The organism is Ruminococcus sp. AM42-11, assembly GCF_003480145.1.
Taxonomy (GTDB): Bacteria; Bacillota; Clostridia; order Lachnospirales; family Lachnospiraceae; genus Blautia_A; species Blautia_A faecis.
Genome location: NZ_QUIO01000004.1, coordinates 1 through 57,671 on the forward strand (window position 1 = coordinate 1; position 57,671 = coordinate 57,671).

A 57,671-nucleotide genomic window follows, 5' to 3' on the forward strand; every position below is an offset into this window, starting at 1 on the left:
AATTCTACCTTTCTGATAATCGTTACCTCCATCTGTTGATGGAAGCATTATACTACATTGGGACATTTTCCTTTATGGTATATTAGGACATTATCATAAATGGTTCATAATTTTTGTAAGTTTTAACAAGGAAATTCCGTTGACAAAAGTGACAGTTTGCTTTATTATATGAAGTGAATAAAAGGCAAACCTGTTGAAAGACAGGGACGCAAAGCCAAGGGTCTAAGGTCTCAGGACTATGACAGCCGGTTGCCGCATTGATATTGATTAGGTAATGTAATATGACAGGAGACGTGGTTCTTCTATTTGTGGCGACCGTTTATTTAATCTGATAAACGGTTTTTTTATTTCCACAAACTGATGGGACTGATAGTTTCCGGATAGCGGCAAGTCAGTTACATTATGGTTCAAGAAAGGTGTGTTATTTATGAAAGGAAAGAAATTAGCAGAGTGGCTCGCAAATAAAAAAGTTGTTTCCAGTTGTGCTGCTATAGCATTGGCAGCAGTGATCGGCGGCGTTTCATTATTCTCAGGAGTAGGAGAAACACCTGAATTCCCCAGTTACACAGATCCGATCATGGAGACTTCCATCATAGAAGATGAAACTCCACTGGCTTCCCAGCCGAAGACTACTGTGAAGACTACCTCCAGTACCAAGACAACCAGGAAGACTGTTAAATTAAAAAAGGCTTCCAAGAAGAGCTACACCAAGAAACTGAAAACCAAAACAAAAGTAACCAATAAAACAAATAAATCCGGTAATACAACAGTAGATACCAAGACAACCGTTGTTACCAAAGCAACAGCGAAATACACCAAGAAATCCAAAAAGAAAGTTGTTACATCCAAGATCACAACAACTGTTCAGACAACAACTACACAGCAGGTATCAATTGACAATGAGACCGCTGTAAGCACTACTTCTTCTGGTACTTCCGCTGCCCAGGTAACTGTAGCAGCAAACTCTTCACAGAACCAGAGCAAATACGAAGCAAATGTAGCAAGTGTTGCAGGCAAGATGGACAATCGTGTAATTGCAGCATATCAGCAGCTGGGATTTAAGCTTGTTGTTGATCCATCCGTCAACTATTCAGGATATTTTGATGCAAGATCAAGATCTATTACAATGAAGCAGATTGATGATTCTGTTTATCATGAGCTGGGTCATTTCCTTGCATTTATCGCAGGAAATGCAGATAAGACAGCAAGCTTCCAGAGCATTTTTGCAGCTGAGAAGGCAAATGTTACAGCTTTTAATAAAGCCTATGTAACACAGAATGCTTCCGAATATTTTGCAGAATCTGTTAAGGATTACATCCTGAACAATGCTTCCCTGAAGAGTAGCAGACCACAGACTTATGCAGCTGTTCAGAATGCACTGAATCAGATTACAGACGCACAGATCGCTAAGATCCAGAAGATTTACGGAGCGTTCTGGAATTAATAATTTTAAAGATGACCGGCACCCGGAGAAATATCTCCGGGTGTTTTATTGTGAATAGCACAGGCGTGGGAAACCGGTATTTTATAAAAAGGTAAGTGACAGCTGGTACTTATCTTTGGGTCACCGGGAGAACAGGACTCTTATATATGTCGAAGAGTCGGGATATGTGTCGACAGAAAATTCTTGCAATGAAAAACCTTAGGTGTGTATAATACAAAACAAAGGTTATCACTTTCTTGCAGGCAGGGATAGATATATTTGGAATGGATGTAGACACGGCGCCTGAAATGTGTTAAAATAAACTTTAATAAGTTTTTTGAAGGATGTTTTTATAATTCAGTATATAGCTTCTGTCTAATCAGACATTTGTATCCCGTTAAATCAAAATTGAAATGTGTTTTAGAATTGTATTAGTCGAAGAGGTAGATGATTGATGAAAGAAAAGTATGAATCATTATCCCTGGCTACGCTGAAAGACTTGGCAAAAGCCAGAGGACTGAAGGGCATTTCTACTATGAGAAAGCCTGAATTAATTGAACGTATGCTGGAAGAGGACAGGAAAGAACAGACTGCAGAAAATGAGCAGACTATTTCCGGAACAGCAGAAGAGAATACCATACCTGCAAGACCAGAGTATGCGGTAGCAGAAAAAACAGAAAATTCGGGAAGTGTTTCTGCACCGGAGAGAAGAGAGGCACCAACCAGATCCCGTACCATTATACGGCGCAATCCTGAGTATCGCAGCAATAATTATGGCAGAAATGAAAATGCAGGACGCCAGAACAGTTATAATGGGGAAAACAGACCGGAGAACTTCGTGAAGCGCACTCCTGCAGCGAAACCTGTAGAAGTGGTTCCGCCAGCCGAATTAAGACCCGAGGAAACGGAACAGCCCCGTACAGGCGCAGCCAGTGAGAACCGTACAGAAGAGGATGTAAGCAACGCTACAATGTTCCGGCTGAAACGGTCCAGCTTGACAGTGGCGAAAAGGCCAATGGAATCCTGGAGGTTATGCCGGATGGGTTTGGATTTATCCGAAGTGAGAATTATCTTCCGGGAGAAAATGATATCTATGTTTCTCCGTCACAGATCCGCAGATTCAATCTGAAGACAGGGGATATTATTCAGGGAAATATCCGTATTAAAACACAGGGGGAGAAATTCAGTGCCCTTTTGTATGTGACGTCTATCAATGGTTTCCATCCAAGTGAGGGACAGAAGAGATACAATTTTGAAAATATGACCCCAATCTTCCCAGATGAACGTCTGATCATGGAGCGGCCTGGCGGAACTACTGCCATGCGTATCGTAGATCTGATCAGCCTATCGGAAAGGGACAGCGTGGTATGATCGTTTCCCCGCCTAAGGCAGGTAAAACTACTTTGCTCAAGGATGTTGCGAAATCTATTCTTAAGAATAACAAGGATATGCATCTGATCATTCTTCTTATTGATGAACGTCCTGAGGAAGTTACCGATATCAGGGAAGCAATACAGGGACCGAACGTGGAAGTTATTTATTCCACATTTGATGAGCTTCCGGAGCATCATAAGCGTGTATCCGAGATGGTTGTAGAGCGTGCACGCCGCCTTGTAGAACATAAGCAGGATGTTGTGATCCTTCTGGATTCCATTACCAGACTGGCAAGAGCCTATAACCTGGTTGTTCCCCCAAGTGGAAGAACTCTGTCAGGAGGTCTTGATCCGGGAGCACTTCATATGCCGAAGCGCTTTTTTGGTGCAGCACGTAATATGCGTGAGGGAGGAAGCCTTACCATTCTGGCCACTGCACTTGTTGACACCGGAAGCAAAATGGACGACGTTATTTACGAAGAATTCAAGGGAACCGGCAATATGGAGCTTGTTCTTGACCGCAAGCTTCAGGAGAAACGGGTTTTCCCGGCCATCGACATTCAGAAATCCGGTACCAGACGAGAAGATCTGCTTCTGAGCAAAGACGAGCAGGAAGCTGTATATATTATGCGAAAGGCTCTTAACGGAATGAAGTCTGATGAGGCAGTGGAACAGATCCTGAACATGTTTGCACGTACTGCAAATAATGCTGAATTTGTGCAAATGGTAAAAAACAGAAATTGTAATGTTCACAAAAAACACCGTGCAGAATATTATCTGGGATTAGTTTTAGAAATTTTTATAAATAACTTGCATTTCTCATAACGCCATGCTATAATCAGTAGGCTGTGTAAAGTGTGAATTCGTCAGATTCAACGCAAATAAAATAGAATAAATATAGAGAGGTGAAAATCATGAGAGAAGGAATCCATCCGAATTACTATCAGGCAACTGTAACCTGCAACTGCGGTAATACTTTTGTAACAGGATCTACCAAGCAGGATATCCACGTAGAAATCTGCTCCAAATGTCATCCGTTCTATACAGGACAGCAGAAAGCTACTCAGGCTCGCGGACGTATCAATAAGTTCAACGAGAAATACGGCCTGAATAAATAATTTGAATATTACTGAATGAGAAGGTTGAGGTTGGGAAATCTCAACCTTTCTTTGTAACTGGAGGATAAAATGAAACCATCCAATATCGGTGGACAAGCTGTAATGGAAGGCATTATGATGCGCCACAAGGATAAATACTCCATTGCAGTAAGACGTCCTGATAAAGAAATTGTAGTAAAAGTGGAAGATTATAAATGCATTTTCGGGAAAGCCAGGATCTGGCGGAAACCGATCATCCGCGGAATGGTAAGCTTTATCGATTCTCTGGTAACCGGAACGAAATGCCTTATGTATTCAGCTGAAATTGCAGGTGATGAGGAGGACGAGGAAGAGACCAGAAAGAATGCTGCTCTTTCTCCAGAAGAACTGGAAGCCAAGAAGAAAAAAGAAGACAAGGCATTTAAAGCCTTGCTCTATGTAACTGTGGCCATTTCTATTGTAATTTCCATTGCAGCCTTTATGCTGCTTCCTTATGCACTGGCCAGTCTTTGCCGTAAAGTAGGCGCTTCGGAAGTGGTGGTTACCATTGTGGAAGCGTTTGTGAAGCTGGGTCTGTTTATGGGATACATGATCCTGATCTCCAGAATGAAGGATATTCAGAGAACCTTTATGTATCATGGTGCTGAACACAAATGTATCAACTGTGTGGAAAATGGTAAGCCACTTACTGTGGAGAACGTGCTTGAGAGCTCCAGATTCCACAGACGCTGCGGAACAAGCTTTCTGTTCCTGGTTATGATAGTAAGTATTTTCCTACATTTTATTTTTGTACTGGTACCGTCTTACTGGTTCCGTCTTTTCGGCCGTCTGCTCATGGTACCTGTAGTATCTGGAATTTCATTTGAAATTATCCAGTGGGCAGGCAGGACAGACAGTAAATTTGCCTTGATGATGAGCAAACCTGGTATGGCAATGCAGAAATTTACCACAAAAGAACCTACAGCTGATATGGCAGAGGTTGCCATCAAGGCTGTGGAGGCTGTGTTTGACTGGAGAGCATATTTAAAGACAGAATTCAATCTGGATATTCCATATGAGAACAAAGAAAACGGTGATCTTTCCGCTGCTTCCGCGCAATCTGAAAGCGGGGACAGTGAAGAACGCACCGGGAATGTGCCGGAAACGGGAGCTGCACAATGACTTCTCTGGAAACACTATTAAAAGAAGGAACCAAGGTTCTGGAACAGCATAAGATCCAGGAAGCCAGGCTGGATGCCTGGCTTCTTCTGGAGCATGTGACAGGAATGAACAGGGCTTTTTATTTCGCTCATTCAGCTGACGGGATTGAAGAGGAAAAAGCGGACAGATACCGGGAACTGATCCGAAAAAGAGCAGGTCATGTTCCCTTGCAGCATATTACCCATCAGGCATATTTTATGGGATTTGAATTTTATGTAAATCAAAACGTACTGGTTCCGAGGCAGGATACGGAGACATTGGTGGAGAAGGCTCTGGAAGTTATGAAGGGGAAAAAGACACCAGGGATTCTGGATATGTGCACTGGATCGGGGTGTATTCTTTTAAGTCTTCTGGCACTTACCGGGGATGCATATGGTGTGGGTGCTGATGTTTCCCCACTTGCTCTTCAGGTGGCAGATAAGAATGCGGTAAGCCTGGAAGTGTCAGACAGAGCTGTTTTCGTGGAAAGCGACTTGTTTTCGTCAGCTTTTTTTCAACAAAACACTGGCAAAGATATGCCTCAGTATGATATCCTTATTTCGAATCCCCCCTACATCAGAAGCGCAGAGATTGAAGAGCTTATGGAAGAAGTGCGGGATCACGATCCAAGACTTGCATTGGATGGCCATGAAGATGGTCTGTATTTTTATAGAAAAATCGTATCGGAGGGAAAGGCTTTCCTAAAGGAAAATGGCTGGATGCTGTTTGAAATCGGATATGATCAGGGCGAAGCTGTAAAGGCGCTGATGCGGGAAAATGGCTTTTTTGATGTACAGATTGTTAAAGACCTGACGGGACTTGACAGAGTTGTGTTGGGCAGACGATAGTTTTATATAAGTAAAGAGAAGAACATAACAGGAGGAAAACCATGTTTGACAAGTTGGACGATTTGCTCATACGTTTCGAGGAAGTTCTGAATGAGCTGGGTGAGCCAGATGTAACATCTAATCCAGATCGTTTCCAGAAACTTATGAAGGAACAGAGCGACCTGCAGCCAATTGTGGATACCTATAAGGAATATAAGAAAAATAAAGAAACCATTCAGGACAGCCTTTCCATGCTGGAAGAGGAGAAGGATGAGGATATGAGAGAAATGCTCAAGGAAGAGCTTTCCGATGCCAAGAAGCGTGTGGAAGAGCTGGAGCATGAACTGAAGATCCTTCTTCTGCCTAAGGACCCTAACGATAATAAGAACGTTATCGTGGAGATCCGCGCCGGTGCCGGTGGAGATGAGGCTGCTCTTTTTGCAGCTGAGATTTACAGAATGTATGTAAAATATGCAGAATCCAGGCGCTGGAAAACAGAGATGATGAGCTTAAACGAGAATGGAATCGGCGGATTCAAAGAGGTTACCTTTATGATAAACGGTGCCGGAGCTTATTCCAGACTGAAATATGAGAGTGGCGTACACCGGGTACAGAGGGTTCCGGAGACGGAATCCGGCGGAAGAATCCATACTTCCACCTGTACGGTTGCAATTATGCCGGAAGCTGAGGAGATTGATTTCCATCTGGATATGAACGACTGTAAATTCGACGTATTCCGTGCTTCCGGAAATGGCGGACAGTGCGTCAATACTACAGACTCCGCAGTACGACTGACCCATATTCCTACAGGAATCGTAATTTCCTGTCAGGATGAGAAGTCCCAGCTGAAGAATAAGGATAAGGCGTTAAAGGTTCTTCGCTCACGTCTGTATGAGATGGAGCTGGCCAAACAGCATGACGCAGAAGCAGAGGCGCGAAGAAGTCAGATCGGTACAGGTGATCGTTCTGAGAAGATCAGAACCTACAATTTTCCACAGGGACGTGTAACAGATCACCGTATCAAACTTACACTTCACAGACTGGATAACATTCTGAATGGAGATCTGGATGAAATCATCGACAGCCTGATCGCAGCAGACCAGGCAGCGAAATTGAGCAATCTGCAGGAACAGTAAACTTAGAGCCTTTTTCAAACACGCTCTAAAACAACAATCATATGAAAAATGGGAGGGTATTACCTATGAAAAAAACAGCTCTTGTAATTATGGCAGCCGGAGTTGGAAGCAGATTTGGAAATGGAATCAAGCAGCTTGCACCAGTTGGACCAAATGGTGAGATCATTATGGATTATTCCATCAGAGACGCATTGGAGGCTGGCTTCAATAAAATTGTATTTATTATCCGTAAGGATCTGGAAGAAGAATTTAAAAGCACCATTGGTGCAAGAGTAGAGAAGATCGCAGAAGTTGCGTATGCATATCAGGAAATGGAGAAGCTTCCGGAAGGCTTTGTGAAACCGGCAGACAGAACCAAACCATGGGGAACCGGCCATGCTGTTATCTGCGCAAGAGAGTTCCTTACAGAGCCATTTGCAGTTATCAATGCAGATGACTATTATGGAAAGGAAGCATACGTAAAAGTACATGATTATCTGGTTCGGGAGCAGCCAGCAGATGATGTTCTGCATATTTGCATGGCAGGTTTCCGTCTTGGAAACACCTTAAGTGATAATGGAAGTGTTACAAGAGGACTTTGCCACATTACAGACGGAAAGCTTACAGGTGTTACCGAGACACACAATATTTTTAAAACAGCAGATGGCGCTGAGAGTCGCGAAGATGGCCAGCCGGCAGAGAAGCTTGACTTAAACGAGCTTGTTTCCATGAACATGTGGGGACTGACTCCTGCGTTTATGGATACTTTATACGATGGATTTGTAGAGTTTCTTCAGAATGTAAAAGCTGGTGATATCAAGGCAGAGTATCTTCTTCCGGTTATGATCGATGCATTGATCCAGAAGGGAACTGCCCAGGTAGATGTGCTTGAGACAAAGGATACCTGGTTTGGTGTAACTTACCAGGAAGATAAAGAGGTTGTGATCAAAGCCTTTAAAGAGCTTACCGAGGCTGGCGTATATCCAAACGGACTTTACAAATAAGATTATCGGATACTGTATATTGTAATTGTTTGCAGTTTTGCCTGAAAATATGGAAAAGAATGTATGATTCCTATATGCTTTCAGGTGTAATAAGCAAGGAGGATAATTAGATATGGGAAAATATTTTGGAACAGACGGATTTCGTGGAGAGGCGAATGTTCAGCTGACAGTTGATAATGCGTTTAAAGTAGGACGTTATGTAGGCTGGTATTATGGACGTGACCATAAGGCGAAGATCGTAATCGGAAAAGATACCAGACGAAGCAGCTATATGTTTGAGTATGCCCTTGTTGCAGGACTTACCGCTTCCGGAGCAGATGCTTATCTTCTGCATGTAACCACTACTCCAAGTGTATCCTTTGCGGTTCGTACAGAGGATTTTGACTGCGGTATTATGATTTCCGCAAGCCATAACCCATTCTATGATAATGGAATCAAGCTTCTGAATGGAAACGGACAGAAGATTGAGGCTGAGATCGAGGAGCGTATTGAGGCCTACATTGATGGCGAGATCGAGGAGCTTCCTCTTGCACGCAAAGAAGACATTGGACGTACTGTTGATTTTGCTTCCGGACGAAACCGCTATATCGGATACCTGATCTCCATTCCAAGCCGTGATTTCAAAAATGTAAAAGTTGGACTTGACTGTGCCAACGGAAGTTCATCCGCAATTGCAAAAAGTGTTTTCGAGGCACTTCAGGCGAAAACTTATGTGATCAACAATCAGCCGGATGGAACTAACATCAATACAAACTGCGGTTCCACCCATATTGAAGTCCTTCAGAAATATGTGGTAGACAATGGCCTGGACATTGGATTTGCCTATGATGGAGATGCTGACCGTTGTATCGCAGTTGATCATCGTGGAAATATCATCGATGGTGACAAGATTATGTATGTCTGCGGTAAATATCTGAAAGAGCAGGGGAAACTGAATGGAAATACTGTTGTTACCACAGTGATGTCCAATATGGGACTTTACAAAGCTCTGGAGCGTGAAGGAATGCGTTATGAGCAGACTGCAGTTGGTGACAAATACGTTGCCGAGAATATGATGGCAAATAACTACAGCATTGGTGGAGAACAGTCCGGACATATTATTTTCAGCCGCTATGCAGCTACAGGTGATGGTATCCTTACTTCTCTTATGGTCATGGAAGCATGTGTAGATAAGAAGTCTACTTTATGTGATCTTGCCAAAGAGATGAAGGTTTATCCGCAGGTTCTTCGAAATGTACGTGTAGCAGATAAGAAGACTGCGCGTGAGAACCCGAAGGTGGTTGAGGCGGTCGAAGCAGCAGGAAAGGCACTTGGCGATTCCGGACGTATTCTGGTCCGTGAGAGCGGTACAGAGCCGCTGATCCGTGTTATGGTGGAGGCCGAGACAGATGAGCTTTGCCATCAGTATGTAGACAGTGTTGTGGAAGTAATGGAAGCCGAGGACTGATCGTTGGTTGAGAATGAAAATCAGAAAAACAGCATTAATATTGGCAGCGGTCATGGGGCTTTCCCTTCTGGCTGGCTGCGATAATGAAAAACAGCAGATTTTTAAGGAAGCAGAGAAAGATCTGGAGCAGGGCAGCTATGAGTATGCGCTGGATGAATTTACGGCTTCTGTGAATAATGGTGTGAAGCCTGCAGTGTCTTACCGCGGGATTGGAATCTGTCAGCTGCGTCTGGGAAATTATGATGATGCCATTACTGCCTTTACCAGTGCTCTTGGCGAGGAGAAAGTAAACAAAAGTATGGCCCGGGACCTGTATCTGTATCGTGCTACGGCACGTCTGCAGGCTGGCTATCTGGATGATGCCATGGCAGACTGTCAGGTGCTTGCCCAGAATTATGAGATGGATGCAGATGCCTGGTTCCTTACTGGAAAGGTTGCCCTGGAAATGGATGTCTATGATGAAGCTGCCTCTGATTTTGAGCAGGCATATGGGGAAGATTCCAGCTATGACCGGGCCATCCAGATCTACGAGACGTACCTGGATAAGGACATGGAAGCGGATGGAACCAGGTATCTGGAGGCTGTTTTGTCTACAGATGCAAAGGGAGCAGAGGATCTTTGCAGCCGGGGAAGAATCTATTACTATATGGGAGATTATACCAATGCCCAGAAAGAGCTGACAGATGCTTCCAATCAGGGAAGTACAGAGGCACTTCTGGTTCTTGGAATGGTCTATGGCGCTCAGTCAGATTACGCAAATGCCCGGGCAATGTACCAGCAGTACATCAATCAGAAGCTGGATGATACGTCCGGGGATCAGACACAGACTGCCGCACAGGGATACAATGGACTGGCAGTGTGCGATATGGCAGAAGGAAATTATGATTCTGCTTTGGAAAATATCAGCAGCGGAATTTCCATTGCTTCCGATGATGAAATGCAGAGCTTGTTATTTAATGAAATTGTAGCTTATGAGAAAAAACTGGATTTTTCCACAGCGCAGGAGAAAGCTGTGTCTTATGTCGGAATGTATCCGGAGGATGAAGAAGCTGCGAAAGAGCTTGATTTCCTGAAATCCAGGACTGGAAGTAATGAATAGGAAACAGAGAAGGTTCTTGAAGCTATTTTTATAATCATAAAAGGATTTGAAATCTGAGGCAATATTGAATGCCGGATTTCAAATCCTTTTTTGGTAATATACTCAGATCTTTTTTACATAAAGGCGGTTGCCACGATACATGGGGCGGCCGTTCACGCCACTGAGATCGTAGGACATTGCAAAGTAGGAATCCACGCTGCTTACAAGCGCCCAGTCAGGATCATAGACCTTTCCACCAATTTCAGCCCAGCCGTGACCGCCGGAGCAGATTACATAAACTTTTTTCATGCCTACAGCGTTTGCGAGGTAGGCGAAAGCTGCTGCATAGGAAACACAGTCACCTCGTCCGCCGCGGAAAAACATATCTTCGGCGAAATCCTTTTCCCAGTCCTGTGTATTTCTGAATTCACGCCAGCAATAGTAGGTGTACTGCTTCTTGACGTAATCAAAGCTGGCACGGAGGCGCTGCATTTTGTTCATTCCTGGTCTGCTGATCTTTTCTACAATCTTGTTCGCTTCTGTCATTAGCTTCAGCTTGCGCAGGTTAGAACCGGATTTGCTGGCACGTCCGGAAGCATCAAGAGCGATACCATTTATAGTGGTGGAGGTCAGCATGTATGCGCCGGTGGTTCCTGTGCTGATACGGAAAAAGTAGTAATCATTTTTGATTTTTTTCCAGCCGTAACGCTGAATTCCATTTTTGTCAAAAAAGTAATAGCGGGATCCGATTTTGACCTTGCCTTTGATTTTCTTGCCGCGAGCATTGTAATAGTAGTGGCGGCCCTTGATGGTCTTCCAGGTACCAGAAGAGGAACTGGAAGCTTGTCCCTTACCGGAATGGGTCTTCTTATTGGTGACAGTGGAAGAAGATTTCGCAGTTTGGGAAACAGATGTCCGGGCAGCTGCCTGGGTGGGAAGAGTACCTGTCAGGAGCGTACAGGACAGGCAAAGGCATGCTGCAAGAGTTTTGAGATTTTTCTTTTTCATAGGTTCCTCCTTTTTTGGTCTTTTACTATTATTATATACTATATGAGATCTGAACTGTAGTTGTTGTTTTCAGATCTGAAATATGTTACTGTTCACTCCGTTCACAGTAACGCGCTTCGCGATGCACAGAAATCATGCATTCGCATGATTTCGCGCCGCAATTCTCGGGTTTTCTGTGAACTTTGTTCACAAAAAACGCCTCGCGGAACGTTACCAGTGAACAGTAACTGAAATATACCTCTCCCAAAAGGAATGGGTTTGTGTTATACTCTAACAGATGATTTTCAGATAGAAAAGTAACTGAAAGTTAGTTTATGGATGATCCGGAAGGAGGATTTATGGAATATATTGAAGAAATACAGGAGCAGGTGATTCTGGTTGGCGTTCAGCTGGATGAGAACGATAATGTGAAAGAATCCCTGGATGAACTGGAGGAGCTTGCAGATACTGCCGGAGCTCAGACAGTGGGAAAAATTATCCAGAACCGTGAGACTGTACATCCTGGAACTTATATTGGAAAAGGAAAGATCGAGGAGGTACGTGCTCTTATGCTGGCCACGGATGCTACAGGAATCATCTGTGACGATGAACTTTCCCCGGCACAGATGAACAATCTGGAGCATGAGCTGGAATGTAAGGTAATGGACAGAACTCTTCTGATCCTTGACATTTTTGCAAAACATGCCACTACCAGCGAGGGAAAGATTCAGGTTGAGCTTGCACAGCTCCGTTACAGAGCATCCAGACTGGTAGGACTAGGTGCGTCTTTGTCCAGACTTGGAGGAGGAATCGGAACCCGAGGTCCTGGAGAGAAGAAGCTGGAGAGCGACCGACGTCTGATCCGAAAGAGAATCACAGCGCTGAAGGAAGAGCTTTCCCAGGTAGAGAAGCACAGAGAACTACTCCGTACCGGACGTACCCGGGGAAAGATGAAGACTGCGGCGATCGTGGGCTATACCAATGCGGGAAAATCCACTTTACTGAACACTTTGACAGGCGCAGGTGTTCTTTCCGAGGACAAGCTTTTTGCCACTCTGGATCCGACTACGCGGGCTCTGACGCTGGATGACGGACAGCAGATCCTGCTTACCGATACGGTTGGATTTATCCGTAAGCTGCCGCACAATCTGGTTGAGGCGTTTAAGAGTACGCTGGAGGAAGCCAGGTACGCGGATTACATCATTCATGTGGTGGATTGTTCCAATCCCCAGGCGGTGCAGCAGATGGAAGTGGTTTACGACACTTTGCAGGAGCTGGAAGTTCAGGGGAAAAAGACCATTACATTGTTTAATAAGGTGGATATGGGAGCGGCTATCCGTATGCGCGACAGCAATGCAGACCACACTTTGAAGGTATCTGCGAAAACAGGGGAAGGCCTTGAGGATTTAAAGGCACTTCTGGGAAAAATTCTTTCCGAAGAGCAGATTTATGTGGAAAAGCTTTTTACCTATCAGGAGGCTGGCAAGATTCAGCTGATCCGGGAATATGGGCAGCTGCTTTCGGAGGAGTACACAGATACTGGAATTCTGGTGAAAGCCAGAGTGCCACAGGAAATTCATGGGAAGCTTATGTGATGCAGCCAGACCCGTGGAACTGGCAAAAAGTATGGGCTATAAAGTTATCACATTTGAGGATAATAAGTAAATATAATGTTATCGCTTAAAAGTAATTTCTGTGAAGCGCATTGCTATACAAAAAGTGAAGAACGATAGATGATAAGATTAAAATTCGTAAGAAACAGGAGAGAATATCATGGGAAAATACACAGATTATGTTATGAAAACAGCACAGGATCTGCTTGCAGTGCCAAGCCCAAGCGGCTTCACACACATGGCAGCCGAATTTGTGAAAAAAGAATTTGAGAATCTTGGCTATAAGCCTCAGATTACCCAGAAGGGCGCTGTGCTCGTAAAGCTTGGAGGAAAAGACGATAAGAATGCAGTGGTTCTGGCAGCTCACATGGATACTCTTGGCGGAATGGTCTGCCAGATCATGGACAACGGACATCTGAAACTGACTAATATCGGCGGCATGAACCCAAACAATGCGGAGGCTGAGAACTGCAAGGTTTATACAAAATCCGGCAAAGTATACGATGCAACCTTCCAGCTGGAGAATGCGTCTGTTCATGTAAACGGCGAGTATAGCGATACCAAACGTACTTATGAGACGATGGAGGCCATTCTTGATGAGCCGGTGAAGAATAAAGAGGATGTGAAAAAACTTGGAATCATGACAGGCGATTTTGTCTGCTTTGATCCAAGGACAGTTGTGACTGAGAGCGGATACATCAAGAGCCGTTTCCTTGATGATAAATTCAGCACTGCTATTCTTCTCGGCTATGCTAAATATCTGAAAGAGAAAGAAATTCAGACAGAGCGTACCATTTATGTACTGATCACTTCTTATGAGGAAGTGGGACATGGTGGATGTGCCGCTATCCCAGATGGAGTGACAGAGATGATCTCCGTAGATATGGGATGTGTTGGAAAAGGCCTGGAATGTGATGAAACCATGGTTCAATCTGCGCTAAGGACAGTATGGGACCATATGATTACCAGGTGGTTTCCGGTCTGATCAAGGCTGCACAGGAGAATGACATTGCGTTTGCTGTGGATGTGTATCCTCATTATGGCTCTGATGTGGATGCAGCACTGAAAGCAGGCTATGATATGAAGCATGGTCTGATCGGACCGGGAGTTTACGCATCTCATGGATACGAGCGGTCACACAGGGATGGAGCGAAGAATACACTGAAATTACTGAAGGCATATTTAGGATAAAAGTCCTGCGCGGTAGCGCTAAAGGCGCGGAACAATCGACTTTCATTTGGGGTGATGTCTGCGCAGGCAGACATGTCCGTTTAGAAGAAAAACTTGATTAAAAATGTATAAAATCTTAATAATAGAAGATGACGAAATTATTGTACAGATAGTAAAGCGACATTTGGAATCCTGGGGATATGAGGTCTTTCAGATCGAAGATTTCACTCATGTGATTCAGGAGTTTGTGCAAAAAGATCCACAGCTGGTGCTGCTGGATTTGAAACTGCCGTTTTTTAACGGTTTTCATTGGTGTGAGGAAATCCGCAAAATTTCACAGGTACCAGTGATGTTTCTGTCTTCAGCGGCTGACAATATGAATATGGTAATGGCCATGAGCCGGGGTGCAGATGATTTTATCGCGAAACCTTTTGATCTGGATGTGTTAACTGCGAAGGTGCAGGCTGTGCTTCGCAGAACCTATGCCTTTGGTCAGAACAACAGTCTTCTGGAAAGGGGCGGCGTAGTGCTGAATCCTGGAAATGGGACGATTTCAGTGGATGGAAAGCTTGCAGACCTGACGAAAAACGAATTGAAGATATTGCAGATACTATTTGAACATCAGGGGCATGTTGTATCCAGAGAGTCGATTATGACAAAACTGTGGGAGAGCGACAGCTTTGTGGATGACAATACTTTGACAGTAAACATCACAAGAATCCGTCGGAAGCTGGAAGGTCTGGGTGTAGAGAACTTCATTATCACCAAAAAAGGCCTGGGGTACATGGTATGATTAAATATCTGAAAACCAGATGGAAAACAGGTGTTTTGGCTTTACTTATGGTAGCGGTAACGGCTGGAATCCTTTTTCTGTATGATATTCCGCTGGAGCCTGTAGGTTATGTGGCGGTTTTTGAAATGCTGCTGACAGGCCTGGGGCTTATGTGGGATTACCATAAATACCGGAAAAAGCAGGAAAGTCTGCTTTACATAAGAGACTGCGGCAATTTTTCAGAAGAATATCTGGAGGCTCCGGAGAATGAAAATGAGGCTATTTACCGGGAAATCTGCCGTAGTCTGGATGAGAAGAGAATAGAGGCTGAAAATCAGAGAAGTGCTTTTGGTACAGAATTGACAGACTTTTATACGCTGTGGGTTCACCAGATCAAAACACCTATTGCTGCAGCAAGACTGCTTCTTCAGGAAGAGAAGCCCAGACCTCAGGAGATTCAGAATGAGCTTTTTAAGGTGGAGCAGTACGTGGAGATGGTGCTGGGGTATCTTCGAACGGAGGATATGGCTTCAGACATCCGATTTGAGGAAATGGATATGGATTCTCTGATTCGTGAGCAGATTCACAAATTTGCCAGAATATTTATTGGGAAAAAGCTTTCTCTGGAGTATCAAGAGGTATCGGAAACGGTGCTTACAGATGAAAAATGGCTTGGCTTTGTGTTGGGACAAATTTTATCAAATGCACTGAAATACACAAAAAAAGGAAAAATATCCATCTATATGAGCAAATCCAGGCCGCATACGCTGGTGATCGAAGATACTGGAATTGGAATCCGTGCCGAAGATTTGCCCCGGGTTTTTGAAAAGGGGTTTACTGGCTATAATGGACGTGAAGAGAACAGGTCTACTGGAATTGGGCTTTATCTTTGCGGAAAGATTATGAAAAGGCTGGATTACGGAATCAGGATAGAGTCGGAGCTTGGAAAAGGGACGAAGGTATTTCTTGAACTGGGAAGGAAGAAGATGGATCTATATTAGAGCGTGTTCGGAAAAAACAATCTCGCAGTCTGCATGCCCCACTTTTCGGTGTATTTTGCAGATTGCAAGATTAATTTTTTACATGCTTTAGATGGTGGGGACAAGGAGAGAGTATGAAAGCGATAAAGAAGGTTTTAAACAATATTTTTATTGATGGTTTAAGCGGAATGGCTTTGGGGTTGTTTTCTACTTTGATCATCGGAACTATTTTGAAACAGATTGGTGATTTGATGGGCGGTACATATGGCACTTATTTAAGTGCATTTGCAGTGGTTGCCCAGAGGCTTACAGGTGCCGGAATCGGCATCGGTGTTGCGTATAAATTCCGGGAATCTACTTATGTGCTGTTGTCGGCTGCGGCAGCAGGAATGATTGGGGCTTATGCATCAAACCTTATTGCAGGAACCCTGTTGTCTGATACAGGGGCATTAGTGTTATCCGGTCCTGGCGAGCCTCTTGGAGCGTTTGTGGCTGCATATGTGGGAATTACGATTGGGAGGCTGGTTGCCGGAAAAACAAAACTGGATCTTCTTATTACACCAGCAATCACCATCCTTTCCGGTGGTGCTGTAGGGATACTGGTAGGACCGGGAGTATCAAGCTTCATGACATGGCTTGGCAACCTGGTAAACTGGGGAACTGAGCAGCAGCCAATCCTAATGGGAATTGTGGTTTCTGTCATCATGGGAATGGTACTGACTTTGCCAATTAGTTCTGCAGCTCTTGGAATTATTCTGGGGCTGAATGGCGTGGCAGCGGGTGCGGCAACGATCGGATGCTGTTGTCAGATGATTGGATTTGCAGTGACAAGTTTTAAGGATAATGGCGTGGGCGGTCTTTTTGCCCAGGGAATCGGAACTTCCATGCTGCAGATCCCTAATATTATGAAGCGTCCGCTGATCTGGCTGCCTCCTACACTGGCATCTGCTATTTTAGGCCCAATTGCCATTATCGGGCCTTTCCATATGACAAACAATGCAACTGGTTCCGGAATGGGAACCTCTGGTCTGGTTGGACAGATCATGACTTACCAGACTATGGTGGCAACAGAATCACCGGTGCTGGTAATTCTGAAAATTGTATTGTTCCACTTCCTACTTCCGGGACTGTTATCCTATGTGATTTACCGCGGAATGCGAAATATGGGATATATTAAAGACGGACAGATGAAGCTGAATGTGTAAGGAATATAAAATAAATATTGACATCTAATGAATGTTAGAATATACTAACAACATAAAGGAGCTTATAGGTAACCTGAAAGGAGTATCATATGGGAACAGTAGTTGTTGGTGCTATCGTAGTCGTAATAGCAGGTCTGGGAGTGAGAAGTATTGTGAAGGATAAAAAAAGCGGAAAAGGCTGCAATGGTAACTGTGGAAGCTGCGGCGGACACTGCCACTAAGATGTGAATGAGGCACTGGTATTTTACATAGCTGGTAAATAAGAAGATGAGGAAACTGTTGTATTGGAGAAATCTAATATGGCAGTTTTTTTATTGATAAAAAGCAGAATGCGACAAACCCGCGAAAGAATTGCGCACACATTTTGGCACAGATTGTAAATGGGTATAAACTGTTATAAAATCAAAAATGTATATATATATTGTATTCTGTAATGTCCATATCATGAAGGGAGTGTTGAAAATGAAAAAGTCACTAAAAAAAATAATAATGGTTGTTCTGACATTTGCTATGATGTTTGCAATGACCGTGCCTGCTTACGCAAAAGAGGCATTTAAAATTCTTAAGACAAATGCAACTATTTATTCTTCTAAAACTATGGAAAATCGCAGATGCTACAATCCGGATGAACGTATTGCCTACATTGGAAAAAGAAAAGTTGCTGTGAGATCCAGTAATACTAAAGTTGCAACTGTAAAGATAAAGGATAATGCTATTTGGGCTACGCCCAAAAAGGCTGGTACAACAACCATTACTGTGAAAACCGGACAGGAAACTTACAAATGTACATTTACCGTGTATAAATATGTAAATCCTGTTTCTTCTGCAATGGTGGGGAAGACCACAATTAAAGGAACTGCCTTTAAAAAGAATGCAATTTATAATCTGCGTTATTCCAAATATAAAAATAAGAGTATCGCATTTAAATTTAATCTGAAAAAAGGTTGGAAACTCAGAGGGGGAATATCGTATGCAAGAAGTAACTGGGGTGTAGGGAAGATGTCACCAAATGGCAGCAAAATAAAAGTTGCAGGAGGATCTGGATTTCTTGCTGCTGCATTGGCTGAAAATATCAAGACGGGGCAGAGAGAAAGAATACATATATATTTCAAATAAATTGATAACGTTCAAAGCATGACACTGAACCACGATATAATTTGTGGGAAGATATAATTTGAAAAGCGTTTTCCGAAATCAAAATATGAAAATCGGAAAACGCTTTTTGTTTAACCTGGTATCTTAATAAAAACAACGAAAAACCACAAAAATCAACCAAAAACACCAACCAAAGCAACAAAAACAGTGTTGAATTATGTTGACACCGCATAGCAAATGACGTATAATGAGCATAGAAAACTATGTCATGGAACAACGGACGTTTATGTTGCCGACAGAGAGAATATTGTGTTTTTGAGATACAGAATACTATTTCATATGCCGGGACATCCATGAGAAAGGAGAACCATGGAAAAATACAATTCAAGTGAGATTCCGAAATCTTCCAGAATTACCCGCCTGGTAGATCATCTCTATGCCAAGATGCCGGAGATCGAATCTTACAGAGCGAAGCTGATCACAGAGTCCTATAAGGAGACGGAAGACCAGCCGATCATTACCAGAAGAGCGAAAGCTTTTTCCCACATTTTACATAATATTCCGATCATCATCCGTGATGAGGAACTGATCGTGGGAAGTAACTCCATTGCACCGAGAGGATGCCAGACATTCCCGGAATTTTCCTACCAGTGGCTGGAAGACGAGCTGGATACGGTTGCCACCAGAACTGCTGATCCATTCTATATTTCAGAGCAGGCCAAAGCAGATCTTCGCGAGGTACACAAATACTGGAAAGGCAAGACTACCAGTGAGCTTGCCACAGCATATATGGCACCGGAAGCAATCCGTGCCATCGATCACAACATTTTTACACCAGGAAATTATTTCTACAATGGTGTAGGACACGTTACAGTAAAGTATTGGGAAGTTCTTGAAATCGGATACGAAGGCATTATGGCGAAAGCACAGGCTGAGCTGGATAAATGCAATGTGGGGGATGGAGATTACGCAGAGCGTTCCCGTTTCCTGGAAGCAGTTATCATGAGCTGCCAGGCAGTGATTGATTATGCAGACAGATATGCAAAGCTTGCCCTTGAAATGGCAGAGAAATGTACAGACCCACAGCGTAAAGCAGAGCTTCTTGTGATTGCATCCAATTGCAGCAAGGTTCCGGCGAAGGGAGCTACCAATTTCTGGGAGGCGTGTCAGTCCTTCTGGTTTGTGCAGCAGCTTCTCCAGATGGAGTCTAGCGGACATTCCATTTCCCCAGGACGTTTCGACCAGTATATGTATCCTTATTATAAGAAGGATATTGAGAGCGGCGCGATTACCAGAACAGCAGCCCAGGAGCTTCTTGATTGCATCTGGGTAAAATTAAATGACCTGAATAAAGTCCGTGATGCTGCTTCCGCAGAAGGCTTCGCAGGCTACAGTCTGTTCCAGAACCTGATCGTAGGAGGTCAGGATAAAGATGGCAATGATGTGACCAATGACCTTTCCTTTATGTGTATTGAGGCATCCATGCATGTACATCTTCCGGCTCCGTCCCTTTCCATCCGTGTATGGAATGGTTCTCCTCATGACCTTCTGATCAAGGCAGCAGAGCTTACCAGAACGGGTATCGGACTTCCGGCTTATTATAACGACGAGGTAATCATCCCAGCACTGCAGAACAGAGGACTTTCCCTTGCAGATGCCCGTGAGTATAATATCATCGGTTGCGTAGAGCCACAGAAAGCAGGTAAGACAGAGGGATGGCATGATGCAGCATTCTTTAATATGTGCCGTCCGCTGGAGCTTGTATTTGCCAATGGTATGGATCAGGGCGAGATGGTCGGAATTCCTACCGGCGATGTAACCCAGATGGCTACATTCGATGAATTCTATGATGCATACAAGAAACAGATGGAGTACTGCATTTCCCTTCTTGTAAATGCAGATAATGCCATTGACGTGGCTCATGCAAAGCGTTGTCCGCTTCCATTCCTTTCCAGTATGATCGATGACTGTATCAAACGTGGAAAGACCGTACAGGAAGGCGGTGCAGTTTATAACTTTACCGGTCCCCAGGGCTTTGGTATTGCAAACATGGCAGATTCCCTGTATGCAATTCGTCAGCTGGTCTATGAAGAGAAGAAGTTTACGATGGAGGAGCTGAAGGAAGCTCTTGCATGGAACTATGGCAAAGGCCTGGATGAGCAGTCTGTGAAAGAGATCACAACCGGCATCTTAAGAGAGATGACCGAGAGCGGTGCCAAGGTTGATGCGGATACTGCAGCAGCTGTCCTGAAATCTGTTATGAATGCCCAGATGGCACCTGAGAAGATGGCAAGATACCAGGAAATCCACGATATGATCGCAGAAGTTCCGAAATTCGGAAATGATATTCCGGAAGTGGACTACTTCGCAAGAGATGTGGCTTACACATATACAAGACCGCTTCAGAACTTTAAGAACCCACGTGGTGGACAGTACCAGGCAGGACTTTATCCGGTTTCTGCAAACGTACCCCTTGGCGGACAGACTGGTGCTACACCAGATGGAAGATATGCACACACTCCGGTTGCAGATGGTGTTTCCCCATCCGCAGGCAAGGATGTGAACGGACCTACTGCAGCAGCAAGCTCTGTTGCGAAACTGGATCACTTTATCGTATCCAATGGTACTTTGTTCAATCAGAAATTCCATCCGTCAGCATTGTCTGGACGTGAGGGTCTTGAGAAGTTCGTTGCATTGATCCGATCCTACTTCGATCAGAAGGGAATGCATATGCAGTTTAACGTTGTAAGCAGAGAGACACTGCTGGATGCACAGGCACATCCGGAGAACTATAAGCATCTGGTTGTACGTGTGGCTGGTTACAGTGCACTGTTTACTACACTTTCCAAATCTCTGCAGGATGACATTATCAGAAGAACTGAGCAGGGATTCTAAAAAGAAAGTCAGCAGACTCTTATGCAGGAGAGTTATAATTGCCCCATAGCTCACTTCTTAGCGAGATGATAAGTGTGACTGTGAATGGGAACTTTCTGCGAAAAATATAAATGGAATTGCTGGTGGCTTCGTTAAAAGAAGTCTGCTGGCACTTCCGTATAATGGAGAAATCTATGGAATATTTAGACACTACAGGACGTATTTTCGACGTCCAGCGCTATTCCATCCATGACGGTCCTGGAATCCGTACCATTGTGTTTTTGAAAGGCTGTGTGCTCAGATGTCAGTGGTGCTGCAATCCGGAATCCCAGGAATATAAGATCCAGACAATGAAAACTCCAGACGGCGTGAAGACCATGGGACGAGACGTAACTGTCCGCGAGATGATCGAACTGGTAGAGAAGGATCGCCCATACTACTACCGTTCCGGCGGCGGAATGACACTTTCCGGCGGCGAATGTCTCTGTCAGCCGGAATTTGCCCGTGACCTTCTTCGCGCAGCGAAAGAGCGTGGAATTAATACAGCTATCGAGAGTATGGCTTGTGTTCCCTGGAAAAATATCGAGATGGTACTGCCTTATCTGGATACTTACCTGATGGATATCAAGCATACCAATCAGGAGAAGCATAAGCAGTTTACAGGCAAGCCCAATGGAATGGCTCTGGAGAACGCCAGAAAGGTAGCTCTTTCTGGCCAGACCAATCTGGTGATTCGTGTACCTGTCGTTCCAACGTTCAATGACAGTGTGGAGGAAATCAAGTCTATTGCTTCCTTTGCATCTACATTGCCAGGTGTGAAGAAGATTCACCTTCTTCCATATCACCGTCTGGGACAGGATAAGTACGACTGGCTTGGAAGAGAATACAAGCTGCCGGAGATACTTCCTCCAGAACCGGAGCATATGGAACATTTGAAAAAAGCAGTGCATTCTGTCTGTGATCTGGATTGCCAGATAGGTGGATGAAATACTATTTTATGTGAAAATTTTGAAGAAAGACATTGTGTGGAGAAATCTGTACAGTGTCTTTTTTTGCGTGCATTTCTTATTTAATGTGTTGGGAGGGTGAAAAGTTCTTCAGGAGGGACACATTTGAACAACTTTCAACACACTAAAAGAAAGCCTTTTTCATACATGCTCCAGGAAAAGAAATTGGAAAAAGATTTGCTTAAATTATAATTTTTTTGTATGATAGGTGGTATAATAAATACTTGATGAATTTATATCAACTATTTAAAAAAGCGGAGAAAGAAAACTTTATAAAGACAGTTAGATTGATTGCGGTAAAATCTGGCTGGTGCAAAATACTACAGCATAAGGAGAAAAAGAATGAGAGGACTATACTCATCAAAGACAAAAATCAGACACCAGATTTTTACTGAAATTGCCCGGCTTGCCTATGAGGGCGACATTGAGAAAGAGATGGATGATCTTCCGTACAAAATTCTTCCAGGAGAGATTGCAACATATCGTGACAGTATTTTTCTGGAGAGAGCTATCGTAGGAGAGAGACTGCGTGTGGCAATGGGACTGCCTCTTCGAAACATTTCCGAGCATGCGCCAATTTCCAAGGGCGTAGAAGCCAGCTTGATCGAAGAGAAATATTATGAGCCGCCCCTTATCAATATTATTAAATTCGCCTGCAACTCCTGTCCGGAGAAGCGTGTGATTGTCACAGAGGGCTGCCAGGGCTGTCTGGAACATCCTTGTCAGGAGGTCTGTCCCAAGCAGGCTATCCACATGGAAAACGGGCGGTCTGTGATCGATCAGGAGAAATGCATCAAATGTGGAAAGTGTCTGGAATCCTGTCCATATAATGCCATTATCAAGCAGGAGCGTCCGTGTGCCAAGGCCTGTGGAATGAATGCCATCCATTCAGACGAGTATGGCAGAGCAGAGATCGACTATGACAAGTGTGTTTCCTGTGGAATGTGCCTGGTAAGCTGTCCGTTCAGTGCCATTGTAGATAAGGGACAGATTTATCAGACCATTATGGCATTAAAAAGTGATACACCAGTTTATGCCATTGTAGCGCCGGCTGTGGCAGGTCAGTTTGAACCGGAATTGAAGAATACCCAGCTTCGGGGAGCTTTTAAGGCGCTTGGATTTACGGATATTAAGGAAGTGGCTGTGGGTGCAGATCTTTGCACCATTGAGGAGGCTAAGGACTTCATGAAGGAAGTGCCAGAGAAAATTCCGTTTATGGGAACCTCCTGTTGCCCGGCATGGTCTGTTATGGCAAAAAAGACGGTTCCACAGCTTGCCAACTGCATTTCCATGGCGCTTACTCCCATGGTACTGACTGCCAGACTTCTGAAGCAGGAAGAGCCAGACTGCAAGATCGTGTTTGTAGGACCATGTGCAGCCAAGAAGCTGGAGGCAAGCCGTAAATCGGTTCGAAGCTATGTGGACTTCGTTCTCACCTTTGAAGAGGTGAAAGGCATGTTTGATGCCAAGGGCGTTGATTTCGCCAGCCTTCCGGAGGAAGAGCCTCTTACCCAGGCCAGTAGTGACGGTCGTGGCTTCGCTGTTAGCGGCGGTGTGGCAGCCGCAGTTGTGAAAGCTGTAAAGCGTATGGATCCGGATCGCGAGGTGAAGGTAGTCAGTGCTAACGGACTTCAGGAGTGTAAAAAGATGCTGATGGCAGCCAAAGCAGGGAAATACAACGGATATCTGCTGGAAGGCATGGCGTGTCCTGGCGGCTGCATAGCCGGTGCCGGAACGGTGCAGACTGTAAAGAAGGCGGGAGTGGCACTGGAGAAGATGAAGAAGGAAGCGTCTTTTGAAGAATGTATGGATACTTCATTTGGCGGGGAACTGGAGAAACTGGAAGAGCTGTAAAATTATTTAGCCGAGCTGCTTGAAAATAAAGAATACATGAGAAGGAGAAAAGCAAAAATGCGTGCATACGAACGTTTATTAAATTATGTGAAAGTATATACCACAAGCGAGGATGAGCAGGAGAACGTGCCATCCACCAGCCGTCAGTTTGACCTGGGAAACCAGCTGGCAGAGGAACTGAAAAAAATAGGGGTTCAGGACGTGCGCATTGATGACAAGTGCTATGTTTATGGCGTGATCCCGGCTACAGAAGGCTTGGAAGAGAAACCAGCCATCGGCTTTATCGCACATATGGACACAGCACCTGATTTCTCCGGAGAAAACGTAAATCCACAGATCATCCCGGAGTACGACGGCGGTGATGTAAAGTTGGGAGACAGTGAATATGCTCTTACCTTGAAAGATTTCCCACATCTGGCATCTTTAAAAGGAAGAACCCTGATCACCACCGACGGAAGCACCCTTCTTGGTGCAGATGACAAGGCTGGTGTGGCTGAGATCATGACTATGGCAGAGCAGGTGATCACAGAGAACATTCCTCATGGAAAAATCTGTATCGGCTTTACCCCGGATGAAGAAGTGGGCCGCGGCGCAGACTTCTTCGATGTAGAAGACTTTGGAGCAGATTTTGCCTATACTGTAGATGGCGGTGCGGAGAATGAGATCGAGTATGAGAACTTCAATGCCGCAGGTGCGAAAGTAAAGATCAAAGGCTTTTCTGTACACCCGGGCAGCAGTAAGAACACCATGATCAATGCAGCCCTGGTTGCCATGGAGTTCAATAACATGCTTCCGGCAGGAGATACCCCAGCGAACACAGAAGAGTATGAGGGATTTTTCCATCTCTGTGAAATGAGCGGAGATGTGTCTTCTGCAAGCCTTGACTACATTATCCGTGACCACGACAGCGCCATGTTCGCCTGCCGCCAGGAGCTGATGAGACATATCGCCAAGCTTCTCAACGAGAAATACGGCGAAGGTACCGTAACCCTCATCATCAAAGAACAGTACCGCAACATGAAAGAGAAGATCGAGCCTTGCATGCACCTGATCGATAACGCCAAGAAAGCCGTCCAGCAGTCCGGGCTGAATCCTAAGACAGTTGCAATCCGCGGCGGCACAGATGGCGCAAGGCTTTCCTTCATGGGACTGCCCTGTCCGAACCTTGGAACCGGCGGCTATGCCTTCCACGGACCATGCGAACACATTACCGTTGAAGGAATGGATTATGCTGTGGAGAATCTGAAGAATATTGTGAAGCTGTACGCCTGCTGATTCGGGTAGGAAAAAAGCATTGGTGAGATATATAATTTTTTAAACATGCTTTAGAAAAAAGCATCTGTCGAATCGTAACCGACAGGTGCTTTCTTCTTCTCAAAATTTAAACAAAATTTTACATGGCTAAGACAACAACATGCTTTTTTCCCCTTATAATTATCCTGAGAAAAAAGCTAAAAAGGATAAAAAGGAGAACTGATCTACTTGAAGTACCAGGAAATTGTAAATAATAAGGAAATTAATGCATATCTGAAAAAGGGAGATGCTAATCTGGGGACAATGGGATTTACAGATGTAACCTACATAAAATCATACAAAACAGAGCCCCTATATTTATGCAATATGTAGAAGCCCTAAAATAATGATAAAAATTAAAAAAAATAGTTGTTAAAAGATTGTCATTGTGGTATCTTAATGAGAGCGGAGAAAACCAATATTTTATGCGGAGACGAAGAGGGAAAAGTCCTTTTGTTGAGAATTGTTTGTCAAGAAACACATAGTGACATGACTTGAACCAGGAAAACAGGAAGAAAATTCTCTGTGTTTCTGGTTTAGGCCATGTCACAAGGCAGAAAATAAAGTTTTTACCCGCTTTTTTTCTAACTGTGATTGTTAAAAAATAAACAAGAAACAAAGGACATCACACAGGGAAAACCAACCAATCCCACGGAAAAGTAACAAAACAGAGGGAAAAGTTGACACAATCCCACAACCCCATGAAAGGAGTTTTTTATGAGCAGCAAAATTACCATTATCGGAGCTGGAAGCGTTGGCTCCACTATCGCTTACACACTGGCACACGATGAGATCGCTTCCGAGATTGTTCTGATCGACATCAACAAGGAGAAGGTTGAAGGAGAGGTTATGGACATTGAGCAGGGAACCTGCTTTAGAAGCCCTGTATCTCTGGTGGCCGGAGATTACGCAGATGCCAAAGATTCAGACATCGTGATCATTACTTCCGGAATCGCCCGTAAACCAGGACAGACACGAATTGAGCTTACTCAGACAAACGTAAACATTCTGAAGAGCATCACTCCTCAGATCGTAAAAGAAGCTCCAGACGCAAAGTATATTATCGTAAGCAACCCGGTAGATATTATGACCTATGTATTTACCAAGATTTCCGGTCTTCCGGAGAATCAGATCATGGGATCCGGAACTATTCTTGATACAGCAAGACTTCGCTATGGACTTTCCGAGCACTTCAAAGTAGCCCAGGGAAATATCCACGCTTATGTTTTTGGCGAGCACGGAGACACCTCCTTCATTCCATGGACAGGCGCTTACATTTCCGGTCTCAGCACAGATGAGTATTATGAAGAAATGAAAGCTCACGGCAAGGATGTGAAACCTCTGGATAAAGAAGCCATGCTGGAATATGTACAGAAATCCGGCGGAAAAGTTATTGCAAAGAAAGGTGCAACCTTCTACGCAGTATCTGCTACCGTTTGCCAGCTGGTAGGTCTGATCCTGGCAGCTTCCGATTCCCTTGCAACTGTATCCTCCATGCTTCACGGTGAGTATGGGATTGAAGATGTGTGCCTGAGTACCCTTACTCTTGTAGGACCAAATGGAACACAGGGAAAAGTTCAGATGCGTATGAATAAAGAGGAAATTGCATTGCTGAAGAAGAGTGCCGATGCCCTGAAGGAAGTAATCGCACAGATTGAGCTTTAAAAGTTATTGTTCCCAGATATTATTCCGCGAAGCAGACAGATGTGAACGGAAGAAACAGTAATTTTTCACCTTAGCTTTGTAGAGTGCATTTTGTAAAGAAAAAAATAATTTCAAGTGCAGAATCGAAGCATTACATTCAACTATACCAGCAAAGACATCCCCGGCTTCTATCGCGGAAAGCGGTAAGTCGGGTTCCACTTTGCGAAAGCAACCCAAATAGCTGCTGTTTACATATGTGAATTTAGAAAAGCACATTTTGTGAGCAGTGACAAGAAAGGAACAAGAAGCATGAAGTACAGTTATTATCCAGGATGTACCCTGAAGAATAAGGCAAAAGATCTGGATGCCTATGCCAGAGCTTCTGCAAAAGCACTGGGCTTCGAAATGGAAGAGATAGAAGACTGGCAGTGCTGCGGCGGCGTATATCCTCTTGGCAGCGATGAGATTGCCACCAAACTTTCTTCCGTCCGGGCTTTAAATGACGCAAAAGAAAAAGGACAGGATCTGATCACAGTCTGTTCAGCCTGTCATCATGTGCTCAAACGTGTGAACGACGACATGAAAAACGTGGACGACATCCGCACCAGAGCAAATAATTATCTGAAACTGGATACTCCATATGAAGGAGAGACAAATGTCCTTCATTATCTGGAAGTACTCCGTGATGAAGTTGGATTTGATGAGATCAAAAAGAAAGTGGTAAATCCTTTAACTGGCAAAAAAATCGGTGCATATTATGGCTGCCTTCTTTTAAGACCAGGAAAGATCATGGCATTTGATAATCCGGAGAATCCCACCATTATGGAAGACTTCATCCGTGCCCTTGGCGCAGAGCCTGTGGTATACCCATACCGCAATGAGTGCTGCGGCGGCTACATTTCCCTGAAAGAAAAAGAAATGGCACAGAATATGTGTGAAAAGATCATGGACAGTGCAAAGGGCTTTGAAGCAGATATGCTGATCACAGCCTGTCCACTTTGCATGTATAACCTGAAAAAGAACGGAAACGGCGATCTTCCTGTTTACTATTTTACAGAACTTCTTGCAGAAGCTCTCGGAGTAAAAGAGGAGGTGGCGAAGTAATGGCTTATACATATGGAAATACCCAGAATGCAGCAGAGCGAATCAAAGAAATTTCCGGAGTAAATCCCCTGAAATGTATGAAATGCGGCAAATGCTCCGCAACCTGTCCTGCATTTAACGAGATGGATATCAAGCCTCACCAGTTTGTAACTTATGTACAGAACGGCGACATTGAAGCTCTTGCACAGTCAAAATCCTTATGGAAATGCCTCTCCTGCTTTGCATGTGTAGAACGCTGTCCAAGAGATGTTAAACCGGGAAAACTGATCGATGCAGCCAGACAGCTGGTTGTCCGCGAGCGTGGGCAGAACTATCTGACCGCAGACGAAATTCCGGAGCTGCTTGATGAAGACACACCGCAGCAGCTGCTGGTAAGTGCATTCAGAAGATACAGGAGGTGAAAAACAGGTGCAGAGAATAGGTGTATTCGTATGTCATTGTGGTACCAATATTGCAGCCACAGTTGATGTAAAAAAAGTAGTAGAGATGGCAGCAAAAGAGCCAGGCGTTGTTCATGCGGAAGATTATCAGTACATGTGCTCCGAAGCAGGACAGGCCAAGATCATTAACGCCATCCATGAAAAAAATCTGACAGGAATCGTAGTCTGTTCCTGTTCCCCGCGTATGCATGAGGCTACCTTTAGAAAGGCAGCACAGAAAGCGGGATTAAACCCATATATGGTAGAGATTGCCAATATCCGTGAGCATTGCTCCTGGATCCACAAGGATATGGAAGAGGCTACCTTAAAGGCAGTGATCCTTGCAAGAGCCGCAATCGCAAAAGTAAATCTGGATGCTCCTCTTCAGCCAGGCGAGAGCCTTGTAACCAAACGTGCTCTTGTAATCGGCGGAGGTATTGCCGGAATCCAGTCAGCCCTTGACATTGCAGAGGCTGGTTATGAGGTTGATATTGTGGAGAAGCTTCCAAGTATCGGTGGAAGAATGTCCCAGCTGGACAAGACCTTCCCAACTCTGGACTGCTCCGCGTGTATCCTTACACCGAAAATGGTAGAGGCAGCAGCACATGAGAAAATCAACATCTATACATACAGTGAAGTTGAGAAGGTAAGCGGCTTTGTAGGTGACTTCACCGTTGATATCCGCAAGAAAGCAAGAAGCGTGGATATGAGCAAATGTACCGGATGCGGCGTTTGTTCTGAGAAATGTCCGTCCAAGAAAAATCCAAACGAATTTAACCGCGGTCTGAACAACAGAAGTGCTATCTACATTCCGTTCGCTCAGGCTATCCCAAATGTTCCGGTAATCGACCGCGAGCACTGTACCAAATTTAAAACCGGAAAATGCGGTGTCTGCTCCAAGGTTTGTGCCGCAGGTGCAATTGATTATGAGCAGAAGGATGAGATCGTTACACAGAAATACGGTGCAATCGTGGTTGCAACCGGTTTTGACGTGATTCCGCTGGATAAATATGATGAGTACGCTTACAGCCAGAGTAAGGACGTTATCACCTCTCTTGAGCTTGAGCGTATCATGAATGCAGCAGGACCTACAAAGGGGCATCTTGAGAGACTTTCCGATGGAAAAGCTCCGAAAAACATTGTATTTGTACAGTGTGTGGGAAGCCGTTGCTCTGACGACAGAGGAAAGAGCTACTGTTCCAAGATCTGCTGTATGTACACTGCAAAACATGCAATGCTGATCCGTGACAAATACCCGGATACAAATGTAACTGTTTTCTACATTGACGTTCGTACTCCCGGTAAAAACTTCGATGAGTTCTACAGAAGAGCTGTTGAAGATTACGGTGTAAATTATGTAAAAGGCCAGGTTGGAAAGGTAATCCCACAGCCAGATGGAACTCTTATGGTTCAGGCTTCTGACCTGCTTGAAAATAAACAGATTCTTATGGAGGCTGATATGGTAGTTCTTGCAGCTGCCATCGAGCCAAACAAGGATGTAAGAAAAATTGCAACTATGCTTACCGCAAGTATTGATACCAACAATTTCCTCACAGAAGCACATGCAAAGCTTCGTCCGGTAGAGTCCCCTACAGCTGGTATTTTCCTTTCCGGTGTCTGCCAGGGACCAAAGGATATTCCGGAGACAGTTGCACAGGCTGGCGCAGCAGCAGTGAAGGCAATCGGCCTTCTTGCAAAAGACAAGCTGACCACCAACCCATGTACCGCACATTCTGACGAGCTTCTTTGCAACGGATGCTCCCAGTGTGCAAATGTGTGTCCGTATGGTGCGATTTCCTATGAGGAAAAACAGGTAAATGACCACGGAATCCGTGAGACAAGAAGAATTGCTGTTGTAAACAATGCTCTTTGCCAGGGCTGTGGTGCATGTACCGTAACCTGCCCGTCCGGAGCAATGGATCTCCAGGGATTCTCCAACAGACAGATTTTAGCGGAGGTAGATGCAATATGTCGATAGAAGCAAAAGAAGAATTCAGACCGAAGATCGTGGCATTCTGCTGTAACTGGTGCAGCTACGCAGGTGCAGACCTTGCAGGAAGCAGCCGTCTTTCTTATCCGGCTGATGTAAAGATCATCCGTGTACCATGCTCCTGCCGTGTAAATCCAATGTTTATCCTCCGTGCCTTTGAAAAAGGTGCTGACGGTGTGATTATGTGCGGCTGCCATCCGGGAGACTGCCACTACACAACCGGAAACTATTATGCGAGAAGACGTATGACACTTCTTTTCTCCATGCTGGACTTCATCGGTGTGGAAAATGGCCGTACCCGTGTTGAGTGGGTATCTGCAGCAGAAGGTGTAAAATTCTCCCAGACCATGAATGAATTTGTGGAAAAAATCCATTCTCTGGGTAAAAACGTCAGATTGGAGGATTTAAGATGCAGGAACTGATCGCTCGTGCAAAAGAACTGCTGGCTGATGGAACCGTAGTACGTGTTCTTGGCTGGAAAGCCGGAGACCTGCCTTACAATCCGGAAGCAGCATATTTCGAAACTGCAGAAAGCCTGGACGAATTTGTCTATAATGGTTTCTGCGGACAGAACTTAAGTAAAATGATGATCGAGGCTTCCAAATTAGAGGGAAAAACCCTTGTCTGTCTGAAGCCTTGTGATACCTACAGCTTCAACCAGCTGATCAAGGAGCACCGTGTAGACCGTGAAAAAGCCTACATTATCGGTGTTGGCTGTAAAGGCAAGCTGGATGTGGAGAAGCTTCGTAAAATGGGCATCAAAGGAATCCAGAGCATTTCCGGCGCTGAGCTTACCGATGATTGTGAAGAACTTAACATTTCCACAATCTATGGTGACAAAACAGTCGCTTACAAGGATGCAATGCTGGAGCGCTGCCATGTATGCAAAGGAAAAGAGCACATGATCTACGACGAGATCATCGGCGAATCCAAGGATACAAAGGATGCAGACCGTTTTGCAGAGGTGGAGAAAATTGAGAAGATGAGCCCGGAAGAGCGCTTCGCATTTTTCCAGAAGGAGCTCAGTAAATGTATCCGCTGCAATGCCTGCCGCAATGCATGTCCAGCCTGCAGCTGTCGTAAATGTGTATTCGACAGCAACAAGTTTGACAGTGCGCAGAAGGCAAATGTGGATTCCTTTGAAGAAAAAATGTTCCACATTATCCGTGCATTCCACGTTGCAGGAAGATGTACAGACTGCGGTGAGTGCAGCCGTGTCTGCCCGCAGGGGATTCCGCTTCATCTGTTTAACCGTAAGTTCATCAAGGATATTGATACCTTCTACGGCGAATATCAGGCAGGAGCAGATGCTGAGTCAAAAGGCCCGCTGACCAGCTTTACATTTGATGATGTAGAGCCAGGTGTAGTGGCAGAAAGGGGATAATGTATGTATAAGATTGAAAAAGAAAATCTGGAAGCATTATTCCGGAAAATCGCAGAAAGCCAGGATCTGATCCTTCCGATCAAAAAGGCAGGACAGACCAACTTCGGCCTTTGGAATGAAGGAGAAGAGGCAGACCTTGAGACATTGAAAACCGTAAAATCCGGCAAAGATGCCTTTTTCCCACAGAGCGAAACACTTTACACCTGTGTTCGTGATGGAAAGAAGCTGACCGTAGAGCCGGAAGAGCTGAGAAGCCGTCCGTTCGTTGTATTTGGCATGAAAGCCTGCGATGTAAAAGGTGTTGCAGTTCTGGATAAGGTTTTTCTTGCTGATCCTGTTGATACCTTCTATGCAGCAAGAAGAGATCATGGAACCATCGTTGCCATGGCTTGTCATGAGCCGGAGGAATCCTGTTTCTGTAAGGTTTTTGGAACAGATGCAGCAAATCCGGAAGCAGACGCCGATGGAAAAGGAATTGCCGATGTAGCAGCCTGGATGGTGGAGGGAAACCTTTACTGGAAAGCCCTTACGGAAAAAGGAGAGGCTCTTACAGAAGCTGTAAAAGAACTTCTTACCCCGGCTGACGGCGATCAGGCAAAAGTGGATGCTGAAAAAGAAGCAATCCATAACATTGTAGAAAAGCTTCCATATACACATCTTTCTCTGGAAGGATGGGATGGAAATGCTACAGATGCGAAGTTTAATTCTCCTGTCTGGGAGACTTTATATAAACCATGCCTGGCATGCGGAACCTGTACCTTTGTATGTCCGACCTGCCAGTGCTATGACATCAAGGATTACGACACAGGACACGGTGTAAAGCGTTACCGTTGCTGGGATTCCTGTATGTATTCCGATTTCACAATGATGGCTCACGGAAATAACCGTACCAGCCAGCTGCAGAGATTCCGTCAGAGATTTATGCACAAGCTTGTATATTTCCCTGCTAATAACAACGGTATGTACTCCTGTGTAGGCTGTGGCCGCTGCGTGGAAAAATGTCCGTCATCTTTAAATATTGTGAAGGTGATCAAGGCTTTTGAAAAGCATGGAGGTGAAAAGTAATGAGCGAGTGTACCTGTCATAAAAATTATACTCTGGATACTCTGATCCCGCAGGTTGGCGTGATCACAGATATTCACGAGGAGACTCCGGATGTAAAAACATTCTGTGTAACAGCACCGGATGGAGGAAAGCTTTTTGAACATATGCCTGGTCAGTGTGCCATGGTCTGCGCCCCAGGTGTAAGCGAAGGTATGTTTTCCATTACTTCCTCACCTACGAATAAAGAGTATCAGGAATTCAGTATTAAGAAATGTGGTGAGCTGACCTCTTATCTTCACAGCCTTCAGGTGGGAGATGAGATCACAGTCCGTGGACCATATGGAAACCATTTTCCAGTAGAGGATAAGCTGAAGGGGAAAAATCTTCTGTTTATCGCCGGTGGTATCGGTCTTGCACCACTTCGTTCCGTAATCAATTACGTTCTTGACAATCGCGATGACTATGGCACTGTAGATATTCTCTACGGTTCCCGTTCCGCAGATGATCTTGTAAAATTAAAAGAGATCCAGGAAGTGTGGATGAATGCAAAAGACGTAAACGTCTACCTGACCATCGACCGTGAGCAGGAAGGCTGGGACGGACATGTTGGTTTCGTACCAACCTATCTGAAAGAAATCGGCTTCGACACCAACAAAGTCGCATTAGTCTGCGGACCGCCGATCATGATCAAATTCGTACTTCAGGGCCTTGAGGAGCTTGGATTTACAAGAACCCAGGTTTACACAACACTGGAGCTTCGCATGAAGTGCGGTATTGGTAAATGCGGACGCTGCAACATTGGATCTAAATATGTCTGCAAAGACGGACCGGTATTTAGAATGGACGAGATTGACCAGTTACCTGACGAGTACTAAGTAAACCCAAAAGTTTCAGTAAATACAAGGGGGATTTTTATGACATTGGCAGATACAGCTCATGGATCAGACTGGATACTCTGGGTCGTCTTTGCTGTCTTTGTAATTTTGACCATTGCTTTACTAAGTGGTCATGGCAGCAAATTTATTTCTGGCTATAACACTGCTTCAAAAGAAGAGAAAGCCAGATATGATGAGAAAAAGCTGTGCCGTGTATACGGAATTGGAATGGGCGTGATTGCTATTCTCCTTCTGATAACCGGACTATTTGAAAGCTTTTTGCCATCCAGTTTTGTTTATGTGCTATTAGTTTTAATTGTCATAGATGTTGTAATTATTATTATCCTGAGTAACACAATTTGTAAGAGATAGAGTTAGACAATCAGAAGAAAGGAACTCCCAAAATGGAAAATATGGTAAACGTATATTTCTTCGGTAAAAAATACACCGTACCAGCTGACCTGACCATTATGACGGCCATGGAATACGCCGGATACACTTTAAAACGCGGCTGCGGCTGCCGTCACGGCTTTTGCGGCGCCTGCGCCACAATCTACAGAATCAAAGGCGACAACGAACTGAAAACCTGTCTTGCCTGTCAGACACAGGTACAGGAAGGCATGTATGTAGCAAGCATCCCGTTCTTCCCTACAGACAAGAGACTCTACAACATCGAAGACCTTCAGCCAAACCAGCAGGTCATGATGGAACTCTACCCGGAAATTTACAGTTGTATCGGCTGTAACGCATGTACAAAAGCATGTACCCAGGGCTTAAATGTAATGCAGTACATCGCATATGCACAGAGAGGCGAGCTTGAGAAATGTGCAGAAGAATCCTTTGACTGCGTAAGCTGCGGATGCTGTTCCGTAAGATGTCCGGCAGGTATCTCTCACCCGATGGTAGGTCTTCTTGCAAGACGTCTCACAGGAAAATACATTGCTCCTAAGAGTGAGCATCTTGAAAAACGTGTAGAAGAGATCCATGAAGGCAAATACGATGATCTGATCGAGCAGATCATGCAGAAACCGATCACAGACATGGAAGAACTTTATAACAACAGAGAAATTGAGAAATAAGGAGGGCATAAAAACATGTACGCACCATATCCAGAAAATATGATGGAATCCATCAAAAAGGTAGAGGCTACAAGAGCACAGCGTATGGCAACAGAGCCAAGACGTCTGAGCGCTGATGAGAAAGATGCTCTTCTTAAGAAATTCCATCCAGACTATAACCCGGATGCATTTGCAGAAATCAAAGTAGGACCAAACAAAGGACAGAAGGCACCGCTGGAGCTGGCAGAAATGCTTCACTCCGAAAGCCGTCTTCTGAATGAAAAAATTGACCTTAACAAAATCGATTATGATGTAGATGTACTTGTAATCGGCGGCGGCGGTGCAGGCTCCTCCTGTGCCATCGAAGCACACAATGCAGGTGCCAACGTTATGATCGTGACCAAGCTTCGTATCGGTGATGCCAACACCATGATGGCAGAAGGCGGAATCCAGGCAGCTGACAAAGAAAACGATTCTCCTGTACAGCATTATCTGGACTGCTTCGGCGGCGGACATTTTGCTGCAAAGCCAGAGCTGGTAAAGAGACTTGTAATGGAAGCTCCGGATGCAATTAAATGGCTGAATGATCTTGGCGTTGAGTTCGACAAAGAAGACGATGGAACCATGATCACCACACACGGCGGCGGAACATCAAGAAAGAGAATGCACGCTGCAAAGGATTATTCCGGATCTGAAATCATGCGTACTATCCGTGACGAGGTTCTGAACCTTGGCATTCCGGTAGTAGAATTTACTTCCGCTGTAGAACTTCTGAAAGATGAAAAAGGACAGACTGCAGGTGCTGTTCTTCTTAATATGGAAACCGGCGATTACTCCGTTGCAAGAGCAAAAACAGTTGTCATTGCAACCGGCGGAGCAGGAAGAATGCACTATCAGGGATTCCCTACCTCTAACCACTACGGCGCAACCGCAGATGGTCTTGTACTTGGTTACCGAGCAGGTGCTTCCCTTCTTTATCAGGATTCCATCCAGTACCATCCAACTGGTGCCATTTATCCGTCCCAGATCCTTGGCGCACTGGTAACAGAGAAAGTTCGTTCCGTTGGCGCGCAGCTTGTAAATGCAAACGGAGAAGCCTATATTCACCCTCTGGAAACCCGTGACGTCAATGCTTCCGGTGTTATCCGTGAGTGTGAGGAAGGTCGTGGCGTAGAGGTTCCTGGCGGATTGAAAGGTGTATGGCTGGATACTCCGATGATTGAGATCCTTGGAGGAGAGGGAACTATTGAGAAGAGAATCCCGGCAATGTTCCGTATGTACATGAACTACGGCGTTGACATGAGAAAAGTGCCGATCGTGATCTATCCTACTCTTCACTACCAGAACGGTGGTCTGGAAATCGATGGAGACGGATTTACCAAAGAAATCCCGAATCTTCTGGTTGCAGGAGAAGCTGCAGGCGGAATCCATGGAAGAAACAGACTGATGGGTAACTCTCTTCTGGACGTAATCGTATTCGGAAGAAATGCCGGTAAAAAGGCAGCTGCAAAATGCAAAGAGGTAGAGCTTGGGGAAATGAACCTGGATCATATTTACGCATATGAGAAAGAGTTAAAAGCAGCAGGAGCAGAGACTGATAAGGTATCTCCGTTACTGCTTCCAAACTACGCCCGTCATGAGCAGAGATAATAACCAGATAGTTAAAATGAACTTCCGGTACCGTTAAATTGCCGGTACCGGAAGCTTCTTATATAATGTAAAAAGATATGTCGCTTTTTGGCGGTATGCCAGAAATGAAAGAAGGGAGTTTACCAAATGCGTGAAGTAGAAGTAAGCAGACTTACAGATGTCATCGAAAAACTCTGTATCGAAGCAAACGAACATCTTCCGGAAGACGTAAAATGCGCTATCAAAACATGCCGCGCATGCGAAGACGGAGAGATTGCCAAGGGTATTCTTGACAATATTATTGAGAATTTTGATATTGCAGATAACGAAAATGTACCGATCTGCCAGGATACAGGAATGGCATGCGTGTTCCTGGAAATCGGACAGGATGTACATTTCACAGGCGGAGATCTCACAGATGCAATCAATGAAGGTGTACGCCGCGGATACACAAACGGATACCTTCGCAAATCTGTTGTAAAAGATCCTGTACGCCGTGGAAATACAGGAGACAATACACCGGCTATGATTTATACAGAAATCGTTCCTGGCGATAAAGTGAAGATCACAGTGGGCCCGAAAGGATTCGGAAGTGAGAACATGAGTATGATCCGTATGTTCAAGCCATCTGCAGGACTTCAGGGAATCAAAGATTTCATTCTGGAAGTCGTTGAGACAGCAGGTCCGAATCCATGCCCTCCGATGGTTGTAGGTGTTGGAATCGGCGGAACCTTTGACAAATGTGCTCTTCTTGCAAAAAAGGCACTGATGCGTTCTCTGGATTCCCACAATCCGGATCCATTCTATGCAGAGCTGGAAGATGAAATGCTGGAGAAAGTAAACAAGCTTGGAATCGGACCACAGGGCTTTGGCGGAAAAACCACAGCCATCGGCCTGAACATTGAGACAATGCCTACTCACATTGCGGGAATGCCATGTGCAGTCAACATCAACTGCCACGTTACCCGCCACAAAACGGAGGTGATCTGATCATGGAAAGAAGACATATTACACTGCCTCTGACGGAAGAACTGGCAAAAACCCTTCACGCAGGAGATCAGGTTCTCCTTACCGGAACCATCTACACATCCCGTGACGCAGGTCACAAGCGTATGTGTGAGGCTCTTGCAAAAGGCGAAAAGATTCCTTTTGATCCAACAGATGCAACTATTTATTATGTAGGACCAACTCCTGCAAAACCAGGTCAGGTCATCGGATCTGCCGGACCAACTACCAGCGGCCGTATGGATGCCTACGCACCAACCATGATGTCTGTAGGAGCCCGCGGAATGATCGGCAAAGGAGCGCGTCTGCCTGAAGTAGTAGAAGCCATGAAAAAATATCACGGTGTTTACTTCGGAGCCATCGGCGGTGCCGGCGCCCTTCTTGCCAAATGTATCAAAAAAGCGGAGCTTATCGCATACGAGGATCTGGGCGCAGAAGCTCTCCGTAAGCTTTACGTAGAAGATATGCCCCTTGTAGTCATTATTGACAGCGAAGGCAACAATCTTTATGAAGAGGGAAGAAAAGAGTATCTGGAAGCGCATAAAGAAAACTAATAATTGTGACGGAAATCCTGCAGAAAGTCTTTTTCAAATACGCTCCAGGCATATAAGATATATATACTCCACATATCAAAATAGATGTTTACAGAAAGCATTATTTATTCTATAATCTGAAGATATGTATACGAAAGACGAAAGAAGGAGCTTATTATGGACCATCATAAAAGGGTACAGACCTCAGAAGCATTCATAAACAGTGCATTCCTTGCAGTGTCAGGAGGATTTCAGGATGCCTATACCTATTTTACCCGCGATGGCGTTTTCTCCAACGCCCAGACCGGAAACGTGGTACTGATGAGTGAGCGGTTTATGAACGGCGAAGTGAAAGCAGGATTGCATTATCTCATTCCCCTGACCGCATTCTTTCTTGGAGTTCTGTTAGCGGAACGCATTCAGGAAAAATTCCGCTATGCCAGACGCCTTCACTGGCGCCAGGGAATCCTTCTGGTAGAGATCATCCTGCTGTTTCTGGTTGGCTTCATCCCAGGGAACCTGAACGTGCTTGCCACCACCCTGGTATCCTTCTCCTGCGCCCTTCAGGTGCAGACCTTCCGAAAGGTTGAAGGAAATGCCTATGCCAGCACCATGTGTATCGGAAATCTGAGAAGCGGCACTGCCGCTCTTTCCGCTTACATGCGTGAAAGAAAGCCACGCCTGCTTCGTCAGGCCTTATGCTACTTCGCCATTATTTTCCTGTTTGCCATTGGCGCAGGAATTGGCGGCAGACTTTCAATGGCTTACGGCGAAAGAGCCATCTGGGTATCCAGCATCCTGCTTCTCATCAGCTTCCTTTTAATGTTTATTGAGGAAATCGAAGAGGCAGAACACCGCTGGCAGTGAGAAATTAATAAAGCTTCAGTATCTTTACAATTACAAATTATAAAAAACATCCAGTCTCCATATAACGATGGCAGGCTGGATGTTTTTTTACAATATAATCTTTCACAAATTGTGAGGCACATCTTGCAGAAAGTCTTCCTCAAACATGCTCTGCAGTTTAAGATAAAATCCCTGTAGACTGTAAAAACAGAATAAACATCATAACCGGTGCAACAAAGCGGATCATGACGCGGTACAATTTTTTCCTACGGAACTTATCCCCGCTTCTTTCCATTTCGCTAATCACATAATCCGGCGTTACGACCCAGCCGATGAGAATCGTGGAAAGCAGTGCAATAAACGGCATCATAACACTGTTGCTGATGTAATCCATAATATCAAGAAGCTGTCCTACAGAACCGTTCGGAAGCTTCACTTCCACATAGAAAATACTGTATCCCAAAGCGATAACTGCGGAAGCTGCAAGGTAGATCACAGATAAAACAAGAACTGTTTTTTTACGGCTGGTATGAAAAATTTCCATGCAGTTTGCAGTAATAGATTCCAGTACGGAAATACAGGAAGACAAGGTTGCAAAAATAGCAGTTACGAAAAACAGGATTCCTACGAAGGTACCAGCTTTTCCCATTGCAGAAAATACCTTTGGCAGGGAAATAAACATCAGGCTTGGTCCGGCACCCATTCCCTCAGTGCCGGAAAAAACATATACTGCAGGGATGATCATGGCACCTGCAAGAAAGGCAACACCTGTGTCAAAAATTTCAATCTGATTGATCGCCTTGTTCAGGTTCACTTCAGGTTTTACATAGGAGCCGTAGGTGATCATAATTCCCATGGATACACTGAGTGAAAAGAACAGCTGGCTCATGGCATCCAGCAGAATCTGCAGAAAACGCTGCACAGTCAGTCCCTCAAGGTCAGGCGTCAGGTAGTAAAGAAATCCCTGTAAGCCGGTGCGAAGCTGACCGGAAGCATCCGTATGTGAAATCGTAAGAGAATACACTGCAATCACTACGACCAGAACCAGCAGGACCGGCATCATCCATTTGGATACTTTTTCAATCCCCTTTTCCACGCCATTGTATACAATGAAAACAGTAACACCCATGAAAAGCAGTGCGAAGATCACCGGTGAAGTGGAAGAGGTGATAAAGGCTGTAAAATAGTCATCTGCGGCAGCTGCCTGTGCCTGACCGGTTATGTATACCACCGCATATTTGGTAATCCATCCGCCGATGACCGCGTAATAGGTCATAATAAGCACTGGTACAAGGAAGGTAAGGATTCCCAGGAACTTCCATCTGGGACGCATCTGGGTATAGGCTCCGATGGCACTCTTCTGTGTACGCCGTCCGATCGCAATATCCGAGGTGAGAAGGGCAAATCCGAAGGTTAGTACCAGAATCAGGTAGATGATTAAAAATAAGCCGCCTCCGTCCTTTGCGGCAAGGTATGGGAATCTCCACAAATTTCCCACTCCTACAGCACTTCCGGCTGCAGCCAGGACAAAACCAAGCTGTCCTGAAAAATGGTTTGATTTCTTTTCCATTACATTTGTTTCCCCCTTAATGTTGTAAGAATAGGATAACATATGACAAGATAATAGTAAAACAAATACTTAAATTTTTAGCAAGCAGAAAGGAGTATAAGTTATTGTCCACTTCGTTCACAGCAACACGCTCCGCGATGGCATTGAACATGGCGATACAGATAAGACCATCGAGAGCTTCACGAAAATTCATTCGTTAAGCGATAGCCCCCTTCAATTAAGTTGATAAAATTTAACAAAGTATATCGAGAATATTTCTCTGTATTTACTACAGTGAAAATGGGACTTACAAATGGAAAAATGAATTAAAGTACATAATATAGGACTTATATATAGGAAAATCCATTTTTTACCAGATAAATTGTACTTTATTAAAAGCATTCCCCAAACCGATTGACTAAGAAATAACAATCTCGTATACTACAATCGTTAAACTAATAACAATTCTTCAATATACGCGGAGAACTATAAAATAAAGAAAGAGGTACAAGAATGAAAGATTTTGCACAGTGGGAAGGCTTCGAAGGAAATCGTTGGAAAGAACAGATTAACGTTCGTGATTTTATCCGTCACAATTATACCCCTTATGACGGAGACGATTCTTTCCTGGAAGGCCCGACCGAGGCTACTGACAAACTGTGGGGAAAGCTGCAGGAGCTGCAGAAAGCAGAGCGTGCCAACAATGGTGTGCTTGACATGGAGACAAAGGTTGTCACAGGCCTGACCGCATACGGACCAGGATATATTGCTGAAGACCTAAAGAATCTTGAGAAGGTTGTAGGACTTCAGACAGACAAGCCTCTGAAACGTGCATTTATGCCATACGGCGGAATCAAAATGGCTGAGCAGGCATGCGAAATGTACGGCTACAAGGTAGATCCTCAGATCCATGATATGTTTACAAAATATGAGTTCAAAACACATAACCAGGGCGTTTTTGACATTTACACACCAGAAATGAAAAGAGCACGTCACAGCCATATCCTTACCGGACTTCCGGATACTTATGGACGCGGACGTATCGTAGGCGATTACAGACGTGTGGCTCTGTACGGTATTGATGCGCTGATCGAGGGCAAAGAGAAAGACTTTGCAGCAAGTGACCGTCAGGGTATGAGACGTTATGATTTCCAGCTTCGTGAGGAAATCGCAGATCAGATCCGCGCTCTTAAAGGAATGAAAGAGATGGCAAAGGTCTATGGTTATGATATTTCAGAGCCTGCAAAGAATGCTCATGAGGCATTCCAGTGGCTGTACTTTGGATATCTTGCAGCAATTAAGACCCAGAATGGTGCTGCAATGAGTGTTGGACGTATCTCCACATTCCTTGATATCTATATTGAAAGAGACCTTAAGAATGGCGTGATCACTGAGAAAGAGGCACAGGAGCTTGTTGACCACATGGTAATGAAATTCCGTATGGTTAAATTTGCAAGAATTGAGTCCTACAACCAGCTGTTCTCCGGTGACCCGGTATGGGCAACTCTTGAGGTTGCAGGTATTGGTGTTGACGGACGCCATATGGTTACCAAGAATGACTATCGTTTCCTTCATACTCTTGAGGATATGGGACCGGCTCCGGAGCCAAACCTTACTGTTCTTTATTCTTCCAAGCTGCCGGAAAACTTCAAGAAATATGCTGCTAATATTTCTGTTACAACAAGTTCTATCCAGTATGAGAACGATGATGTTATGCGTCCGGTATGGGGCGATGATTATTCTATCTGCTGCTGTGTATCTGCAACTGAGACCGGTAAGGAAATGCAGTTCTTTGGAGCTCGTGCAAACCTTGCGAAATGCCTCCTTTATGCGATCAACGGTGGTGTGGATGAGAAGTTAAAGACTCAGGTAGGACCGGAGTACAAGCCGATCACTTCCGAGTATCTTGATTATGATGAGGTTATGCAGAAATATGACCAGATGATGGACTGGCTGGCTCATCTGTATGTAGGAACTCTGAACATGATCCACTATATGCATGATAAATATTACTATGAGGCAGCTGAGATGGCGCTTATCGATACCAAGGTTGAGCGTTCTTTTGCAACAGGTATTGCTGGATTTTCACATGTAGTAGATTCTCTGTCTGCTATTAAGTATGCGAAGGTAAAAGCTATCCGTGATGAGGATGGAATTACCACTGATTTCCAGGTTGAGGGTGATTTCCCACGCTATGGTAATGATGATGACAGAGCAGATGAGATTGCAAGAAATCTGCTTTCCACCTTCATGGATAAACTGAAACACATCCATACCTACCGTGATTCCAAGCCAACCACTTCTATTCTTACCATTACTTCTAACGTTGTTTATGGTAAAGCTACCGGAGCTCTTCCGGATGGAAGAAAGGCTGGAGAGCCTCTGGCACCTGGAGCAAACCCATCTTACGGAGCAGAGCAGAACGGACTTCTTGCTTCACTGAACTCTGTTGCAAAGCTTGACTATGAGGATGCATTGGATGGAATTTCCAATACACAGACCATTAATCCGGAAGCTCTTGGACATAGTGATGAAGAGCGTACAGATAATCTGGTACATGTACTGGACGGATATTTCAACCAGGGTGCACATCACCTGAACGTAAATGTATTTGGCAAAGAGAAACTGATCGATGCTATGGAGCATCCGGAAAAAGAGGAGTATGCAAACTTCACTATCCGTGTTTCCGGTTATGCAGTTAAGTTTATCGATCTGACAAGAGAGCAGCAGCTGGATGTTATTGCCAGAACCTGCCACGACAGAATGTAAGTCTGATATTTTAAAATAGTATCGGCGAAACAAAAGGGCATGCAATACAATATATGTTAGAGGTTGCATGTCCTTTTTATAAATATGAATGCAAAGGAATTAGAAATGTTAAAAGGCTATGTTCATTCTCTGGAGAGCTTCGGGTCTGTGGACGGACCTGGAGTGAGATATGTGATTTTTCTTTCTGGCTGTGCTATGCGTTGTCAGTTCTGCCATAATCCGGATACCTGGAATATGACAGATGGAAAAGAGTACACTACGGATCAGCTTTTGAAGACAGCACTTCGGTTTAAGTCTTACTGGGGAGATAAAGGTGGTATCACGGTGAGCGGCGGGGAACCACTTTTGCAGATGGATTTTCTCACAGAGCTTTTCCGTAAGGCAAAGGAAGCGGGAGTCCATACTACTTTGGATACCAGCGGAAATCCTTATACGACTAAGGTGCCGTGGCATTCTAAGTGGCTGGAGCTGATGAAGTATACAGATCTTCTGCTTCTGGATATCAAGCAGATCAATGAGCAGGAGCATGTGAAGCTTACCGGGCAGACCAATACGAATATTCTTGCCATGGCCCGTGAGCTTTCGGATATGGGTAAGCCTGTTTGGATCCGGCATGTGTTAGTACCGGGGGGCAGTGACAAGGATGAGTATCTGCACCAGCTGGCGGATTTTATCCATACACTGAAAAACGTTGAGCGCGTGGAAGTTCTTCCGTATCATACTCTTGGCATTTTTAAATGGGAAAAGCTGGGGATTCCTTATCCGCTGGAGGGCGTGAAACCTCCAACGCAGGAGAGGATTGATAATGCCAGACGGATTCTTGGGGCGATTTAAGAGCGTGAAAGAAAGTAAATAAAACTCCTTAAGGGGAGGCCGTTGCGGACTGGAAATGAGTTTGCAATGGCCTCTTTTAAGTTGCTATTTAGTTGGTTAAAAGTTCTTCAGGAGGGACGCATTTGGACAATGTGTATTACTCACTCGCCGGCGCAACGCTGCAGCGAACTAATCGCTAACTGCGACTAATGCGTTCGGGAGAGCCCTCACGCATAAGTCTCCGTAAGCGCTGGATTTCGCTTACGCTAAGAGCGCGCCTGAAATGGCTCGCTGGAGTAATACACATTGCCCAAATGCTGTGTGTCGGCTGGAACTGAGGTTATTTAGGAACTTTTAACGAGGGGGAGGGGAAGTGATTGGTTTCCCGATACTTTCTTGACAATGATAGATTAGGTAAAACCAATAAAGCTGCGAAGTATCAACCATCTAAATGGGGTATCGAAGACACATAAAATAATATGTCAAGTTTTTGTTTGCAAAACAGCCTAAAAATTGTGCAAATACTTCATAGAAATTATAAAAGCCGCTAATTTCCAGCAAGTTTCCCATAAATTTTCGTTTCCGATACAGTATAGGGAAACCAGTCACTCACCCTCCCCACCTGTTGAAAGTTCCTACGTACAAATAAGTCCCAGCCAGTACACAGTATTCGGGCAATGGTGATTGCTCTAGCGAGCCATTTCAGGCGCGGTTTTAGCGTAAGCGAAATCCACTGCTTACGGAGACTTAATCGTGAAGGCTCTCCTGAACGATTTAGTCGCAGTTAGCAGTTAGTTCGCTGGAGCGTTGCGCCGGCGAGTGAGCAATCACCATTGTCCGAATGCGTCTGCCTTGAACAACTTTCAACACATTAAATAGCAATGATGTCTAGTGATTAGCAGACTGAAATGCGGATATTTCCTGTAAAAATCGTTGTCCGTATTTCTTAAGTTTGTTCTGTCCTACACCGGATACATTGAGCATTTCATCCTCATTCTGAGGAAGTTTACTGCACATATCGATAAGGGTTCTGTCGGTGAAGACGATGTAGGGAGGGACAGATTCTTCCTTGGCAATCTGGAGACGGAGCTGCCGCAAGGCTTCAAAAAGGGCAGAATTGCGGCTGGAGTTTGTGGCAGTGGAATCAGCGGATGAGCTTTCTGCGGAAGCGGAAAAACTGTCCTTTTTGAATGAAGTTTTGTGTTTCTTTGTGGTTGATATTTTCTCTTTTTCTTTAAATTTCTTTATTATGATCTTTGTATTTTTATTTTGTAAATCTTCAATATTTCCTGCTTTTAAAACACTGTATTCTCCTTCTGTCTGGATGATATATCCCATACGGATCATCTGGCTTATAAGGAGCCGGAGGTCGGCTTCAGTGCGGTTCTCTAACTGACCATAACAGTTGTAGGAGGTGGCGCCAATGTCCTTCAGACGGGCTTTTTTTGAGCCAAGGAGGGTGCCGATTACCAGAGCCTGGCCATAGCGGCCGCGCATTTCGGTGATGCAGCCGACTACCCATTTGGCATCCAGGGTCATATCCAGTTCTTCAAATTCCTGGTGGCAGTTGCCGCAATTATCACAAGGCTGATGTGTGGTTTCTCCGAAGTATTCCAGGATGTAATTGCGCAGGCAGGAGGTGGTCATACAGTAGCCTTCCATAAGTTGGAGACGGCGGGAATCCTGATGTTTTACCTGTTCAATTTCCTGAAAATCCATACCTTCGAAGTCTTTGCTTCCAAGAAGGAGTTTGCTGATCATCACATCCTGAGTGGAAAAGAGAAGGATACATTTTGCAGGTTCACCATCACGTCCTGCGCGGCCAGCTTCCTGGTAATAGTTTTCCATGCTCTGAGGCATGTTGTAGTGGATGACGAAACGCACATTGGATTTGTCGATTCCCATGCCAAAAGCATTGGTGGCAATCACAACCTGAGCGCGGTCATAGATGAAATCATCCTGACTTTTTTTGCGGATATCGTTGCTCATTCCAGCGTGGTAACGGGTTACAGAGACGCCTTGTTTCAATAATTTCTCATACAAAGTATCCACGTTTTTTCTGGTGGCACAGTAGATGATTCCGCTTTCGTTTGGGTGGGTTTCTATGTAATTTTGGATAAAGATGTCCTTCTGCTTTCCAGTGAGATGTTCCACTTGATAATAGAGATTTTCTCTGTCAAAACCAGTGACAACAACGTTGGGATTCTTCAGTTTCAGGATCCTTGCAATGTCATTTTTTACCACTTCTGTTGCGGTGGCAGTGAAGGCACTGATGATCGGATTGCCAGGCAGCTGTTCCACAAAATCTATGATTTTTAAGTAACTTGGACGGAAATCCTGTCCCCATTGGGAGATACAGTGGGCCTCGTCTACAGTTACCATGGAGATAGGAGTATGTAGCGCGAAGCTTAGAAATGAAGCTGTTTCCAGTCGTTCTGGTGCTACGTAAATAATCTTATAGACACCTCGCGCAGCGAAAGAAAGAGCCTTATTAATCTGTCCCTCAGTCAGTGAGGAATTAATATAAGCCGCGTGAATTCCTGCTTCATTCAGAGATTTCACCTGATCCTGCATAAGTGAGATCAGCGGTGAAACCACCAATGTAATTCCTGGCAAAAGCAGCGCTGGAACTTGATAACAAAGGGATTTTCCGGCCCCTGTCGGCATAATTGCCAGAGCATCTCTTCCACTTAAAATGGTATCTATAATTTCTCCTTGTCCTTCCCGGAAGGAATCATATCCGAAGTAAGTTTTTAAAATTTGTAAGGGAGATACTGGTGGAGTACCAGAATTCATTTCTTGTATATTCGAATTGTTTGTTGTCAATTTATTGACCTCCTGCGATGAAAATAGGTGACTGTTTAGTAGTTGCAAAGTTGCACACTTCGAGGGTGCTTTTAGTTTTTATCATATTTAATGTTGCGTGCATTGAGGTGCTTTTATTTTTTTATCATTTTTAATGCTGCCTGCGCCGTCTTGCCTGTAAGTTCTGTAATACTGGAAAGCACTGGCACATCTCCATATTTTCGGTTTTCATAAAACGCATAATAACATCCATATAGAATGTAAGTGAGCATAATATTAATGTCCTTGTCATCCCGATATTGAGGGTAAGCTCCAAACACCAGCTCCTTTAAAGCTGCTTCAATTTTCTGCACCAGGCATTTACTCCTGCTTCCCGAAAACAAAATTCCAATCAGCGAATCCTTTGCCAGAAACCCCATAAACAGTTCCCTGGAAAAAAAAGCAGTATCGTCCAGTACTCTCTCCGGATGAGTGAGATTCTCCATAATTGATACCACAACTTCCGTTTCCAATGTATCCGAGAGATGATAAATATCCTGATAATGTGCATAAAATGTAGATTTATTGATCTGCGCTTTCTCACACAACTCCTTAATCGTAATCCTCTCCAGCTCCTTATGAGAACGCAACTCTATAAAAGCATTTATAATACTCTGTCTGGTTTTTTCAATTCTAATATCCATATAGCGTTATCCTTTATTTTAATTTGCTATTTAGTTGATTAAAAGTTCTTCAATGCGGACGCATTTGGACAATGTGTATTACTCACTCGCCGGCGCAACGCTCCAGCGAACTAATCGCTAACTGCGACTAATGCGTTCGGGAGAGCCCTCACGCATAAGTCTACGTAAGCGCTGGATTTCGCTTACGCTAAGAACGCGCCTGAAATGGCTCGCTGAAGTAATACACATTGCCCAAATGCTGTGTGTCGGCTGGAACTGAGGTTATTTAGGAACTTTTAACGAGGGGAGGGGGAGTGATTGTTTTCCCGAAACTTTCTTGCCAATGATAGATTAGGTAAAACCAATAAAGCTGCGAAGTATTAACCATCTAAATGGGGTATCGAAGACACATAAAATAATATGTCAAGTTCTTTGTTTGCAAAACAGCCCTAAGAATGTGCAAATACTTCATAGAAATTATAAAAGCCGCTAATTTTCGGCAAGATTCCCATAAACTTTCGTTTCCGATACAGTATAGGGAAACCAATCACTCACCCACCCCACCTGTTGAAAGTTACTATGTACAAATAAGTCCAGCCAGTACACAGCATTCGGGCAATGGTGATTGCTCCAGCGAGTGAGCAATCACCATTGTCCGAGTGCGTCCGCCTTGAACAACTTTCAACACACTAAATAGGTTATAAAGAAATCCGACACATTTCAAAAAACGTTGGAAATCCAACTAATGTCGTTTTTCGTCGGTAGCAATTTTTCATTTACACAATTATACTTATTATACAGAGAAAAACAACTACTGTCTAATATCTTTTTATAATGAATGGGAGAGCAAAAACATGGATTTTTACAACTTTTATACAGGAAAAGAATTTGAAGCATATCAGTACCTTGGTGCTCACGTATGGGATGGCGGAACCACCTTCCGTACATTTGCCCCGGCAGCGCAGCGAGTATCTGTAATTGGTGAGTTCAACGGCTGGACAGAGACTCCTATGAACCGCGTTCATGATGGCAATTTCTGGGAATGTACCATAAATGATGTAGGCTCTGACCTGATGTATAAATACAGAATTTACCGTCAGGACGGCTCCTTCGTGGACCACGCAGACCCCTATGCTTTTTATAGCGAGATGCGTCCAGGCACTGCTTCAAAGACCTATGCTCTTGGCGGTTATGAATTTGGCGACAGCAAATGGCTGAAAAACCGCAAAGCAAGCTACGACAAACCAGTAAACATTTATGAAATGCATTTTGGCTCCTGGAAAAAACGAGGCGAAGGACAGGAAGACTGGTACACCTATGAGGAACTGGCACCGATCCTTATCACCTATTTGAAGGAACACGGCTATAATTATGTGGAGATCATGCCTCTCTGTGAGTACCCATGCGACGAATCCTGGGGATATCAGGATACAGGATATTTCAGTCCAACCTCCCGCTATGGTAAGCCGGAAGAACTGAAAGCATTTGTAGACCAGTGCCACCAGGCTGGAATTGGGGTCATTCTGGACTTTGTTCCAGTGCATTTTGCAGTGAATGATTATGCGTTGGCAGAATATGACGGAACAGCCCTTTATGAATATCCAAACATGGCAGTTGGCCGCAACGAATGGGGAAGCTGCAATTTTATGCATTCCAGAGGAGAAGTTTGCAGTTTTCTGCAGTCCTCTGCCTATTACTGGATGAATGAATTCCATTTCGATGGCCTTCGCATGGACGCAGTAGGAAATCTGATTTACTGGCAGGGGGACGCAAGCCGTGGAGAAAACCTGGCAGCTCTGAAATTTATCCGTACCATGAATCAGGGCTTAAAGGAAAGAATCCCTGACTGCCTCCTTTTTGCCGAGGATTCCACTCCCTATCAGGGTGTGACAAAGCCGGTATGGGAGGGCGGACTTGGATTTGATTACAAATGGGATCTTGGATGGATGCATGATACTCTGTCTTATTTTCAGGCAGATGCAAAAGAAAGACAGGAAAAATATCACAAGCTGACATTCTCTATGATGTATTTTTACAATGAGCGCTATATCCTGCCGCTGTCCCATGATGAGGTTGTCCACGGAAAGGCAACCATCGCCCAGAAGATGAACGGTGGTTATGACGGGAAATTTCCACAGGCAAGAGCTTTCTATATGTATATGTATGCGCACCCGGGTGCAAAGCTGAATTTCATGGGAAATGAGCTGGCACAGCTGAAAGAATGGTGCGAAAAGGATGAGTTGGACTGGATTTTGCTGAAATTCCCTGTTCATGAAGCATTTCATAAATTCATGGCAGATCTGAACCAATGCTATCTGAAGAACAGTGCTTTTTCCCAGAGAGATTTCAGCCAGGATGGTTTCTCATGGGTGGATTGCCATCAGGAGCAGAAGTGCATGTATCTGTTTGAAAGAATCAGTGGGGATCAGAAAATTTTGGCTGTGTTCAATTTCTCCGACGAAATCCAGGAATACACTTTGGAAAAAGATTATGACGGATATGAGCTTCTCCTTGCAAGTGATATGGTGAAATATGGCGGTAAAAAGCGCTACACGAAAAAAGAAAAGGTAATTACAGGCGGAAAAGCAGTATTTAAAATGGGACCATTTTCTGCCAGATATTATCTGGTGAAATAAGGAAAAGTATATAAATAAAAAAGACCTGTATCCGGATAAAATTCTACAATGATGGAACCTTGTCATTGGTTTTATCTGGAGTACAGGTCTTTATGATTGCTGCGTACAGCAGTCAATGAGCTTCTGTAATTGTAAGAAAATGCAATGCAAAAACGCAATGCGTATAATTTATTTACCAGGAGAGAGATGCTCCTTGATAGCGGTAAAGCTCTCTGGACTGATGACATGCTCGATACGGCATGCATCGGAGGTTGCAGTTTCCGGATCAACACCCAGACTGATCAGCCAGGAGGATAAAAATTCATGTCGCTCATAAATCATATCTGCAATCTTCTGTCCGGATTCGGTAAGATAAATATATCCTTCTGGAGTGACAGTGATATGGTTCTTTTCACGAAGGTTCTTCATAGCAACACTGACGCTTGACTTCTTAAATCCAAGTTCATCAGCAATATCAACGGAACGCACAACAGGTTTCTTTTTGCTGAGAATAAGAATGGTCTCCAGATAGTTCTCAGCAGATTCATTAGATTTCACGATAAATCACCTCAATTTCTTGCTTGTGTAGCAGTACAAGTATAATACCTATAGAATACCATAGTTTACCGTTTGGGGCAATTATTTTTTTGAAATAATCCCTGCTGTTCAATTCTGTGTTGCGGTTTGTAGTCAACAATCTGCCAGTTGTTTGTTATTGCTTATTGGTAACGTTCCGGTTACTGTTCACTCCGTGACCAGTAACGCGCTTTGCAATGCACAGAAAGACGAACCTTCTTGTGACAAGCACAAGAAGTAGCGTTTGCTGCGCAAACTTAATTCTCGGGTTTTCTGTGAACTTTGTTCTCAAAAACACCTCGCGGAATATTACCAGTGAACAGTAACACGTTCCGAACAGTAATACCATAAACAGTCATATTTTCCAATGACAAATTATTTTCCGGGTAGTATATTAAAACTAATGATCGTTTTCAGGGAGGTTTTTATTATGTACATTGCTTCAAAGGAACGTTACACCACAATGGAATACAACCGTTGCGGTGACAGCGGACTTATGCTGCCGAAGGTGTCACTTGGACTATGGCATAATTTTGGAGATACGTCTAAATTTGAGAATATGAGACAGCTGTGTTTTACAGCTTTTGACAACGGAATCACACAGTTCGATCTGGCGAATAATTATGGACCGGAGCCGGGGAGTGCAGAGATTAATTTCGGCAGGATTCTGAAAGAAGACCTGGGAAAATACAGGGACGAACTGATCATTACTACCAAGGCAGGATATGAAATGTGGGATGGTCCTTATGGAAACTGGGGCAGCCGCAAGTATCTTCTGGCAAGTCTTGACCAGAGCCTGAAGCGTATGGGACTGGAATATGTGGATATTTTTTACCATCATAGAATGGATCCGGAGACCCCTCTGGAAGAGACCATGGGAGCGCTGGCCAGTGCAGTGCAGAGCGGAAAAGCCCTGTATGTGGGACTTTCTAATTACGATGGAAAAACACTTTCACAGGCGGCGTCGATTTTGCAGGAAATGTATTGTCCTTTTGTGATTAATCAGAACCGTTATTCTATTTTTGACAGAACTGTGGAGAAAAATGGACTAAAAAAGACCACTGGAATTCTGAAAAAAGGTCTGATCACCTTCAGTCCTCTTGCGCAGGGACAGCTTACAGATCGCTACCTTAATGGTATTCCGGAAGACAGCCGTATCCGTACAGATGGCAGATTTTTGAAGGAAAGCAATCTGACGCCAGAGCGTTTGCAGCAGATCCGGGAGCTGAATGATATGGCTGCAGAGCGTGGCGAGAAGCTTTCGGAGATGGCTCTTGGCTGGCTGCTTGCACAGCAGGAGGTGACCAGTGTACTCATTGGAGCATCACGACCACAGCAGATCCTTGATAACATAAAAGCAATCCACTGTGCACCATTTACGGAGGAAGAGCTTGTGAGAATTGATGAAATTGCGGCTGAAAATACAGCCAGTACATCGTTTCGTAAATAACGATACCAATATACAGACAAGTCAATATGGTGGTTACTTAATATTCGATGTATTAGATAACAAGCATGAAATCCCAGATATATCCAGTAGCCTGACAGTTATGAACAGTATTACAAAGAAGCAGATAGGGCTTTTTACGAGACGAAGAAAAACAATTATATTTTGCATAAGGCGAGGGACAGAAAATGATAATTCGAAAGGGAACACAGGCTGACCTTGTATCAGTGGAACAGCTTTACAATGACATTCATACGGCAGAAGAAACAGGTCAGCAGACCATTGGCTGGATCCGTGGTGTGTATCCTACAAGAGCTACGGCACAGGCCGCATTAGATGCCAAGGACTTGTTTGTTCTGGAGGATGCAGGTAAGCTCCTGGGAGCGGCCAGAATCAATAAAGCGCAGGTGGATTCTTATGCAGAAGGCGATTGGGAATTCGCAGCCAGGGATGAGGAGGTTTGCGTCTTCACACTCTGGTAGTTTCCCCCTCCGCTTCTGGAAAAGGATATGGAAAGAAGTTTGTAAAGTTCTATGAGGATTACGCTTTAAGCCATGGCTGTCCGGAGCTTCGAATGGATACTAATGCAAGAAATGCCGTTGCAAGAGGGCTGTATAAGAAGCTTGGATATAAGGAAATTGGGATTGTGCCTACAGAATTTAACGGGATACCGGATGTGCAGCTGGTATTGTTGGAGAAGCACTTGTAATAGTTGAAATTCCCTTTTAGGAAAAAAGAAAAGAGAGCAGGCGAGTTTGTAGAGATACAGATTTGTCTGCTTTTTTATATAGAGTTCCATCCCCCCGGGGGGCTTGCGGAAGAAAACTGGTTTTGATAAAATTTTAACATTAGAGTTTAATGCGGAGGAATTACAAGTGGATAAATTACTGGATGAAATAGAGAGTTACTGGAGTACCCGGACGGAGGGGTATTCTGAGGTGAATGAAAAAGAGTTGAATGGGATGCAGAAAAAGGCATGGCTGGAGACTCTGGAACGCGGATTTTGGGGAAAAAGGTCTGGGAAAAATGAGGATTCAGAAAACAATTCTGTGGAAAAAGAAGTTTTCGAAGAAGAATTTTCCGAAAAACAACATACAGACAAATATAAGGACCACCTGAGAATTCTGGATATCGGCACAGGTCCAGGCTTTTTCCCTATGATTCTTGCGGAAGCAGGATATCATGTAACAGCCATAGATTACACTCCGGGAATGCTGGAAAAGGCTGCAGAAAATGCAGCGAAATTTATCGGAGAAAAGAGCCGGAATATTGAATTTAAAAGAATGGATGCCCAGGCTCTGGAATTTGAGGACGAGAGCTTTGATGTGATTATTTCAAGAAATCTTACCTGGAATCTACCCCATCCGGAAATGGCTTATAAAGAGTGGCTTCGGGTGCTGAAAAAAGGTGGAAAGCTTTTGAATTTTGATGCCAACTGGTATGGATATCTCTATGATGATAAGAAGCGTGAGGCTTACGAGAACGACCGTAAAAATGTGGAAAAAGGAAGCCTGGATGACCATTATCTGTGCACAGATATTGACCGAATGGAGAAAATTGCTCTGCAGGTTCCGTTGTCGGAGACCAAGCGTCCGGGATGGGATGTGAAGGTACTGGAAGCGCTTGGAGCAGCGCAGATTCAGGTGAATGAGGACATCTGGCAGCAGGTATGGAGCGAGGAAGAGAAGCTGAATTATGGATCTACACCCATGTTTATGGTGGAGGCTGTAAAATAGAAAAAGATATTATCAGTGATATACAGAAATTTGTACGAATTTAAAGATAAGTAAAGCGGTGTTGGTTGTAAGAATGAAGTATTAGAGTATTTGAAGAATAGGATAAGTTTTTATTGGATCGTAAGGAAAATTATTTGTAAAGATATTATTGGAAAAGGTAGAAAATAATGAGTGAAATAATAAATATAGGCGGCTTAAGTGCCGCACCAGGGCAGCGTATCCATGGTTTTGTTTCCATTGGTAATGGAGAATTTTCTCTTCCTACAACAATTGTCAGAGGCGAAAAACCAGGTAAAACAGCTCTCATTACAGCTGGTATCCACGCTGGCGAATATGTGGGAATACAGAGTGCAGTAGAGCTTGGAAGAGACCTGAAAATTGAGAAAATGACAGGAACAGTGATTATTGTAAAGGTAGTGGCAAAGGAAGAATTTGAAAACCGCCACGGTTCTTTTTGCAGGGCGACAGGTGAGAATCTGAACCGCCTTTTTCCAGGAAAAAAGAAGGTACTGAATACGAAAAACTGGCTTATGCAGTAGTTGAAGAGCTGCAAAAGGTGGCAGATTTTTATATTGATCTTCACAGTGGTGATGACTATGAGAAGCTGACTCCCTATGTATATTATGCAGGCAAAGCAGCCCCGGAAGTGATGAAAATTTCCCGTCAGATGGCAGAGCAGGTGGATGTTCCTTACATGGTAAAATCTGAGGTATCATCGGGAGGAAGCTATAATTATGCAGCATCCTGCGGCATCCCTTCCGTGCTTCTGGAGCGGGGCGGAATGGGAGCCTGGGAGACTGAGGAAGTGCGTTCTATGAAACGTGATGTACGCAGTATTTTACGGTTCCTTGGTATTTATGACGGACATAGAAGTATGCGGAAATATTATCCGTTAAATGTAACGGATGTGCAGTATCAATCCGCCTCTTATACGGGACTCTGGTATCCCCAGAAGAAGGCAGGAGACCTGTTTACAGAAGGAGAAATTCTTGGCTATGTAAAGGATTATGAGGATAACATTCTGGAAACCTGTACCTCCTATGGGGACGGAGTAATCCTGTATCAGACTGGTTCCCTACAGGTGATTAAGGATGGTCCGATGGTAGCTTACGGTCGGATCAGCTACGAGGAAGACGACCGAAAAGAGAAGATTGCAGCTTACTGGACAAAGCGAAGCGACAGTTTCCTGGAGCAGAGAAGAGCAGAATTACATAGTCCATTAGCTGGTAGATGGCTGGAAGAAATTGAGAAATATCTGCCCCAAAAGGCGTTAAGTTCTGAAGAAAAAGCTCAGAAACTTACCGATAAAAAATATTTGAATAACGGAAAAAATACAGAACCTGTAATTGAGGATGAAAGCAAAGAAAGAAAAGAAGCAGTCATAGAAATTAAGGAAAAAGAGACTGATAATGGTAAGCTTAGAATCTTAGATGTGGGCTGCGGAACCGGCTTTTTTACCATCCTTCTTGCAAAACAGGGGCACCATGTAACCGGCACCGATCTTACTCCGGACATGATCGCAAACTCCCGGATTCTTGCTAAAGAAGAGCAGGTAAGCTGTGATTTCCAGGTGATGGATGCAGAGCATTTAAGCTTCCGGGACGAAAGCTTCGATGTAGTCATTTCCAGGAACCTGACCTGGACCTTACCAGAGGCAGCACAGGCCTATAAGGAGTGGACAAGAGTGTTAAAACCAGGTGGACTTCTTCTGAATTTTGATGCCAACTATGGTGCTACAAACTTTGCCGAAACCTCCGGCCTTCCGGAAAATCACGCCCACAACCAGCTTGGAAATTCCCTGATGCAGGAGTGCGAAGATATCAAACGTCAGCTGCCCATCAGTTCTTACCTCCGCCCGGCCTGGGACGTGGAAGAGCTTGGAAAAACAGGAATGGAGCAGATTTCCATTGATCTGGGGTTGAGCAGACGGGTTTATAAAGAGAAGGATGAATTTTATAATCCAACTCCGATGTTTGCCATTGCAGCAAAGAAAGCATAAAAGCGGAGCGTATGCTTCACGATATGCGAATTGAGTAGGTTATGGGAGTGCAACGGACGAAACAATCCGCAGGTATCATAGTTATACAAGCCTGAAAAATATATGGTGACATAAAAATGTGCCCGGAATTTATTTCCCAGGCACATTTTTTGGAAAAAGGGATATCAAAATAAAAGAAAGTTATCAAATCACATAATCCGAACTTGTCATATGGAGGAATGCCATTGTTTTCTCACTCTTGGGCTGTGAGAAGAACTCTTTGGATGGTCCCTCTTCTACGATAACACCGTCCTCCATGTAGACTACCCAGTTGGCAACTTTTCTGGCAAAATCCATTTCGTGGGTGACTACGACCATGGTGGTTCCTTCGTCGGCAAGCTTTCTCATAACATCCAGAACCTCGCCGGTAAGTCTTGGGTCAAGGGCGGAGGTTGGTTCGTCGAAGAGAACTACTTCCGGATTGTAGGCGATGGCTCTTGCGATAGCTACACGCTGTTGCTGCCCACCGGAAAGCTGGTCCGGATAGAAGTTGGCGCGGTCTGCCATGCCTACTTTTTCCAGCATTTCCATAGCTTTTTTCTTCGCTTCTTCCGGAGAATTCTTACGGGCAATGGTAAGACCCTCCAGTACATTGTCAAGTGCTGTTTTGTTGCGGAAAAGATTGTATCCCTGGAAGACAAAGCCCATTTTCATTCGTAACTGCCGGATTTCTTTCCTGGTCACAGCAGTGATATCTTTATGGAAATCATCAAAGGTGATTTCTCCTTTATCTGCCTGTTCCAGAAAGCTGATACAGCGGAGAAGTGTTGTCTTTCCAGAACCGCTGTTTCCCAGAACTGCGATCACAGAACCTTTTTCAACTTTGAAATCAACACCTTTTAATACTTCGTTTGTCCCGAATTTTTTATGGATATTCTTTACTTCCAGCATATTTTTTTCTCACATTCTTATATAGAAATTTGGTAATTGATAACAGGGTATTATGAAGAAGCTTAAAAGTCTTTCTTCTGTAGTAAATGATATAAAATACGAGTTGTTCACATATGGTGATGCTGCCGAAGGCGACATTGATTATACTTCGATCTTTAAAATATCATTAAAGTAGTTATTGGCAACCATTAGCACACCCATAGCTGTGATAACTACGATTTCTTCTTCTGTGAATTCTTCTTTTAATTCAGTATAGATTTCATCCGGAATGTTTTTCGGATCTTTTGCAAGAGCGCGGCCAAAAGAAATAAGTAATTCTTCCTTCTTTGTAAATTGAAAATTGTCGAAATCAATACCATTATCTTTCAGAAGCTTTCTGAAATAAGTACTGCATACCAGGCAGTCATTTTCTTCGGAAATTGCATATTCAAAGAAGTCACCGGCTCTTTTTCCAATCAGTCTCTGCAGCTCCCGGTCAAGGGTGTAGGAGCTGTCTTCGATGGCTTTGAAGGCTTCTGCATTATGGAGAAGAGTAAGCTTTTCATTAGTGAGCCTATAGCCCTGTGCAAGATGGTTTCTGATTACTTCTTTCTCTTTTTCCCCTGCTGTTTCCGGGTCGATTTTTGAAATATAAGACATAATTATTCTCCTTTCACTGGCGTAGGAGCATTCCATACCAGCTTTTTCTCAAAATAGTTTTGTACCCATGTAAGGACGGTACAGATTATAAGGTAAATAACAGCAGCCTCGCAGTACAGGGCGAAGGGCTCGTAGGTTCTGGCGGCAATCTGCTGTGCGGTGGTGAACAGCTCCACAACTGTGATACTGGAGGCAAGGGAAGTGTCC

At 44.3% G+C, this 57,671-nt stretch carries 50 protein-coding genes, 3 pseudogenes and 1 riboswitch (1 of these 54 running past the window's edge); of the genes and pseudogenes, 45 read left to right on the forward strand and 8 right to left on the reverse strand.

The annotated features are described in order from the left end of the window. Window positions 1-173: 173 nt before the first annotated feature. Window positions 174-257, forward strand: a riboswitch (cyclic di-GMP riboswitch). A 170-nt stretch (window positions 258-427) separates the two neighbouring features. The 10 genes and pseudogenes from DW904_RS23525 (at window position 428) to DW904_RS03660 (ending at window position 10,564) form a co-directional block, all read left to right on the forward strand. Continuing rightward, entirely contained in the window at window positions 428-1,444 is a 1,017-nt protein-coding gene (locus DW904_RS23525) for a hypothetical protein (RefSeq protein WP_243110287.1), read from the forward strand. 433 nt (window positions 1,445-1,877) lie between these two features. Continuing rightward, window positions 1,878-1,948 (forward strand): annotated as a pseudogene (locus tag DW904_RS24910) (hypothetical protein); the annotation flags it as partial. A 465-nt stretch (window positions 1,949-2,413) separates the two neighbouring features. Further along, window positions 2,414-3,528: pseudogene (rho, locus tag DW904_RS24915) on the forward strand (transcription termination factor Rho); the annotation flags it as partial. Window positions 3,529-3,710: 182 nt separating this feature from the next. After that, on the forward strand, window positions 3,711-3,914 hold the full coding sequence (rpmE, locus tag DW904_RS03630) for a 50S ribosomal protein L31 (protein WP_117851138.1): 204 nt from the start codon (window positions 3,711-3,713) through the stop codon (window positions 3,912-3,914). A 69-nt stretch (window positions 3,915-3,983) separates the two neighbouring features. Then, on the forward strand, window positions 3,984-5,054 hold the full coding sequence (locus tag DW904_RS03635; protein WP_118578118.1) for a DUF1385 domain-containing protein: 1,071 nt from the start codon (window positions 3,984-3,986) through the stop codon (window positions 5,052-5,054). After that, window positions 5,051-5,920: a peptide chain release factor N(5)-glutamine methyltransferase gene (prmC, locus tag DW904_RS03640; RefSeq protein ID WP_118578119.1), complete on the forward strand. Its 870-nt coding sequence runs from the start codon at window positions 5,051-5,053 to the stop codon at window positions 5,918-5,920. Before DW904_RS03635 ends, prmC begins: the two co-directional genes overlap by 4 nt. Window positions 5,921-5,961: 41 nt before the next feature. Next, a complete protein-coding gene (prfA, locus tag DW904_RS03645; protein WP_118578120.1) occupies window positions 5,962-7,035 on the forward strand; it encodes a peptide chain release factor 1 in 1,074 nt (357 codons plus the stop codon). 65 nt (window positions 7,036-7,100) lie between these two features. Beyond that, window positions 7,101-8,018, forward strand: a complete 918-nt coding sequence (locus tag DW904_RS03650; RefSeq protein WP_118578121.1) for a sugar phosphate nucleotidyltransferase — start codon at window positions 7,101-7,103, stop codon at window positions 8,016-8,018. A 112-nt stretch (window positions 8,019-8,130) separates the two neighbouring features. Then, complete coding sequence (gene glmM / locus DW904_RS03655) at window positions 8,131-9,465, forward strand: phosphoglucosamine mutase (RefSeq protein WP_118578122.1); 1,335 nt, start codon at window positions 8,131-8,133, stop codon at window positions 9,463-9,465. A 13-nt stretch (window positions 9,466-9,478) separates the two neighbouring features. Continuing rightward, window positions 9,479-10,564 carry a tetratricopeptide repeat protein gene (locus tag DW904_RS03660; RefSeq protein WP_118578123.1) on the forward strand — a complete coding sequence of 362 codons (1,086 nt, stop codon included), beginning with the start codon at window positions 9,479-9,481 and terminating at the stop codon, window positions 10,562-10,564. Window positions 10,565-10,666: 102 nt separating this feature from the next. On the opposite strand, the gene DW904_RS03665 is transcribed toward DW904_RS03660, so the two are convergent. Further along, window positions 10,667-11,551 (reverse strand): transglutaminase domain-containing protein, encoded by an 885-nt coding sequence (locus tag DW904_RS03665; protein ID WP_118578124.1) that lies wholly within the window; start codon window positions 11,549-11,551, stop codon window positions 10,667-10,669. Window positions 11,552-11,889: 338 nt separating this feature from the next. On the opposite strand from DW904_RS03665, the gene hflX reads away from it, so the two are divergent. The 26 genes from hflX to DW904_RS03795 all read left to right on the forward strand — a co-directional run bounded on the left by hflX (window position 11,890) and on the right by DW904_RS03795 (window position 38,945). Next, entirely contained in the window at window positions 11,890-13,125 is a 1,236-nt protein-coding gene (hflX, locus tag DW904_RS03670; RefSeq protein ID WP_118578125.1) for a GTPase HflX, read from the forward strand. Window positions 13,126-13,303: 178 nt separating this feature from the next. Beyond that, complete coding sequence (locus DW904_RS03675; RefSeq protein ID WP_347562013.1) at window positions 13,304-14,128, forward strand: peptidase M42; 825 nt, start codon at window positions 13,304-13,306, stop codon at window positions 14,126-14,128. Next, window positions 14,092-14,334, forward strand: coding sequence for a hypothetical protein (locus DW904_RS24920; protein ID WP_347562014.1), 243 nt, complete (start codon window positions 14,092-14,094; stop codon window positions 14,332-14,334). Before DW904_RS03675 ends, DW904_RS24920 begins: the two co-directional genes overlap by 37 nt. 103 nt (window positions 14,335-14,437) lie before the next feature. Continuing rightward, the gene (locus DW904_RS03680; RefSeq protein WP_118578126.1) at window positions 14,438-15,106 is read left to right on the forward strand and encodes a response regulator transcription factor; all 669 of its coding nucleotides are present in this window, start codon (window positions 14,438-14,440) and stop codon (window positions 15,104-15,106) included. Continuing rightward, the gene (locus DW904_RS03685; protein ID WP_118578127.1) at window positions 15,103-16,086 is read left to right on the forward strand and encodes a sensor histidine kinase; all 984 of its coding nucleotides are present in this window, start codon (window positions 15,103-15,105) and stop codon (window positions 16,084-16,086) included. Before DW904_RS03680 ends, DW904_RS03685 begins: the two co-directional genes overlap by 4 nt. 113 nt (window positions 16,087-16,199) lie before the next feature. Next, on the forward strand, window positions 16,200-17,270 hold the full coding sequence (locus tag DW904_RS03690; protein ID WP_118578128.1) for a PTS sugar transporter subunit IIC: 1,071 nt from the start codon (window positions 16,200-16,202) through the stop codon (window positions 17,268-17,270). A gap of 89 nt (window positions 17,271-17,359) precedes the next feature. Then, a complete protein-coding gene (locus DW904_RS03695; protein ID WP_118578129.1) occupies window positions 17,360-17,491 on the forward strand; it encodes a FeoB-associated Cys-rich membrane protein in 132 nt (43 codons plus the stop codon). 235 nt (window positions 17,492-17,726) lie between these two features. After that, window positions 17,727-18,386 carry a hypothetical protein gene (locus DW904_RS03700; RefSeq protein WP_147422289.1) on the forward strand — a complete coding sequence of 220 codons (660 nt, stop codon included), beginning with the start codon at window positions 17,727-17,729 and terminating at the stop codon, window positions 18,384-18,386. Between the two features lie 348 nt (window positions 18,387-18,734). Continuing rightward, window positions 18,735-21,260 carry a glycyl radical protein gene (locus DW904_RS03705; protein WP_118578131.1) on the forward strand — a complete coding sequence of 842 codons (2,526 nt, stop codon included), beginning with the start codon at window positions 18,735-18,737 and terminating at the stop codon, window positions 21,258-21,260. A 173-nt stretch (window positions 21,261-21,433) separates the two neighbouring features. After that, window positions 21,434-22,225, forward strand: a complete 792-nt coding sequence (locus tag DW904_RS03710) for a glycyl-radical enzyme activating protein (RefSeq protein ID WP_118578132.1) — start codon at window positions 21,434-21,436, stop codon at window positions 22,223-22,225. Window positions 22,226-22,588: 363 nt separating this feature from the next. Beyond that, the gene (locus DW904_RS03715) at window positions 22,589-24,100 is read left to right on the forward strand and encodes a 4Fe-4S dicluster domain-containing protein (RefSeq protein WP_118578133.1); all 1,512 of its coding nucleotides are present in this window, start codon (window positions 22,589-22,591) and stop codon (window positions 24,098-24,100) included. A gap of 57 nt (window positions 24,101-24,157) precedes the next feature. Beyond that, entirely contained in the window at window positions 24,158-25,375 is a 1,218-nt protein-coding gene (gene pepT / locus DW904_RS03720; RefSeq protein ID WP_118578134.1) for a peptidase T, read from the forward strand. Between the two features lie 735 nt (window positions 25,376-26,110). Next, a complete protein-coding gene (locus DW904_RS03730; RefSeq protein ID WP_118578135.1) occupies window positions 26,111-27,058 on the forward strand; it encodes an L-lactate dehydrogenase in 948 nt (315 codons plus the stop codon). Window positions 27,059-27,346: 288 nt separating this feature from the next. Then, window positions 27,347-28,141: a CoB--CoM heterodisulfide reductase iron-sulfur subunit B family protein gene (locus DW904_RS03735; RefSeq protein ID WP_118578136.1), complete on the forward strand. Its 795-nt coding sequence runs from the start codon at window positions 27,347-27,349 to the stop codon at window positions 28,139-28,141. Next, window positions 28,141-28,542: a 4Fe-4S dicluster domain-containing protein gene (locus DW904_RS03740; RefSeq protein WP_118578137.1), complete on the forward strand. Its 402-nt coding sequence runs from the start codon at window positions 28,141-28,143 to the stop codon at window positions 28,540-28,542. The genes DW904_RS03735 and DW904_RS03740 overlap by 1 nt, the downstream gene beginning before the upstream one ends. 7 nt (window positions 28,543-28,549) lie before the next feature. Then, window positions 28,550-30,538: a CoB--CoM heterodisulfide reductase iron-sulfur subunit A family protein gene (locus DW904_RS03745; RefSeq protein WP_118578138.1), complete on the forward strand. Its 1,989-nt coding sequence runs from the start codon at window positions 28,550-28,552 to the stop codon at window positions 30,536-30,538. Further along, window positions 30,529-30,972, forward strand: a complete 444-nt coding sequence (locus DW904_RS03750) for a hydrogenase iron-sulfur subunit (RefSeq protein ID WP_118578139.1) — start codon at window positions 30,529-30,531, stop codon at window positions 30,970-30,972. Before DW904_RS03745 ends, DW904_RS03750 begins: the two co-directional genes overlap by 10 nt. Next, window positions 30,960-31,934 (forward strand): 4Fe-4S dicluster domain-containing protein, encoded by a 975-nt coding sequence (locus tag DW904_RS03755; protein ID WP_118578140.1) that lies wholly within the window; start codon window positions 30,960-30,962, stop codon window positions 31,932-31,934. The genes DW904_RS03750 and DW904_RS03755 overlap by 13 nt, the downstream gene beginning before the upstream one ends. A gap of 3 nt (window positions 31,935-31,937) precedes the next feature. Next, window positions 31,938-32,999 carry a 4Fe-4S dicluster domain-containing protein gene (locus DW904_RS03760; RefSeq protein WP_118578141.1) on the forward strand — a complete coding sequence of 354 codons (1,062 nt, stop codon included), beginning with the start codon at window positions 31,938-31,940 and terminating at the stop codon, window positions 32,997-32,999. Beyond that, window positions 32,999-33,853, forward strand: coding sequence for an FAD/NAD(P)-binding protein (locus DW904_RS03765; protein WP_021924662.1), 855 nt, complete (start codon window positions 32,999-33,001; stop codon window positions 33,851-33,853). Before DW904_RS03760 ends, DW904_RS03765 begins: the two co-directional genes overlap by 1 nt. A gap of 39 nt (window positions 33,854-33,892) precedes the next feature. Further along, entirely contained in the window at window positions 33,893-34,225 is a 333-nt protein-coding gene (locus DW904_RS03770) for a DUF3784 domain-containing protein (RefSeq protein WP_118578142.1), read from the forward strand. A 32-nt stretch (window positions 34,226-34,257) separates the two neighbouring features. Then, window positions 34,258-34,932: a 2Fe-2S iron-sulfur cluster-binding protein gene (locus tag DW904_RS03775; RefSeq protein WP_118578143.1), complete on the forward strand. Its 675-nt coding sequence runs from the start codon at window positions 34,258-34,260 to the stop codon at window positions 34,930-34,932. A gap of 15 nt (window positions 34,933-34,947) precedes the next feature. Continuing rightward, the gene (locus DW904_RS03780) at window positions 34,948-36,561 is read left to right on the forward strand and encodes an FAD-dependent oxidoreductase (protein ID WP_118578144.1); all 1,614 of its coding nucleotides are present in this window, start codon (window positions 34,948-34,950) and stop codon (window positions 36,559-36,561) included. Window positions 36,562-36,687: 126 nt separating this feature from the next. After that, window positions 36,688-37,530, forward strand: a complete 843-nt coding sequence (locus tag DW904_RS03785; RefSeq protein ID WP_118578145.1) for a fumarate hydratase — start codon at window positions 36,688-36,690, stop codon at window positions 37,528-37,530. A gap of 2 nt (window positions 37,531-37,532) precedes the next feature. Next, the gene (locus DW904_RS03790) at window positions 37,533-38,099 is read left to right on the forward strand and encodes a Fe-S-containing hydro-lyase (protein ID WP_118578146.1); all 567 of its coding nucleotides are present in this window, start codon (window positions 37,533-37,535) and stop codon (window positions 38,097-38,099) included. A gap of 156 nt (window positions 38,100-38,255) precedes the next feature. Continuing rightward, window positions 38,256-38,945, forward strand: coding sequence for a YoaK family protein (locus DW904_RS03795; RefSeq protein ID WP_118578147.1), 690 nt, complete (start codon window positions 38,256-38,258; stop codon window positions 38,943-38,945). Window positions 38,946-39,102: 157 nt separating this feature from the next. Here the strand turns inward: DW904_RS03795 and DW904_RS03800 are convergent, their stop codons facing one another. Then, entirely contained in the window at window positions 39,103-40,494 is a 1,392-nt protein-coding gene (locus DW904_RS03800; protein ID WP_118578148.1) for a sodium-dependent transporter, read from the reverse strand. A 492-nt stretch (window positions 40,495-40,986) separates the two neighbouring features. Between DW904_RS03800 and pflB the strand changes: the two genes are divergently transcribed. Then, a complete protein-coding gene (pflB, locus tag DW904_RS03805; RefSeq protein ID WP_118578149.1) occupies window positions 40,987-43,242 on the forward strand; it encodes a formate C-acetyltransferase in 2,256 nt (751 codons plus the stop codon). A gap of 105 nt (window positions 43,243-43,347) precedes the next feature. Beyond that, on the forward strand, window positions 43,348-44,076 hold the full coding sequence (pflA, locus tag DW904_RS03810; protein ID WP_118578234.1) for a pyruvate formate-lyase-activating protein: 729 nt from the start codon (window positions 43,348-43,350) through the stop codon (window positions 44,074-44,076). An 867-nt stretch (window positions 44,077-44,943) separates the two neighbouring features. On the opposite strand, the gene recQ is transcribed toward pflA, so the two are convergent. Continuing rightward, on the reverse strand, window positions 44,944-46,881 hold the full coding sequence (recQ, locus tag DW904_RS03815; RefSeq protein ID WP_330674549.1) for a DNA helicase RecQ: 1,938 nt from the start codon (window positions 46,879-46,881) through the stop codon (window positions 44,944-44,946). 113 nt (window positions 46,882-46,994) lie between these two features. After that, window positions 46,995-47,543 (reverse strand): TetR/AcrR family transcriptional regulator, encoded by a 549-nt coding sequence (locus DW904_RS03820; protein WP_118578150.1) that lies wholly within the window; start codon window positions 47,541-47,543, stop codon window positions 46,995-46,997. A gap of 833 nt (window positions 47,544-48,376) precedes the next feature. On the opposite strand from DW904_RS03820, the gene glgB reads away from it, so the two are divergent. Next, window positions 48,377-50,158 (forward strand): 1,4-alpha-glucan branching protein GlgB, encoded by a 1,782-nt coding sequence (glgB, locus tag DW904_RS03825; RefSeq protein WP_118578151.1) that lies wholly within the window; start codon window positions 48,377-48,379, stop codon window positions 50,156-50,158. A 168-nt stretch (window positions 50,159-50,326) separates the two neighbouring features. Here glgB and DW904_RS03830 read toward each other — a convergent pair whose 3' ends face one another. Then, window positions 50,327-50,695 carry a metal-dependent transcriptional regulator gene (locus DW904_RS03830; protein WP_118578152.1) on the reverse strand — a complete coding sequence of 123 codons (369 nt, stop codon included), beginning with the start codon at window positions 50,693-50,695 and terminating at the stop codon, window positions 50,327-50,329. Between the two features lie 448 nt (window positions 50,696-51,143). Between DW904_RS03830 and DW904_RS03835 the strand changes: the two genes are divergently transcribed. From DW904_RS03835 to DW904_RS03855, 6 genes and pseudogenes are all read left to right on the forward strand, one after another. Beyond that, on the forward strand, window positions 51,144-52,163 hold the full coding sequence (locus DW904_RS03835) for an aldo/keto reductase (RefSeq protein ID WP_118578153.1): 1,020 nt from the start codon (window positions 51,144-51,146) through the stop codon (window positions 52,161-52,163). A gap of 185 nt (window positions 52,164-52,348) precedes the next feature. Continuing rightward, window positions 52,349-52,642, forward strand: coding sequence for a hypothetical protein (locus DW904_RS23530; protein ID WP_243110288.1), 294 nt, complete (start codon window positions 52,349-52,351; stop codon window positions 52,640-52,642). After that, window positions 52,621-52,869, forward strand: coding sequence for a GNAT family N-acetyltransferase (locus tag DW904_RS23535; protein WP_243110289.1), 249 nt, complete (start codon window positions 52,621-52,623; stop codon window positions 52,867-52,869). The genes DW904_RS23530 and DW904_RS23535 overlap by 22 nt, the downstream gene beginning before the upstream one ends. Window positions 52,870-53,035: 166 nt before the next feature. Next, window positions 53,036-53,896: a class I SAM-dependent methyltransferase gene (locus DW904_RS03845; protein WP_207664904.1), complete on the forward strand. Its 861-nt coding sequence runs from the start codon at window positions 53,036-53,038 to the stop codon at window positions 53,894-53,896. Between the two features lie 167 nt (window positions 53,897-54,063). After that, window positions 54,064-54,836: pseudogene (locus DW904_RS23540) on the forward strand (succinylglutamate desuccinylase/aspartoacylase family protein); the annotation flags it as partial. Window positions 54,837-54,995: 159 nt separating this feature from the next. Continuing rightward, window positions 54,996-55,895, forward strand: coding sequence for a methyltransferase domain-containing protein (locus DW904_RS03855; RefSeq protein WP_243110296.1), 900 nt, complete (start codon window positions 54,996-54,998; stop codon window positions 55,893-55,895). A gap of 183 nt (window positions 55,896-56,078) precedes the next feature. On the opposite strand, the gene DW904_RS03860 is transcribed toward DW904_RS03855, so the two are convergent. The 3 genes from DW904_RS03860 to DW904_RS03870 all read right to left on the reverse strand — a co-directional run. Then, window positions 56,079-56,825, reverse strand: coding sequence for an amino acid ABC transporter ATP-binding protein (locus tag DW904_RS03860; protein WP_118578154.1), 747 nt, complete (start codon window positions 56,823-56,825; stop codon window positions 56,079-56,081). 141 nt (window positions 56,826-56,966) lie between these two features. Then, window positions 56,967-57,464, reverse strand: a complete 498-nt coding sequence (locus DW904_RS03865) for a hypothetical protein (RefSeq protein WP_118578155.1) — start codon at window positions 57,462-57,464, stop codon at window positions 56,967-56,969. Between the two features lie 2 nt (window positions 57,465-57,466). Beyond that, window positions 57,467-57,671, reverse strand: partial view of an amino acid ABC transporter permease gene (locus DW904_RS03870; protein WP_118578156.1) — the end only. The gene runs 479 nt beyond the window's last position; the window shows 205 of its 684 coding nt (coding positions 480-684); the start codon falls outside the window, past its right edge; its stop codon occupies window positions 57,467-57,469.

Coding starts and splice junctions, on each gene's coding strand:
- DW904_RS23525 (WP_243110287.1), top strand. CDS start 428: ATGAAAGGAAAGAAATTAGCAGAGTGGCTCGCAAATAAAAAAGTTGTT.
- rpmE (WP_117851138.1), top strand. CDS start 3,711: ATGAGAGAAGGAATCCATCCGAATTACTATCAGGCAACTGTAACCTGC.
- DW904_RS03635 (WP_118578118.1), top strand. CDS start 3,984: ATGAAACCATCCAATATCGGTGGACAAGCTGTAATGGAAGGCATTATG.
- prmC (WP_118578119.1), top strand. CDS start 5,051: ATGACTTCTCTGGAAACACTATTAAAAGAAGGAACCAAGGTTCTGGAA.
- prfA (WP_118578120.1), top strand. CDS start 5,962: ATGTTTGACAAGTTGGACGATTTGCTCATACGTTTCGAGGAAGTTCTG.
- DW904_RS03650 (WP_118578121.1), top strand. CDS start 7,101: ATGAAAAAAACAGCTCTTGTAATTATGGCAGCCGGAGTTGGAAGCAGA.
- glmM (WP_118578122.1), top strand. CDS start 8,131: ATGGGAAAATATTTTGGAACAGACGGATTTCGTGGAGAGGCGAATGTT.
- DW904_RS03660 (WP_118578123.1), top strand. CDS start 9,479: ATGAAAATCAGAAAAACAGCATTAATATTGGCAGCGGTCATGGGGCTT.
- DW904_RS03665 (WP_118578124.1), bottom strand. CDS start 11,551: ATGAAAAAGAAAAATCTCAAAACTCTTGCAGCATGCCTTTGCCTGTCC.
- hflX (WP_118578125.1), top strand. CDS start 11,890: ATGGAATATATTGAAGAAATACAGGAGCAGGTGATTCTGGTTGGCGTT.
- DW904_RS03675 (WP_347562013.1), top strand. CDS start 13,304: ATGGGAAAATACACAGATTATGTTATGAAAACAGCACAGGATCTGCTT.
- DW904_RS24920 (WP_347562014.1), top strand. CDS start 14,092: ATGGGACCATATGATTACCAGGTGGTTTCCGGTCTGATCAAGGCTGCA.
- DW904_RS03680 (WP_118578126.1), top strand. CDS start 14,438: ATGTATAAAATCTTAATAATAGAAGATGACGAAATTATTGTACAGATA.
- DW904_RS03685 (WP_118578127.1), top strand. CDS start 15,103: ATGATTAAATATCTGAAAACCAGATGGAAAACAGGTGTTTTGGCTTTA.
- DW904_RS03690 (WP_118578128.1), top strand. CDS start 16,200: ATGAAAGCGATAAAGAAGGTTTTAAACAATATTTTTATTGATGGTTTA.
- DW904_RS03695 (WP_118578129.1), top strand. CDS start 17,360: ATGGGAACAGTAGTTGTTGGTGCTATCGTAGTCGTAATAGCAGGTCTG.
- DW904_RS03705 (WP_118578131.1), top strand. CDS start 18,735: ATGGAAAAATACAATTCAAGTGAGATTCCGAAATCTTCCAGAATTACC.
- DW904_RS03710 (WP_118578132.1), top strand. CDS start 21,434: ATGGAATATTTAGACACTACAGGACGTATTTTCGACGTCCAGCGCTAT.
- DW904_RS03715 (WP_118578133.1), top strand. CDS start 22,589: ATGAGAGGACTATACTCATCAAAGACAAAAATCAGACACCAGATTTTT.
- pepT (WP_118578134.1), top strand. CDS start 24,158: ATGCGTGCATACGAACGTTTATTAAATTATGTGAAAGTATATACCACA.
- DW904_RS03730 (WP_118578135.1), top strand. CDS start 26,111: ATGAGCAGCAAAATTACCATTATCGGAGCTGGAAGCGTTGGCTCCACT.
- DW904_RS03735 (WP_118578136.1), top strand. CDS start 27,347: ATGAAGTACAGTTATTATCCAGGATGTACCCTGAAGAATAAGGCAAAA.
- DW904_RS03740 (WP_118578137.1), top strand. CDS start 28,141: ATGGCTTATACATATGGAAATACCCAGAATGCAGCAGAGCGAATCAAA.
- DW904_RS03750 (WP_118578139.1), top strand. CDS start 30,529: ATGTCGATAGAAGCAAAAGAAGAATTCAGACCGAAGATCGTGGCATTC.
- DW904_RS03755 (WP_118578140.1), top strand. CDS start 30,960: ATGCAGGAACTGATCGCTCGTGCAAAAGAACTGCTGGCTGATGGAACC.
- DW904_RS03760 (WP_118578141.1), top strand. CDS start 31,938: ATGTATAAGATTGAAAAAGAAAATCTGGAAGCATTATTCCGGAAAATC.
- DW904_RS03765 (WP_021924662.1), top strand. CDS start 32,999: ATGAGCGAGTGTACCTGTCATAAAAATTATACTCTGGATACTCTGATC.
- DW904_RS03770 (WP_118578142.1), top strand. CDS start 33,893: ATGACATTGGCAGATACAGCTCATGGATCAGACTGGATACTCTGGGTC.
- DW904_RS03775 (WP_118578143.1), top strand. CDS start 34,258: ATGGAAAATATGGTAAACGTATATTTCTTCGGTAAAAAATACACCGTA.
- DW904_RS03780 (WP_118578144.1), top strand. CDS start 34,948: ATGTACGCACCATATCCAGAAAATATGATGGAATCCATCAAAAAGGTA.
- DW904_RS03785 (WP_118578145.1), top strand. CDS start 36,688: ATGCGTGAAGTAGAAGTAAGCAGACTTACAGATGTCATCGAAAAACTC.
- DW904_RS03790 (WP_118578146.1), top strand. CDS start 37,533: ATGGAAAGAAGACATATTACACTGCCTCTGACGGAAGAACTGGCAAAA.
- DW904_RS03795 (WP_118578147.1), top strand. CDS start 38,256: ATGGACCATCATAAAAGGGTACAGACCTCAGAAGCATTCATAAACAGT.
- DW904_RS03800 (WP_118578148.1), bottom strand. CDS start 40,494: ATGGAAAAGAAATCAAACCATTTTTCAGGACAGCTTGGTTTTGTCCTG.
- pflB (WP_118578149.1), top strand. CDS start 40,987: ATGAAAGATTTTGCACAGTGGGAAGGCTTCGAAGGAAATCGTTGGAAA.
- pflA (WP_118578234.1), top strand. CDS start 43,348: ATGTTAAAAGGCTATGTTCATTCTCTGGAGAGCTTCGGGTCTGTGGAC.
- DW904_RS03820 (WP_118578150.1), bottom strand. CDS start 47,543: ATGGATATTAGAATTGAAAAAACCAGACAGAGTATTATAAATGCTTTT.
- glgB (WP_118578151.1), top strand. CDS start 48,377: ATGGATTTTTACAACTTTTATACAGGAAAAGAATTTGAAGCATATCAG.
- DW904_RS03835 (WP_118578153.1), top strand. CDS start 51,144: ATGTACATTGCTTCAAAGGAACGTTACACCACAATGGAATACAACCGT.
- DW904_RS23530 (WP_243110288.1), top strand. CDS start 52,349: ATGATAATTCGAAAGGGAACACAGGCTGACCTTGTATCAGTGGAACAG.
- DW904_RS03855 (WP_243110296.1), top strand. CDS start 54,996: ATGGTAGCTTACGGTCGGATCAGCTACGAGGAAGACGACCGAAAAGAG.
- DW904_RS03860 (WP_118578154.1), bottom strand. CDS start 56,825: ATGCTGGAAGTAAAGAATATCCATAAAAAATTCGGGACAAACGAAGTA.
- DW904_RS03865 (WP_118578155.1), bottom strand. CDS start 57,464: ATGTCTTATATTTCAAAAATCGACCCGGAAACAGCAGGGGAAAAAGAG.